Here is a 57,671-nt window from a genome sequence, read left to right as displayed (position 1 = left end):
GCTTTATTAAGCAGTGCCGGGGAAGGCCCAAGGGTCACTTCAGCTACGATAGGCCGTGTCATCGACATGGGATTGACCGATCCTTTCAATATGGGAGGTGCCATGGCTCCGGCCGCTGTAGATACGATTGAAGCACATCTCAGAGAAAGAAACCTCGACCCATCCTATTATGATTTGATAGTGACTGGGGATTTAGGAAAGATTGGACATGAAGTTTCTTTGGCAATATTTAAAAAACATGGCACGCCGATTAAAGAAGAGCAATATAAAGATTGCGGTTTAATGATATACAGGGATGGTCAACCGGTCCTCGCCGGGGCAAGTGGCCCTGGATGTTCCGCAACCGTCGTTTATGGTCATTTATTAAATCGCATGAAAAAAGGAGAAATTAAACGATTGCTCGTCGTGGCTACCGGTGCCTTGCTATCTCCCCTATCCTTTCAACAAAGTGAGACGATTCCATGCATCGCCCATGCCGTATCGATTGAATATGACGGAGAAGCACAAAACTAAGGGTTGATGTTTGAACATACACCTGCTCATATTGGATGGATATTCTTGGCTGCGGAGATTTTTTCTGTAGCGTTAGCGGATGTGTGAAAAAGAATTGATTGATCGGTTGTTGCCGCTGGCATGCTGGAAGCAACCATTGCCTGGATAACAGCTGCTCATGGTTCCGAGTCATTATTATAGACCTAAAAAGATAAGGAGGTTGCTGCATGACGATAGCTTCCAATGTCAAACAATGTGTCTCCAGCCTAAAAGGAATTGAAGCAGGCTTATCCAGCTTAGCACTCAGGACTCAAGATGATGAATCTAAACGGATTTTGCATGAAACGATGCTGGTGGTTAATGAAGTTAGGAAGGATGTACAGAAGCGCGTGGGCGAGTTAGAACGGGAAGAACCACAATATAAAGGTTTTTAATGATCAAGCAGGAGGTGTTTGGTAATGCCGGGGTGGTTAGAAATTGTTTTGCGTTCATTTTTCTTTTTAATTGTTCTTTTTTTAATCACTAAAGTGTTAGGAAAAAAACAATTGTCCCAGCTCTCCTTTTTTGAATATGTAACGGGCATAACCATCGGTAATGTTGGGGCAGAATTAGCTACGAAAGTGGAGGGCAGTATTATACATGGTGTACTATCCATTCTTGTTTTTGCCATAGCACCCTTCATTGCAGGATTAATATCCCTAAAAAGTAAAACTTTCCGTGATCTTGTGGAAGGAAAAGCATCGGTTTTCATCAAAGATGGGAAAATCATGGAAGATAATTTAAAAAAAGAGAAATATACCATCGATGAATTGTTAGGATTGCTCCGGAAAAAGGATGTCTTTGATATTTCTGAAGTTGAGTTTGCCTTATTGGAAGCCGACGGGGATTTTTCCGTAATGTTAAAGAAGCAAAATCAACCTATAACACCTAAGGACCTTAATCTGGCAGTGGCTGCAGTAAAGGAGCCACAAACTATCATTATGGACGGCAGCATACTTGATGAACCGCTTTCCACGATTGGACTGAACCGAAATTGGCTTCTTACTGAACTGGATAAGTTGGGTGTAATCCTTGATAATGTGTTTCTTGCTCAAGCTAATTCCAACGGGGAATTAACTGTGGACCTTTTTGATGATAAACTTAAAGTTCCTTCTCCTCAAGAAAAACCTCTTATGCTCGCGACCTTGAAAAAATGCCAAGCAGACTTAGAGTTGTTTGCACTAGGAACTGAATCAAAGGAAGCTAAAGAGATGTTTAGCAAAAATAGCGAAAAGCTGCAAAGGGCAATAGATGAAGTGGCCCATATCTTAAGGAACTGATTAGATATTCAATTCCTCACTTTCATAAGCGAAGTGATCAGTCCAATGATGATGATCGTCACACATGAAAAAAGAAAAATTTCGATACCTAAGGTGAATGCTGCAGCTGAAATGATTAATGTATCTATGACGATAATCGCCAAAGCAATATCCATGGAGGTGGATTTTGAGATGATTTTTGCTAGCATATCCGTCCCCCCGCTGCTTGTCTCATATCGAAGCATGAGTCCTATGCCCATCCCTATGATGACACCGCCAATCAAGGAGCTTGCCAGTATTGAAATGGAAAAAACCTTTTTCAATGGATTAAGCCAATCCATAAAAAGGGATGTCAAAAGCAATCCGTGAACGCTGCTATAGAAAAAAGGGCGTTCATAATACCAGGCATATAAAAATATAGGAATGCTAAGGACCAACATGGATAGTCCCGTTTGAAAACTAAAGAAATAATGAAGGATGAGTGCAATCCCAATTACGCCGCCATCTATTAAATGATGAGGAACCAAAAATCCATTTATTCCAATGCCCACCAAAAAGCTACCAACAATGACAGCCACCGCTTTTTGAAAATTAATAAAATCACCTTGCCTCCCAATCCATATATTTCTTAATATATGTCCAAGTCAGAGCGTCAAGAATAATCACGCAAAAAAAAAAATCCCCCTCCCTTTTCTTCAATTTAACTACGTGAAAAAGGTCCCGGTCATTTAGACCGGGACCAACAGTTCGTTGACAAAGGGGTTCGGGAACCTATCTTTCTTCAAATATTCTCCCGAAACAACCTGACCCAAAGCAGCCCTGCAACTCCTTTAGGCATGGTCTCCTTTCTAACTGTTGTAACTAAGTTGATTTGGAGAGACTCCTGCGGAAAAGCGCGCCTAGTGAAACCCCTCAGGCGCATGCCGAGGGTTGACCGCCCGCAGAGAGCAAGTGTGTGGATCGGAAGTCAATCCATATTGTACAAATATAAAAAATGCGGGCCCAGTCAATTAGACCGGGCCCACATTCAATCATTTCAACTCTAATAACACTACATTTTCAACATGTGTCGTCATTGGGAACATATCGACAGGCTGGATATCAACTGCTTTATATCCGCCTTCTTCCAAGATATGAAGATCACGCGCTAGAGTGCCTGGGTTGCATGATACGTATACGACTTTATTAGGCTTCATCTCGATGATCGTATTCAGAAGGGATTCTTCACAACCTTTGCGTGGCGGATCCACCACGATGACATCAGCAGTGTTGCCCTTTTGATACCATTCAGCAATAACGTTACCTGCATCGCCGACCATGAATTCTGCATTTGAGATTTCATTCAATTCAGCGTTGCGCCGTGCGTCTTCGATCGCTTCTTCGACCACTTCGACACCAATTACTTTTTTCGCTTTTTTAGCTAAAAATAAAGAGATGGTCCCAATGCCGCAATAGGCATCTATCACCGTTTCTTCACCAGTCAGCCCTGCATAGTCAAGAGCTTTATCATAAAGGACTTTCGTTTGATCTGGATTGATTTGGTAGAAAGATTTTGCTGATATCGCAAATTTCACATCACCGATCATATCATGGATCACTTCGTCGCCCCATAGCACAGTCATTTTATCGCCTAAGATAACATTCGTTTTCTTGGAATTCACGTTTTGAACGATGGATTTAACTTGTGGAAGACGTTCAACGATTTCCTTCACGATGGTTTCGATGAAAGGGATACTTTTCGTTCTAGTAACAAGAACAATCATTAATTCCCCTGTTTGCTTGCCATAACGGGCCATGATGTGCCGCAATACACCTTTATGTGCCTCTTCATTGTAAGCGGGGATACCAAGTTTACTGAAAATCTCTTTAACGACTTGAACGGCTTCATTAATCACTTCATTTTGGATAATGCTTTCTTTCGTTTCAACGATTTCATGTGTCCGCGGTTTGAAGAACCCTGCTATTAGCTTGCCATCCTTTTCACCAACAGGCACTTGAGCTTTATTGCGATAATGGGTTGGATTCTCCATCCCGATGATCGGATGAACCTTCACATCCTCAAGTTTCCCAATGCGTGTCATCACTTCACGTACTTGCTTTTCCTTGAATTCCAACTGTCCTTCATAGCTCATATGCTGCAGCTGACAACCACCGTACTTATGGTAGTCTTCAGTCGTGACCTCAACCCGGTATGGACTGTTTTCGATAATCTCCATCAAGCGCCCGAAGCCATAACCCTTATTAGCCTTCATCACTTTGATTTTTGCTTTTTCACCTGGAAGGGCGCCCTGAACAAAGATCGGGTAGCCATCGACTTTAGCGACGCCAGCTCCTTCATGTGTTAAATCTTCAAATAAAACCTCTACTATATCATTTTTAGCAACTGGTGCTGTTTTTTTCATATCATCTTCTCTTTTCTTTTTTATGCTAGCCTGTATTTTACCACAATAGAGGCCTTGCCACAAAACCACTCACCAATTTACCCTGGTTTTCATAAAAATATAGTGGAAGGAATTACGGATTTTTCATAGTTCCATGAATAAAAGTTCAATAAAAAAAGAAAAATAAGGAAAAACAAAAGAGGTGAGGAAATGGGTTTATTTAACTCTATATCGGCCTGGAATGCTACAAGGATAGAAAAACATCGAGCGAGTATGGAGGAAAAAGGCCTCTGTCCGGATTGTTACGGACGTGGATACAGCTCCTTCGTACCTACGGAATATCATTTTTCCGATATACACGACTGTCCCGGCTGTAATGGCACCGGAGCTTACGCTGATTGGGCAGCCATGAATGGGCAGCAAATGTAATCGCATACAATGCCAAACTTCAAAGAACTAAAAAGGACCCCCTGTTAAACAGGAGGTTCCAGACTGTAGACAAACTCGATGAAAATCGAGTTTGTCTATTTTTATGGCTTGTACAATTTGGACGTTGATTTCCACTCCAGGCACTCGCTTTCCGCGGGCGGTCGGGGAGCCTCCTCGGCTTTCGCCTGCGGGGTCTCCCCTAGACGCGCTTTTCCCGCAGGAGTCTCGTACCTTCCGTTCCAATCAACTTTGTCTTACTTTTTAGATAGAACACTTTTGCCTGGGGTCATTTTTGTTTTAAAATAGAAGTATTAAAACTTGAGGTGATGAGGATGCTTTCTAAACATGATTCTATTCAGCGAGATCAACTTGAAATGATTACTTTAGATCAACTGGTGCCACTGAACCATTTGGTTCGTAAAATGGAGGCTGCCATTGACTTTACTTTCATTTATGACTTGGTGAAAGATATGTATTCAGAGGTAGGACGCCCAAGTATTGATCCAGTTATTTTAGTTAAACTGACTTTCATTCAATATACCTTCGGTATTCGTTCCATGCGTAAAACGATTGAAGAAGTTGAAACCAATATGGCTTACCGTTGGTTCTTAGGCTATGGTTTCCATGATAAAGTACCTCATTTTTCTACGTTCGGGAAAAATTATGAGCGACGCTTTAAAGATACAGACCTGTTTGAACAGATTTTCTATCGCATTTTAATGACAGCTGCTAATAAAAAGTTAATAAGTGCTGAACACGTTTTCGTGGATTCCACACATGTGAAAGCCAGTGCGAATAAACGGAAATTTGAAAAGAAAATCGTTCGTAAAGAAACACGAGCGTATCAAGGACGTCTTCAAGAAGAAATCAATCAAGATCGTGAAAACCATGGAAAAAAGCCTTTTCCACCAGATAAATTTGATAAAGAAGAGACCAAAGAGATTAAAGAAAGTACAACGGATTCTGAGAGTGGCTACTATGTGAAAGATGAACGAACAAAACAGTTTGCCTATTCATTCCACGCGGCCGCAGACCGCAACGGTTTTGTATTGGGAACGATTGTAACACCTGGAAATACACATGACAGTCAGATCTTAGAGCCACTAGTTGAACAAGTGATTGAGAAAGTTGGAAAACCGGAAGCCGTTGCCGCAGATGCAGCTTATAAAACACCAGCGATTACAAGCTACCTATTTAACAAAGAAATCATACCGGCTTTACCTTATACACGTCCTCGCACCAAAGAAGGATTTTTCCGCAAACAGGACTATGTATACGATGAATATTTTGATTGTTACCTTTGCCCTTCGGGCGAAACTTTAAAGTACTCAACAACAAATAAAGAGGGCTATCGCGAGTACAAATCGCCAAAACAAATTTGTACAACATGCTCACTTTTATCTCGGTGTACAGAAAGCAAAGACTGTCAAAAAGTGGTGACACGGCATATCTGGCAAACACATGTGGAAGAAGCAGATCATCTGCGTCATCATCAAGATGTAAAACCTATATATGCTAAACGTAAAGAAACGATTGAGCGTGTATTCGCAGATGCAAAAGAAAATCATGGTATGCGTTGGACTACTTTAAGGGGACTTAAAAAATTGTCGATGCAGGCGATGCTTACTTTCGCTGCCATTAATTTAAAGAAGATGGCCAATTGGACATGGCGAGGTCCAAAAATAGCCTAACATAGTGGGCTCGTAGAGCCCCAATCTCTAAACTTTAGGCGAAAATTCAAAGGGAATTTCAAAAGGGGTTCGGAATTTTTTAATTCCGAACCCCTTTTGTCTACAAACTGGGACCCCCTGTTAAACAGGAGGTTCTTCTATTTCCTTTACCATATAGCGAAATTCATGGCCGCTAATCGAAATGGTTTTCATTTCTATATATCCTAATCTGCCATAGAGACGATTCGCCGCTACATTTTCATTTTCAACGACTAAAGAAATTCTTGGATACCCCTTATTTTTAGCGTATTCCTCCACATATTGAATCAGTGCACTGCCAATTCCTCTTCCTTGAAAATTCGGGTCGACGGACACGGTATCCAAATAAAAGTCTCTCATTTCCGCTTCCTTATCGAGCGTAACGCTTGGGTCTTTCATTTTCATCCTTAATTGTTTCACTATCGGTTCATCCAAGCTTTCGGCATCCTTGCCATGGTAAGCAATGATCAATCCAGATACTTGTCCATCATGTTCACTGACAAGCGTATTTTCATAGCTGACCCGATTCCCACTTTTCCTGAACAAATCGGCAAGAACGGAAAGTATTCTTTCTTCTTCCGTTTCCCCTGTCAAAACCTCTGCAATTTCCTTAATCGCTAACCGGGTCAATATGGCTGCCTTGTCCGCATCCTCCGGTGTCGCTTTCCTGATATACATGTTGCAATTCTCCTTGCTTCATTAAACTGAAAAGGCCACCAGATTCAGTGGCCTTTTCACCTTATTTATTTGCCGGATCATCCGGCAGTAGTCCTTGCGGGATGAATACATCAAAATGGCGGTACTGATTGACGAATTCAGCTGGGGCCATCCCGCCAAATTCCCCATCCAAATTAAGCATCATATCCTTTTTGGCCTGTACTTTAATTCGATTGGCTTTTTCATAAATGACATTTTTATCATGGATATGCTCACCGCGCATTGCCAATGTTGCGACACGGACAATATCAGCCAGGTTTGCCTTTTTTAAAATAAGCAACGTGAACATACCATCATTCAAAGAGGCGTCAGGGGCCAGTTTCTCGAAGCCCCCGACCGAATTCGTGTTAGCCACCAAGAAAAGCATGATCTCCCCTTCAAAAAGCTTTCCATCATATTCAATAGAAACTTCCGTCGGCTTAATTGAAGGAAGCATTTCAATTCCTTTAATATAGTACGCTAGCTGACCGAGCATCGTTTTCAGCTTGATCGGCACGTCGTAGGTCAATTCGGTCAATCTGCCCCCGCCAGCAATATTGATAAAATACTTATCGTTCATTTTCCCGATATCGATCGGCATCGTATGCCCGCCGGCAATAATTTCGGCTGCCCCTTCGATCGACTTCGGTAAATGCAGCGCCCGGGCGAAATCATTGGTCGTTCCCGTCGGGATGATTCCTAGTTTCGGACGTTTCTCTGCAGTGGCCAGTCCATTAACAACCTCATAAATCGTACCGTCGCCCCCTGCTGCAATAACTACCTCATAGCCGCGTTCAATCGCTATCTTTGCCGCTTTCGTCGCATCCCCAGCACCAGTCGTCGCATGTGCAGAAGCTTCATAACCAGCTTCTTCAAGCTTCGCTAGTACACCTGGCAGGCTCTTCTTAATGGCTTCCCGGCCCGAAGTCGGGTTGTAAATCAACCTTGCTCTTTTCATTTCCCATCATCCTTATACATATTGATTCCATAATTTACATCTTAATCCTTCATTACATGAAAAGCAATATTCGAAAAAAAGAGGACCGTATTTCGGTCCGTATCTTTTACATTTTACTAGAAATCTTATCAGGGAAAATTATAATGCTTTTTACAATTTTATTCTAGTAAATGATTTCAATCATGGATATTGAACGCTCACGTTAAATGTATCGGTAACCGTTAAAGTATGTTTCCCATCACCATTATTGAATATCCCATTCTTTTTTACAATGCCTTCATCACTTGTTCCTTTTTTCACTTCAGTCATCTTCCAGCCACTCTCGGGGCCTTCAAGTTCCTCGACCCCTCTAGCATCTATCTTGATATCACTATTATCCTGAAGGACTACACTTAGATTTCCGCTGTCCTTTACACTCCAGTCATTCAAGAGCTTTCTAGGCTTCAAGACAAGATCGGTACTTTGACCGTCTATCTCCACTGCCAACTCAGCAGGGATTATAAGGGTTGCCTTAAGATTCCTAGTACCACTGTCCAAAAGTCCATTTTGACTCAGTAAATCCTTGAAGCTAATATAAAGAGTATCACCATTTCTTTCAACAAGTAAATAATCTTCCGCATTGTTCAACAATGAATCATCATCTTCCATTAGCCGCTCACCATATGTTCCAAAAACGGAAACTTCTTCGTCCTTACCACTTTCAATTGTCAATGGGTATGAACCAGTGTCCAGGACAACTCTCTGTATGCCCTTTCCTGCCTTTTGATTGAAACCAGGCAAATTGACCGTTTTCTCTTCACTATTAACGGCAGCCCTAACTTGATCCAACAATCCGCTGGATGTAAGCAGAATTAAAACTATTCCCGTCGTTCCAAGCAATCCAACGAAAAGAATGCTAAGAATATCATATTTTACAAAAGAACTTTCTTTTCTGGAAAAATAAATATAGAAGAGAATCTCTGTACCCAAGATCATGAACAGCAACGGCCACCATGATTGCAGAATCGTCGTCAAATTCATATCCGAAATTTGGGAAACGAGTAAAACTAAACCCAAACCAACCAGGGAGATCCCCATTGAAATCGTTCCGACTCTCCATGTTCTCATTTACTCTCCTCCTTGAAGCTCCCTTTTTTACTTCCCGACAGCAATTTGATTCCTCCGCCTATTAGAAGGATGCATACAAGGCCTTTTTGAAAATAATCCCTAAACCAATATTCCAAGTTGCTTCCAATCCATTCATCTAAATGGGGAGCGATGGCCGGAACGATCATATTACTGGCCAAGAAATAGATTCCAATTCCCACCAGACCCAATCCTAACCATTTTTGATGATTGACCATTCCCGAAATGATGGGCGTATCTTCTACTGGACCCTCTTCCATTTTCGAAGCTTTTTGCAATCCATCAAAAAAACTATAAAACCAGATAATCGGAATAAGGAAGAAGAAGAAACCCAACCGGAGTAAATCCAGTATGTAAATGGCGAATAAAAAGCCGGCCATCAATTGTATCCCGCGTTTTTGCAGCCCCAAATATAAGTGACCTGCACCAGGGAAAATAGCGAATAAAGTCGCGACCGCTTTACTCTTCTTCCCGGATTCCCGTCTCTCCTCGAAATCTTCCAAAACGGTCCGATCGATAAGCTCCTCACCTCTTTGCTTTTTATTCAGCTGTTGAATAGAATCAAAAAAGCTGTAAATCCAGATAACAGGCAATAGTGCCATGAATATTAACAGGCCTTCCATTTGTGTCATCACACTGATAAATATCACCATGATGCCAAAGCCTAAAAAGCTGATGAGAAAAATGAGCCCACGGTTCATGAGGCCTAGCTGAAAATGCCCTAACCCAGGAACGAATGAAAGGATGATTACATAAAACCTTTCCGCTTCCGGCGGATTTGCCATTCCCTCCACATCCTCTTCACTTTTAGGATTCCTCAGTGAGGTGACCACCAAATCAAATATACTGATGAAATAAAACACCATTCCAATAACGGAAAATGCCAGAAACGCATCCGATTGACTGATTAACGAAAGAAAAAAACCTCCAAGCCCCAATCCAGCTGTGGCAAGAAAATAAAATAGCCCTTTATATTGCCTTCCTAGGTAAAAATGTCCGAAACCTGGCAGAAAGGATAATAAAAAAGCTAATACCGGACTTTTATTCATTTCTAAACCCCTCCTTATTTTTCTTTTCGATTGTATCCATCCAAGTAAATGTTTTATCAATAAGGTCCTCGGTCAAGGACTGCGTTTTCTTTTCACTGCTTGATTCCACAGAATCCACGTATTCTGTCAATGATTGAAATACCCCGCCTGCCATTAATAAAATCGTAAATCCTGCCGCAATCAGGTAATGTCTTGTGATTGTCCGAAGTGACTTCTCTTTTCGATGTGGCCAAGACTCTTCAACAGAGCCGCCTTTCAATCGGCTAATAGAGTCCATGACTGGACCTGCAATATCAAATCCTTCAAGGTCAAGACTTGTTTCTTCTTTTTCCATCGCTTCCATATAGACGGACAAACACTTGTCACAGGAGTATAGGTGATTTTCATATTCAATTTTTAAAGCCTCTGGTATTTCATCTTCCAAATATGCAACCCATTGTGCCTCTGAAACATGATTCATGAAAAATCCTCCTCTTTCCAATGTTTTCTCATCCAATTTCTTGCCCGGTATAGCTTTACTTCCACAGATTTCACTTGAATCTGCTGTTCCTCTGCAATTTGCTTGAATGTCTTTTCCTTTATGTAATAGCCATATACAACGTCTCGATATCCCTCTGGAAGGTCATTCAGCTTCCGTAATACTTGCTTTCGCCTTTCATTCCGAAAAAATACTGCCTCGACATCATCCGTTAAGCCCAAATTAACTTCCGATGAATGTTCGTCCTGTAATTCTTCCTTTTGGCGTTCCCTCTTTCTCTTTAGATCGATTGCATGATTGACGGCAATTCGGGTAATCCAAGTTTTGAAGCCTTGGTTCTTATATTGAGGAAGAGAAGTTTAGATTTTGATAAAGACTTCCTGGGTAACATCTTCTGCATCCTTTTGATTCCGCAAGACGGAATAGACGGTTCTATAAATCGTCTGTTTATAATTTTCAATCAACATTCGGAATGCATGATCATTCCCAGCCCTTACCTTCTCAACTAACTCATCGGACACTTCTCTTCCCCCTTTCCTGATAAACATTCATGTAATAGACGACACAAAAAGGAGTTACCCCTACAGATAACTCAAAATTATTTTTCCGCTTATTATTTTTCTCAGCCTTAATCAAGAGAAAACCGTACCACTTTAAAAGTGATACGGTCAACATTAACGTTTATTGATTTCTTCCACCAAAATTTTATTAACAAGTTGTGGATTGGCTTGTCCTTTTGTCGCTTTCATAATCTGCCCGACAAGGAAGCCGATTGCCTTTTGTTTACCAGCTTTAAAATCTTCAATGGATTGCGGGTTATTATTCAATGCTTCTTCAACGGCTGTACGCAATGCGCCTTCGTCGGAAATTTGGACTAGTCCCTTCTCCTTGACGATCGTTTCAGCATCCCCGCCGTTTTCAATCAATTCTTTGAAAACCTTTTTAGCGATTTTAGACGAAATCGTGCCATCTTCAATCAGCTTGATCATTCCAGCCAATGATTCAGCAGTCAATTTGACATCATGCAGCTCTTTGCCTTCTGCATTCAAGAAAGCGGAAACCTCACCCATGATCCAGTTAGATGCTAGTTTTGCATCGGCACCTGAAGCAACTGTCGCTTCAAAGAAATCCGCACTTTCTTTCGTTACCGTTAAAACGGCTGCATCATATTCAGGTAAGCCAAATTCTTCGACATAGCGTTTTTTCCGGGCATCCGGAAGTTCCGGAATTTCGGCAGCGATACGAGCTTTCCATTCTTCATCAATATGGATCGTCAATAAGTCCGGTTCCGGGAAATAACGGTAATCATCGGAGCCTTCCTTAATTCGCATTAGTACGGTTCTGCCTGTAGCTTCGTCGAACCGGCGAGTTTCCTGTTCGATTATGCCGCCTTCATTCAAGATTTCCGCTTGGCGGATTTCTTCATGCTCCAACCCTTTGCGAACGAAGTTGAATGAATTCAAGTTTTTCAATTCGGTTTTCGTACCGAACTCCTTTTGACCAACAGGTTTCAAGGAAATGTTAGCATCACAACGGAGTGAGCCTTCTTCCATTTTACAATCGGAAACGCCCGTGTATTGAATGATGGATTTCAGCTTTTCCAAATAAGCATACGCTTCTTCTGGGGAAGTGATATCCGGTTCGGATACGATTTCAACAAGAGGCGTACCTTGGCGGTTATAATCGCAAAGCGAATAGTTCCCTTTATGTGTTAGCTTTCCAGCATCCTCTTCCATATGAATGCGGGTAATGCCAATTTTCTTTTTCTTGCCGCCCACTTCGATTTCAATCCAACCATGTTCACCGATCGGTTGATCGAACTGTGAAATTTGGTATGCTTTAGGATTGTCCGGGTAAAAATAGTTTTTCCGGTCGAATTTCGTAACTTCCGCCACTTCGCAATTCAGGGCAATTGCAGCCTTCATTGCAAAATCAACAGCCTTTTTATTGACGACAGGCAATACACCTGGGTAGCCTAGGTCAATTACAGTCGTGTTACTATTTGGAGCGGCGCCAAAATGATTTGGGCTCGCTGAGAAAATTTTAGAATCCGTTTTTAATTCTACGTGTACTTCTAGACCAATCACCGTTTCAAAGTCCATTATTTTCACCCCTTACAGCTTAGGAAATTGTTTATGAAAATCTGTTGCTTGCTCAAATGCGTGAGCCGCGCGGTAAATCGTGCTTTCATCAAAATGCTTCCCAATCATTTGCAGTCCAAGCGGAAGACCATTCGCTGCGAATCCACATGGCACGGATATACCCGGTACGCCAGCAAGATTGACTGGAATCGTCAGGATATCATTCGCATACATCGTTAATGGATCGTCGACTTTTTCACCAATTTTAAATGCAGGCGTAGGTGTAGTCGGCCCAACGATCACATCATATTTTTCAAAGACATCTTCAAAGTCTTTTTTGATTAATGTACGTACTTTTTGAGCCTTTTTATAATAAGCATCATAATAACCGGAACTTAAGGAGAACGTTCCAAGCATGATACGGCGTTTCACTTCGTCACCGAATCCTTCTGCACGGGTTTGCTTATACATTTCTATAAGAGTTTCTGCATTATCTGTCCGATGTCCGTAACGAACACCGTCAAAACGTGAAAGGTTAGCCGAGGCTTCCGATGAAGATAGCAGATAATAGGCAGCTAAAGCATATTTGGAATGCGGCAAGGAAACCTCTTCCCATTGAGCTCCAAGACCCTCTAGTACTTTTAACGCTTCAAGTACGGAATTACGTGCTTCTTCACCAACGCCTTCACCAAGGTATTCTTTAGGCACAGCTATTTTCAATCCTCTAACATCGCCTGTTAATGAATTCACAAAATTCGGCACGTCAACATTAGCAGAGGTCGAATCCATTGGATCTACTCCGGAGATCGCTTCAAGCAAATAAGCGTTATCTTCAACAGTTCTTGTAACAGGTCCGATTTGGTCCAATGAAGACGCAAATGCTACAAGGCCGAATCGGGAAACCCGTCCATATGTAGGTTTTAAGCCGACGACTCCACAATATGCCGCTGGTTGGCGGATCGATCCACCCGTATCGGAACCTAAAGAGAATAGGACTTCACCGGAAGCGACAGATGCAGCTGAACCACCCGAAGAACCGCCTGGCACATATTCCGTATTCCAAGGGTTGCGTGTTGCTTGAAATGCGGAGTTCTCATTGGAAGAACCCATCGCAAACTCATCCATATTCAATTTACCGATCGTAACCGTTTCTGCCTTCTGTAGCTTTTGAACAACGGTTGCATCATAGATTGGATCAAAGTTCTCCAAAATTTTGCTCGCGCAAGTCGTACGTAAATTTTTAGTGACAATATTATCCTTCACTCCGATTGGCATACCAAATAAAGCGCCTTCGTTCTCGCCTTTTACCAATTGATCATCCAAACGTTTTGCTTGATTGCGGGCGTTTTCTTCATCAAGTGTCAAAAATGCCTTCACCTTGTCCTCTACCTGTCCGATTCGCTTATACGATTCTTCCACAAGATCAGTGACACTTATCTCTTTCTTATGTAATCGTTCATGAAGCTCAGAAACCTTTTGTTCGAACAACGACATCATTGTCCCTCCTTATTCAATTATTGATGGTACACGGATATATCCTTCTTTGCTATCCGGTGCATTTTTAACTACTTCTTCCACTGGCAATCCTGGTTTTGCGACATCTTCGCGCATAACATTCTTCATATCCAAAACGTGAGAAGTCGGGTTTACTTGATCCGTATCAAGCTCATTCAACTGCTCCGCGAATGAAATCATTTGGTCAAGCTGATGCTGAAACTGTTTTGCTTCTTCTTCCGTAATGGCCAATCGGGCCAAATGGGCAACGTGTTTAACTTGTTCCATAGAAATACGTGACATTCTCTTCACCTCCGAAAAAATATCCAAATCGACTGAATTTCGTCGCTTTTCTCCATATAATCATCGTTTAAATCATATCAAACTATTGCACAGTAAAGCAACAAGAGATACAATGTCGAAATTCAATTATTTCATAAGGAAAAAGAGATATTTTCCGGGAAATATGGGAAAGTTGCCGGAATTTCCGGGGAAATGACAATAAGGCTTTTAAAATTCGACAAATGTTGCCTTTTTAAAGCACTTGTTCCCTAAGATGGAAGGGTTTACTTTCCATTATATATCTTTGTTCATTGTTAAAGATTATATTGACATTCACTAGAAATAGATTCCAGTCGAAAAAAAGGATGAAGCCGCTAAGCTTCATCCTTTTTTCATTCGTATATATGAACGGTTGGTTCGTCCTGATTCGCTTCACGGACTATGAGCGCTTCAGGTCCATTTACAGACGTAATGGATACCTGTACGGCAATATAGTTCGGGAAACGTTCCATTATGAGCCCAGCAACATATTGGGTAAAGCCTATCGCTTCCGAGTTCCCATAAAATTGAATGGGGATATCGATGTTCAGGCTTTGCAATTGATCATCCATATAGAACGCCCTGCCGATGACTCCGTTAAAGTTAGGGAAGTATTCTTCGACATCTTCTTTAAAGTTCGTAAAAGTATTGACGTCATCACGGTATTTCTTTTCAGCAGCAGCAGAAGGAAATAGGAAATACTCTTCGTCCAAGTTCGTCCATTTCCCAATATTGTTCGAGTTTTTATCGATATTTGTATAGGAAATGAAATTCCCAGGGACTACTGAAGATTTTTCATTTTGCTCGAATAAGGCAATCGTAATCGGAACATTTTTCAGCTTGTCCATTTTACGCAGCCTTTTTAAAACTTCTGCAGCAATTTTTTCCCCTTCTTGCTTTAGCTTTTTACTATCGATTTTTTTTTCATAGGTGGCACCGAATGCCTCTTTTTGATAGTAATGCACTGAATTCAACGCAAGACCGATTACAACTCCGCCAAGGCTTACTGAATTATCTTTTGTTTTGACCAAGTAATTATGTTCTAAAATATGGGCAAGATAGATCGGATTTTCTTCATTCCGCTTATCAATGTCACCCTTGCCCGGATCAACCGGATTCAAGCCAAGGTTCTCTGAGGCCTTCATCTTCTTTTCTTTCAACTGACTATCGGTATATTTTCTGTTCAGCCAGGAAGATATCTTGGAACTATCTAGCATTTGCCCCTCTTGAAAAAGGTAATCTTCCGGGTCGAATTGGGTTTGGGCCAACCGCATCAATCCATTTTCGAACTCTTCAATGTCGTATCTGGTATTTAGATTGGATACGACCAAACCGCGTGCCTTTGATGGTTCAAACGGTAGGATTGTTTGATAATATTCTTCCGAAATTTTATACTTCGGAATAATTGCCGTTTCTTTTTTGTCTTTGGAGTCTTGAACTACCTCTTGCTTATCCTCGAAACTAGGCGCACATCCAGCAAGAAGCAGTATAAGAATCATCCCCAAAATGGAGTGTTTCCTCATAGCTACACCTCTTATTTATTTAGTTCCTCAATCAGTCTCTCTTCATCCCATACCATGACGCCTAAGCTTTCAGCTTTTTCCAGTTTGGAACCGGCATCTTCACCAGCTACGACCAAATCGGTTTTCTTGCTGACACTTCCAGCAACGTTAGCTCCTAGCGCCTCTAATTTCTCTTTAGCTTCGTTACGTGTTAACTGATGCAGTTTTCCCGTTAAAACGACTGTTTTACCGGCAAAAAAAGAGTCGATATCTTCTAAAGCAACAGCTCTTTGCCCTTTGAAAGAAAGATTCACACCGGCTGCATCCAGCTCATTCAATAATGCATGGACTTCTTCCAATTCAAAATAAGCTACGATGGAATCAGCCATCTTATCGCCTATTTCATTAATGGCCGTTAGTTCTTCACGGCTCGCCTTGCTTAAGGCTTCCATCGTCCCGAATTCCCTCGCAAGCGTCTTGGCAGCTTTGGAACCAACATGGCGAATGCCCAGCCCGAATAGTAATTTTTCCAACGAGTTGGTCTTCGAAGCTTCGATTGCTTGAAGAAGTTTAGTGACGGATTTATCCCCCATCCTTTCCAAAGCAATCAGTTGATCGTATGTAAGCTTATAAATATCAGCCACATCTTGTATGAGTTCTTCTTTAAATAACAAGCTAATCACTTTTTCACCAAGACTGTCTATATTCATAGCTGTACGGGAAACAAAGTGAATCAAACCTTCCCGTATTTGTGCAGGACACTTCGGGTTGATGCAGCGTAAAGCAACCTCCCCGTCCAGCCGGACAAGTTCACTGCTGCACTCAGGGCACTCAGTCGGCATCTGAAACTCGACTTCTTCCCCTGTACGGCGCTCTGCCAGTACATTGACTACCTCTGGAATGATATCACCCGCTTTTTTCACAACCACTTGATCTCCGATTCTGATGTCCTTTTCACGGATTAAGTCTTCATTGTGAAGTGAAGCTCGCTGCACAGTCGTACCTGCTACCCGGACGGGATCCAAAACGGCAGTCGGGGTCAATACACCCGTACGGCCCACATTCAGCTCGATATCCCTTAGGGTTGTAATGACTTCTTCAGCTGGGAATTTATAAGCAATGGCCCATCGTGGACTTTTTGCAGTAAAACCTAATTCATCCTGCTGTTCAAGGGAATCCACCTTTACGACAATTCCATCAATATCATAGGCTAAGTTTGGACGTTGTTCCGTCCATTCTACTATATAGGCCAGTACTTCCTCTATATTCGAGCATGTTTTTCTTTCCCGGTTCGTCTTAAACCCGAGTCTATCCAATAAATCCAGACCCTCGCTATGGGAACGGACCCCCGTTTCCCCCAAATCGGCAATCGCATAAAGGAAAATATCCAAGTTCCGTTTCGCAGCAAGTTTCGGATCAAGCTGCCTTAACGAGCCGGCAGCGGCATTTCGCGGGTTGGCAAATGGTTCCTCACCGCGTTCTTCCTTAGCCTTGTTTAATGATTCGAATGATTTTTTTGGCATGAATGCCTCACCGCGCACTTCTATGGCAACTGGCTCCCGCAGCTTCAATGGGATCGACTTGATCGTTTTCAAATTGGCGGTAATATCTTCACCGATCGTTCCGTCTCCACGGGTTGCCCCTCTTACGAAATATCCATTCTCATATTGAAGTGTGACGGCAAGTCCGTCAATTTTCAATTCACATACATAGGAAAAATCGTCACCTACAGATTGTCTGACCTTTCTGTCGAAATCCCGCAAGTCACTTTCGTTGAAGGCATTGCCTAAACTAAGCATCGGTGTGGTATGCTCCACCTTTTCAAACATATCCAAAATGGCGCCACCGACCCGTTGTGTCGGCGAGTCCGCCGTTTGCAGTTCCGGAAATTTCTCCTCATACCCAATAAGTTCACGTAGCAGCCGATCATATTCAGCATCAGGTACTGATGGCTGGTCCATCACATAATATTCATAGCTGTATTGGTTCAATAACGTTTGCAGTTCCAGAACTTTCTTCTCTGCAGCTTGTATGTCCATACGTTCAATCCTTTCTAAAGAAGACTCCACCGCACTTCTGATAGAAGAGCGGTGTCTAAAGTCAGATATCCCTATTCTTTACCAGCAGGAGCATATTAATAGCTTATGCTTTTTCAACTGGTGCAAATTTCGCCAATAGGCGTTTGATGCCGATTGGACTTGGAAAGGCAATATCCAATTCCTTTCCTTCGCCTTCCCCTTTTACGCTCACCACGGTTCCTATACCCCATTTTTTATGGGAGGCACGGTCACCGACAGCCCAGCCAATTTCTTCACCGCCCGTTGCGGATGGTGCAGAAACAGCTTTTCCAAAGGCAGGCACTTTTCTTGTTGAAGCCGTTGAAGGAGACCCGGTCCTCGAAGAGCTGAAAGGCGTTTGCCTAGCCCTAGGAGCAGGTTTCGGTTTTAGGTCTTCTAGAAGTTCCTCTGGTATTTCACTGATGAAACGTGAAACGGGATTCATGCTCGTCCGTCCATACAATGTCCGCATTTGGGCATTGCTTATGAATAGTTCATTTTCGGCCCTTGTAATTCCCACATAAGCCAGGCGGCGTTCTTCTTCCATCTCCTCTTCATCCATGAGAGAGCGGCTGTGAGGGAAAACCCCCTCTTCAAGGCCCAATAGAAAGACTACCGGATATTCAAGTCCCTTCGCTGAATGCAATGTCATCAACGTTACCGTATTTGTAGCTTCTTCGGTATTCTCGTCAAGTTGGTCTATATCGGCCACCAACGCCAGGTCAGTCAAAAAGCCCACCAATGATTTGTCCTCGCTGTTATCTTCGAATGCTTTCGTAACAGATAAAAACTCATCTATATTTTCAAGCCGGCTTTGTGATTCAATCGTTTTTTCTGCCTGCAGCATCTCACGGTAACCGGTTTTCTCGATGACTTCCTCCACAAGTTCCGTCACGGATAAGTACTCCTGCTGATTTGTATAATTAGTGATCAGCGTATGGAATTCCCTTGCCGCTTTGGTGGCCTTCCCGCTTATCCCTGCCATTTCCACAGACTCCAGTGCTTTATATATGGAAACATCATATTGATCTGCATAATCTGCCACTTTGTCCATCGAAGTTGCACCAATTCCGCGTTTTGGCACATTGATTACACGGCGAAGGCTGATGTCATCATCAGGGTTCGCAATAAGTCGAAGATAGGCAAGTAAATCCTTAATCTCTTTACGGTCATAGAACTTAGTGCCCCCGACTATTGCATAATTAATATTGGATTTAAGCAGAACTTCCTCCATGACACGTGATTGTGCATTCGTTCTGTAAAGTATTGCTATATCTGAATACTTCCTGCTGCCGTCCTGAACTAACTCATTTATCTTTCCGGCTACGAATTGCGCTTCCCCTTGTTCATTGTCCGCACGGTAATAGAATATCTTATTGCCATCTGCATTCTCGGTCCAAAGATTTTTCGGCTTACGGTTTTGATTGTTATCGATGACCTTATTCGCAGCTGCAAGGATCTTTTTCGTCGAGCGGTAATTCTGTTCAAGGAAAATCATGTTGGCATTCGGATAATCTTTTTCAAATGAAAGGATATTCGCAATATCCGCACCGCGCCAACGATAGATCGATTGATCGGAATCCCCGACAACACAGAGATTACGGAAGCGTGAAGCCAATAATTTAACAAGCATGTATTGAGCCCTGTTCGTATCTTGGTACTCATCAACATGAATGTATTGAAATTTACGCTGATAATATTCAAGCACCTCAGGTACGAGCTGGAACAATTGAATCGTCATCATGATCAAATCATCGAAATCGAGCGCTGAATTTTTGCGCAGCCGTTTTTGATATTCCGTATAAACATCGGCCGTTACTTTAGTGAAGTAATCAGACGCCGTCTTCAGGTACTCTTCCGGCCCGACCAATTCATTTTTCGCTGAACTGATGCTGCCCAAAATGGCACGATAATCATATTTCTTTGTATCCATATTACGGTCTTTCATGATTTGTTTTATGACCGATTGCTGATCCGTCGTATCCAATATCGAGAAGTTCCTATTAAATCCGATACGGTCGATATCTCTTCGTAGAATACGGACACACATCGAGTGGAAAGTCGAAATCCAGATATCTTCGGATGCACCGCCAAGTATGGCACGGATCCTCTCCTTCATCTCACGTGCCGCTTTGTTGGTGAACGTGATTGCAAGGATGTTCCAAGGCGCTATTTCCTTCTCGACCATCAAGTAAGCTATTCGGTGAGTCAGCACACGCGTCTTTCCACTTCCTGCCCCAGCCATGATTAAAAGTGGACCATCTGTTGCTTTCACTGCTTTTTGTTGCTGTTCATTCAAACCAATTAATAATTTTTCCGCTAAATATTGCATTATCACACCACCTATACGAACATTCGTTTCTATTTTAGTATACTATATTTCTTACATGTTTTCATTTAACTGCCGTAACTGTTGCAAGGGCCACTTTCAAATCTTCATAAATCACATTGCCGACAACGATGACATCCGCAATCTTGGACATCTCTTTGGCCTGTTCAACCGATTTTATCCCACCGCCATAGAATAGTATGGTATCTTCCAAACTCTCTTTGGCCGCTTCCACCATCTGGACATCGCCATAATCACCGCTGTATTCCAAATAAAAGATCGGCAGGTTGAACATCTTTTCCGCCATCATCGCGTATGCACCCACATCATCCATATCCAAATCAGTATTGGCTTTTGTCAATTGGGCCGCCTTGCACCCAGGGTTCAGGATACAGTACCCTTCAACGAAAATTTCATCCCAATTCAAAAGGTATCCGTATTCCTTGACTGCTTGCTGATGCAATTTCATCATCCAATCCGGGTTGGCGCTATTCAGGACACTCGGAATGAAATATAAATCAAACCCTGGCGTCACCGTTTCAACTGAAGAAATTTCCATCACACATGGGACCGTATATCGCCTGACACGTGCCATTAAATGAAGCACATTCTCAAGCGTGATACCATCCGTTCCCCCGACCATGATTGCATCAGTACCGGATTCACAGACTTTCTCAAGTGCCTCATCACTTATTTCTTTATTTGGATCGAGTTTGAAAACATGTTTCCACTCGCGAAAATCGTACATTATAATCCTCCATTCACACTTCCCATTACACCATTATAGCATTAAGATTTTTCATTAAAAAAGAGAAGTATCGATAAAATGTTATTACCAAATGGAACCTTTTAATCTAAAATCCAATATAACATGGATACGGCTGAAAGACAGCCGGCAATGAGCGTGCTGGACACAAAATAAAAAGCCGGGAAAATGAATTCCCCAGCTTTTTATTATAATCGAAAGAATTATGATTCAGTTGTTTCCTCTACGTTATCCTTAATACGGTTCAGAGCCATGGAATAAGCATCATTTCCGTAGTTCAAGCAGCGTTTGACCCTGGAAATCGTAGCTGTGCTTGCACCTGTTTCCGTTTCGATTTTATGATAGGTTTTTCCTTCTTCAAGCATGCGGGCTACTTCAAGACGCTGTGCCAATGATGAAATTTCATTAACTGTGCATAGATCATCAAAAAATCGATAGCATTCGTCCAAATCACGCAAGGAAAGGATCGACTTGAACAGCTGATCCGTTTCTTTTCCTCTTAACTTATCAATTTGCATGTTACTCCCCCTCAATTTCATGGGTATCAAAATGAGACGTCTCCTACTAAACCAGGTTCATCCGGAATAATATTGATCCAAGTTTTCCCTGGAACCAACCCTACCTCTTTATCGTTTTTCACTGGTGTAATACGACCATCCTTATTCACCCATTCTACTTCATTCGCTTTTCCTTTTTGAAGTAAATAACCATTTCCGCCACTTTTCAAGTCGATTTTTCGACGCCCTTTGTCGTCGATCACTTGATGAGCAGCCTCAATGATCAATATATTATCCAGTAAAATAGGTTTATTCGATTTATGCTCGACTGTTTGCTCTCCATTCGAATAACGTTTATATTTCTCTTCCGTGGCTTCGTATTCATACTGTACATCATACTCGTCTGATCCGTAGGAAACCTCGGTTTTCAATGCCGGTTCCCCTTGAAGTCCAGCTGCCTCTTCCTCTGTAAGGAAAGCATAAGGCTTCGGTGCACCATTCAACTCATAACCCTTTTCCTTTGCACCTTTTTCGATATCCTCAAAGGAGGTGTAGGAATTATGCGGTGCTTTTCGATCTGCCGAACGTTGAAACAAAGTACCATCATAATATAATCCGTTCAAGTTATCAATATACCCTCTGTCCAGCATGGTCTTTGCCTCGGGGCTATACCCATGACAGACATAGATGCAATCAAGGCCTTTAGCCAATTCGATATAATAGTCCCTTGCACTCCGAATCGGACCGATTTGACTAGGCATTTCACTTTGGAAGATAGCTAAAAATCTGGTTATGTCACCTTCTGCGAGCATTTCGTAAACCATATCGGCTTCTGAGAGGCCCGATTGTGGGCGTGCTTCCGGATGATTATTAATCATCACTGCTGCAGCCCTTCGCTCACTGCCTGCTTCGGTGGCCATACCTGTAAGTGGAAACTCATTGGAAGGTTCATTTTTCACATCTGTATTTTTGATGACAGCTTGATCTTTCGGCTTACTGTCATCCGATGCAGGATCCTCTTTCGTCGAACAGCCTGCCAGCAGTAAAATAGCAATAACGATGAAAAGAACTCTCTTAAAATTCATCTTTCCACTCCTCTGATTTATTAGCCATTTCTTCTCTTATATTTTAACGCATTATAGTGGGAAAGAGTATAGTTTTATTCATTACATCATATACTCCTCGCTGGGTCAGCCTTATATATGGCAGATGGGTTGTCGAAAAGAATGAAAGGGTATACACAGGATCGGCGAAGCGATAACCTCTTTCCCGCAGCAAATGTTTCAATTCATTTTCTTCTTTTATCAATTCAGGAACCTCCTTGGTCGACATGACTCCCTTTAATTTCAGAGGAAGTTCATGAATCACCTTGCCTTGTTCCGTCAAAATGATTCCACCGCCAATTTCCTTCAGCCGGTTAAATGCCAAATGCATATCCTTTTTCCTTTTACCGATCAGTATGATATCACCTGTATTTGTATAAGAGCCAGCAAAGCCACACAATTTGTCCGCAAACCCTTTTAATATCGTATTGATGCGCCATTTCCCTTCCCGGTCGATTAGCATGAAAAAGCATTCATCATCCTCAAAGTTCAGTTCTTCATGCCCAACATCATTGGCAAGGGAGTATGGTTTCGTAATTACATTATTAACCAGTTCTATCCCGAACGGCATGGAAAATTCAAAATCTTCCTTTAAACTGAGATCCCAATCAAGATCGAGCGGTTTAAAATCGAAATCACTCCATTCGATTTCCTGTTTATCCCGAATGATCTCACCATCCCTTTTCACCCATTTCCCTTTCGCCATTACCGAAACCGGTGCGGGTTCCTTTACATCGGTCAGGAAGTTGATGTTCGCCACCCTCCCTGTGGCAATATTGCCATGAAGGTATTCAATGTTATAATATCGTGCGATGTTGATGGTCGCCATATTGTAGGCATCGATGACCGGAACGCCATGCTCTATCGCTATTTTGATCAAGCAGTCTATGAAACCACCTTCATAAAAGGACGGCGGTGATCCATCTGTCGTATAAAAGAATTTGTCATAATGATCAATGCCCAGTTCATGGATTTCCTGTATCAGCTTTGGTAAATCCGGACGGATCGAAGAATGTCTTAACGATACATAATAGCCCTGCAGCAAGCGTGACATGACTTCATCACCTGTCATTGCCTCATGATCACAATCGGCGCCGAACAAGGTCATTTTTGCTAAAGTCTCCTCTGAAGCACCCGGAAAGTGCCCTTCTATTTTCTTCCTCATTCGCTTGGCTTCCTGAATCCAGTGCAACATCATGTCATCCCCATCGAGAAGCTTCGGCCATCCAGTTAGTTCCCCGCCCTGTAATATGGCGTCATGCTCCAGCCATGATTTGACGGCTCCATGGGAAAAGACCATATCTTCATCGATCAATTCCGTTTGTCCGTCAAAACGGCTCCACCAATACATTGTTACAGGAATGTTACGTAATTCTTTCAAAAGAGAAAACGCTTTCTTTTTATCTAACTGCAATAGAAACGGCAAGTTATCATTGATCAATGTCGTTGTGCCAAAATGAGATGCATAACGTGAAAAAGAAAGGGGATTATATAATTGAGAAGGGTGTGAATGCGGCTCAATATAACCCGGAACCAAGTACTGGTTTGTACAGTCGACCATTTCACAGCGGTCTATATTATCAGGAAGCTTATCGCCAACATATATGATGCGATCTTCATATATCCATATATTCGCTTTTACCCATTTTCGTAAAGCCTGATTTAAATAAGTCGTATTTTTTAGCAGAATGTGTGGTGCCCTATTGCCATCCAGCACATCTATATGTTCTCTTAGATGTTTATTTTTCCATCTATAGCGCTGTTCAAGCATAAACATTCCCCCATAAGTTATTAGAAACAGTGTATGAAAAAAACCATTTTCAATCCAATTTTATTTCATAGTAACATACTTGCCCCATTAGAACAGTAATGTTATCCAGATTATTGTTAAATTTTTGTGAAGGGATGGATTTTATATGAAGTTTAAACAAAATATCAGTATAATAAATGCTTTAATGCGAATTACTTGTGGTTTTACATTTCTAACATGGGCTACGGCTAAAATGGTGAAAAAACCATGGAAAAACCAATCTTATATAATCGTGGCCATGCTTTCCGCCATGAAAATAGGTGAAGGGATCCTCCGTTATTGTCCTGTCGTCGATGCGATGGACAACGGACAAAACTTGATGACAAAAGAACCAAAACAGGAAAATGAATCGAATCAATCTGATTCATATTAAGTCTTATAGAAGAAGCTGACTCCGCTTAGAGTCAGCTTCTTTATATTATGATGAAAAATTGTATTTTATTGCTCGGTAGCCAATATCCGTTCGCCAAAATAAACCGTCTTTCTCAATATGCCCTAACTCTTTATATACTTCAGCTTGCGCAGAGGCCAAATCTTTCCCTTTTGCAGCAACCAGAAGTACACGTCCGCCATTCGAGATGAAGTTCCCTTCATTATTGAGAGCCGTTCCAGCATGATAAACATGGGCTTTCGGATCAATCTTTTCCAAGCCTTTAATGATAGATCCCTTTTTATATTCCCCTGGATATCCATCAGCTGCGACGACCACTCCGAGCACGGCCTCTTCATGCCAGTCAAGTTGTAAATCCTCTCCAGAAAGAACCGCTTCAAGCGTATCTACGAAGTCTGTCTTTAGACGAGGTAAAACGACTTGCGTTTCCGGATCGCCAAAACGGGCATTGAACTCAATGACTTTTGTGCCCTTTTCAGTGGCGATCAACCCGGCATATAATATTCCTGTAAAACTCCGATTCTCAGAAATCATCGCATTTACCGTGGGTTTAAGAATCGTTTCGACTGCAGTCTGGATCATTTCATCGGATATTTGCGGTACCGGTGAATATGCACCCATTCCACCTGTGTTCGGACCCTGATCTCCATCAAAAACCCGCTTGTGATCTTGAGCAATGACCATCGGATACACTTTTTCCCCATTAACGAATGCCATCAATGAAAATTCTTCGCCATCAAGGAATTCCTCAATAACGACTTTGGCAGATGCTTCCCCGAACTTTGCTCCCACTAGCATATCATGGATGGCGTCTAACGCCTCTTCCATCGTCATAGCAACTACGACACCTTTTCCTGCTGCCAAACCATCCGCTTTTATGACAATGGGGGCACCCATTTTTTCGATATATGCTTTTGCTGAATCATAATCAGAGAATGTTTCATATTCCGCTGTCGGAATGCTATAGTTCTTCATTAAATCCTTAGCAAAGGATTTACTTCCCTCGATGACAGCAGCACGGCCATTAGGGCCAAATACCTGTAATCCTGCCTCCGCAAAATCATCTGCAAGTCCATTCAACAATGGTGTTTCGGGCCCGATCACCGTTAATTCAACTGCATTATTCTTGGCAAAGGCAACCAATTCCCTGTGATTGTTTTCATCAATTGGGACAAGAGTCGCTACATCGGTCATCCCTGGATTTCCCGGTGCTGCAAAAACGGTCCCAACCCGTTTACTTTCAAATAGTTTGCGGGCTATGGCATGCTCCCTGCCGCCCCGGCCAATTACTAGTACATTCATTATCGCACCTCGTTTTTGATTAATGTTTAAAGTGACGAATTCCTGTAAACACCATTGTAATCCCATATTCATCAGCTTTCTTGATCGAATCCTCATCTTTAACAGATCCACCAGGCTGAATGATTGCCGTGACGCCCGCTTTTGCTGCCGCTTCTACAGTATCATCCATTGGGAAGAATGCATCTGATGCCAATGCACTTCCTGTCGCTCTTTGCCCAGCTTGTTCCAGAGCAATTTTTGCAGCTCCCACACGGTTCATTTGACCTGCGCCAACACCTAATGTCATTTGATCGTTACAAACCACTATTGCATTCGACTTGACATGTTTCACGATTTTCCAGCCAAGTTCCATGGCTTTCCACTCTTCAGGTGTAGGCTCACGTTTCGTTGCCACTTTTACCTCTGCATCCTTTAAGCTATGTGCGTCCCGATCTTGAATAAGCAATCCGCCTTCAATGGATGTCAATTTACGTTCAGGCTTTTTAACAGCGTCAAAATCGATCGTTAATAAACGTAGGTTTTTCTTGCTTGTCAATACTTCCACTGCCTCTTGTGTAAACCCAGGGGCAATGATGATTTCAAGGAAAATTTCATGAAGCTTTTCCGCAGTCGCTTTATCGACTTCACGGTTCAAAGCGATGATCCCACCGAAAATGGAAGTGGCATCTGCCTCATAAGCTTTTTCATATGCTTCCAAAATAGTCGCACCGACGCCGACGCCGCAAGGATTCATATGTTTGACTGCAACTGCAGCAGGCTCATTGAATTCTTTTACGATTTGAAGTGCTGCATCAGCATCATTGATGTTGTTGTATGATAGTTCTTTTCCATGTAATTGCTTCGCTTCTGCAATTGAGAAAACGGAACCAAGCGGTTTTTTATAGAATGCGGCTTTTTGATGTGGATTTTCCCCATAACGAAGCGACTGTTTCAATTCATAGGTAACAGTCAATGATTCAGGATTTTCTTCATCGGCAAGCTCTGTCATATACTCTGAAATAACTGCATCATATGCTGCTGTATGACGGAAAACTTTTGCAGCCAGGCGGCGATTCGTGGTTTTTGTTACCCCGCCGTTTTGTTTCAGCTCAGCCAACACGGTAGGATAATCATTGGAATCAACGATAACAGTCACATATTCGTGGTTTTTAGCAGAAGAACGAAGCATTGTCGGTCCACCGATATCGATGTTTTCAATAGCATCTTCCACAGTGACTTCCGGTTTGGAAATAGTCGCTTGGAATGGATATAGGTTTACACAGACAAGTTGAATGGGTTCAATGTTATGCTCAGCAAGCTGTGCTGCGTGACCTTTGTCATCATGTTTTGCCAACACTGCTCCATGGACATTCGGGTGAAGCGTTTTAACACGTCCATCCAAAATTTCCGGGAAACCGGTGACGTCACTGATTCCAATTACCTCAATACCATTTTCCTGAAGCGTTTTTTTGGTACCGCCTGTAGAAATGATTTCAAAACCTGCTTCAATTAAACCTTGAGCAAATTCTACGATACCTGTTTTATCCGATACACTAATTAATGCGCGTTTCTTCATGTTATGTTGGTCCCTCCATTAAGTAAGTTTCTTGTGGCATAGCTCCTGCAAAACTGATGGATACAGGTCATGCTCCATTTCCTGTATCCTTTTTTGAAGGATGTCTCTCGAATCCCCTTCAAGAATCGGCACTGTTTTTTGGGCAATGACCGGTCCTGTGTCCATTCCATCATCAACATAATGAACGGTTACCCCCGTTTCCTTCACTCCGGCATCAAAAGCCTGGCCAATTGCATCCTTGCCTGGAAAACTCGGCAGAAGTGAAGGGTGGATGTTCACAATCCTCTGTGAATACTTTTGTAATAATGTCGGACCGATCAAACGCATATAACCAGCAAGAATGATGAACTCTATCTCATACTGACGAAGTTTTTCCAGGATTTCCGATTCATATTCAGTCTTGTTGGAGTAATTCTTTGCTGAAAAGGAGAAAGAGTCAATATTCTCAAGCTTTGCTCTCTCAAGCACATATGCGTCTTCACGATCGCATACGACAAGACAGATTTCCGCCTCCAATTTCCCACTTTTTATTGCTTCAGCAATTGATTGAAAATTACTACCGTTACCTGATGCAAAGACAGCAAGGCGTCTCATTATTTAAACGACACTCCATTTCCATCCACGATCGTTCCAATAATTGAGGCTTCTTCACCGCAAGACTTTAGATGGGCTAGCACATCCGATGCCACTTCTTTTTTGACGACAGCCGTCATCCCAATACCCATATTGAAGATATTGAACATTTCCGCTTTTACAAGGTTCCCTTTTTCTTCAAGGAATGAAAATATAGTTGGAATTTCCCAGCTTCCAAGCTCGATTTCAACACCGCATCCTTCAGGAAGGATACGCGGAATATTCTCGATGAATCCTCCACCGGTGATATGGGCAAGACCATTAACCTCAAATTTTTCCAACGTCGATAAAACGGACTTCACATAGATTTTCGTCGGTTTTAATAATTCCTCACCCAACTTGCAATCCAGTTCCGGTACGAAGTCATGAAGCCCCATGCCTGAGTCTTCAAGAAGGATTTTACGAACAAGTGAATACCCATTACTGTGGATGCCGCTTGAAGCGAGTCCAATAACGACATCACCAGCCGAAATCGCTTCACCAGTAATCAGACGTGATTTTTCAACGGCACCTACAGTAAAACCTGCCACATCGTATTCTTCCGTCTCATACATGCCCGGCATTTCTGCCGTTTCTCCGCCGATTAAAGCACAGCCCGCCTGCTCACAGCCATCTGCAATCCCTTTGACGATCATTTCAATTCGTTCAGGATCTGCTTTACCGCAGGCAATATAATCTAAAAAGTATAAAGGTGCAGCACCTTGAACGACAACATCATTGACGCACATAGCTACACAATCCACTCCAATTGTATCGTGTTTATCCATCATGAACGCTAACAAAAGTTTTGTTCCCACTCCATCCGTACCAGAAATGAGCACAGGTTCTTTAAGGTTCAAGGAAGATAAATCAAACATGCCGCCGAAACCGCCCAGACCATTCATTACTTCTGGACGAAATGTGCGCTTTACATGTTTTTTCATTCGATTTACCGCTTCATAACCAGCCTCAATATCCACACCAGCCTGTTTATATGCATTAGCCATTTGAAATCCTCCTCCGAAAATCAATCATCATTGCCGACTTGATTAACATTTTGTTTTTTCTCGTTCGTATTCAAAAATTTCAGTCGGATAATTTCCGGTGAAACAAGCTAGGCATGAACCGCGCGTTTCTCCAGGAAACGGTCGTCCAATTGCTTCGACCATACCTTCGACACTTAGAAAAGTTAAGGAATCAGCTTCAATGATTTCCCTTATTTCCTCCACAGATTTTGAGCTTGCAATCAGTTCTTCCTTTTTAGACGTGTCTATGCCATAAAAACATGGATTCTTGATCGGTGGTGAGCTGATTACTACATGCACTTCTTTCGCTCCGGCATCTTTTAACATGCGGACAATCCTTCTGCTCGTTGTCCCGCGGACGATTGAATCATCAACCATTATGACCCGCTTGCCTTCCACTACCCCTCTTACAGGTGATAGTTTCATCTTTACGCCTTGTTCACGCAGACTTTGTGATGGCTGAATGAAAGTCCGTCCAACATAACGATTCTTTATTAAGCCCATTTCATAAGGAATGCCCGCAGCTTCAGCATAGCCAATCGCTGCCGAGATGCTGGAATCAGGTACACCTGTAACTACGTCTGCTTCAATTTTGGTTTCGAGTGCCATTTGCTTACCAAGGTTTTTCCGTGCCGTATGAACATTGATACCATCAATGTTGCTATCCGGACGGGAAAAATACACGTACTCCATCGTGCACATTGCCTGTTGGCTGGAAAGCGAAAAGTATTCGGATGTGATTCCCTCATCATTAATGACAACGAGTTCACCCGGCTCAATATCCCGGATGAATTCTGCACCTACAATATCAAGTGCACATGTTTCAGATGCAGCGAAATATGCATCGCCTATTTTCCCCAAGGAAAGTGGACGGAAGCCATGCGGATCTCTTGCCATGATCATTTGGGTTTCGGTCATGATGACAAAGGCATAGGCTCCCTTCAGCATACTTAAACTGTTCTTCACAGAATCTCTTACATCTGAGTAGCCGGAGCGTTTAATCAGATGGGCCAGAACTTCCGTATCAGAGGTCGTTTGAAAAATGCTTCCTTGTCCTTCAAGCTGTGCTTTTAATTGATGGGCATTGACGATATTCCCATTATGAGCAAGGGCCAGCCCTCCTGTATGAGAATTGAACAGGAAAGGCTGAACATTTTGATACCCGCCGCCGCCTGCCGTTGTATAACGGACATGGCCTATTGCCGCTTTACCGCTACCGGAAAGTGCCTGCATTTTTTCCGCAGTGAATATCTCTGTGACAAGTCCTTCGCCCTTAGAGATGGACATCTGCTCACCATCCGTCACGACGATGCCCGCTCCCTCTTGACCACGATGTTGCAAGCTATGCAAACCGTAGTAAGCAAGCTGCGCTGCATCGGGATGTCCCCAGACTCCAACAACACCACACTCTTCGTTTAGGCTTCTTATTTCAGCAAGCATGGTATGGCTCCCTTCCAAGCTGTTTGTAAATCTTCAACGTCCGCTTCCAATACTTTGCTATCACTTGTTGCCACGACTAATTTATTATCAGCCGTTACTGAGCCTATGCAAATCGCATCTTCAACAAGAGCTTCAAATGACGCTTGATTTTCAGGATTGATGGACAGTAAGAATCGTGATTGCGTTTCACTGAATAATTCAGATACAGGTTCCCCGGATATTTTCACTTTTGCCCCTAGTTTGCTTGCCCCGAATAAAGATTCAGATAAAGCCACTGCCAAACCGCCTTCCGAAAGGTCATGGGCTGATGCAACAAGTCCTTTTTGGATTGCTGTCAGAATTTGCTGCTGACGTTTTTGTTCAAGGTCCAAATCAAGTTCTGGAGCGCGTCCAAAGATTTTACCCTCGAGCATTTTCTGTAATTCACTGCCTCCGAATTCCACTTTCGCTTCGCCAACCACGTAAATCAAATCGGATTCATTTTTAAATGTTTGTGTTGTGATGTGCTTAAGGTCATTGACTAGACCAACCATTCCAACTACAGGCGTCGGATAAATCGCTTCACCATTCGTTTCATTATAAAGGGAAACATTTCCGCCGATTACAGGAGTACTTAAGCTTCTGCAAGCTTCACTCATACCGTCTGCCGCTTTTTCCAGTTGCCAGAATATTTCTGGTTTTTCTGGATTCCCAAAATTCAAGCAATCCGTAATCGCTAAAGGTTCCGCACCTGAGCAAATGATGTTACGGGCTGCTTCAGCCACAGCGATTTTACCGCCTGTTTCAGGATCTAAATAAATAAAGCGGGAGTTACAATCCGTCGTCATGGCAAGGGCTTTATTCGTACCACGTACACGCACTACCGCTGCATCCGATCCAGGTGAGACGACTGTATTCGTGCGGACCATGTAATCATACTGGTCGTAGACCCATTCCTTACTCGAAATTGTCGGTTGCTTCAATAGGGATACCAATGTTTCTTTATAATCTTCAATGACTGGCACTTCTGCCGTCATGCTTTGGAAGTCACGGAAATATTGCGGCTCTGCAGATGGCTTGTGATAAATAGGAGCTTCTTCAGCCAATGCATCAACCGGAACCTCGGCAACGATTTCACCTTGATGGGAAAGTGTTAGATTTTTATCATCCGTTACTTCACCAACAGCAACCGCTTCTAGGTCATATTTCGTAAACAAGTCGACGATTTCCTGTTCGCGTCCTTTAGTGACAACGATCAGCATCCGCTCTTGTGATTCAGAAAGCATCATTTCATATGCTGTCATTCCCGTTTCACGCTGCGGTACCAAATCCAGGTTCATTTTTATTCCTGAGCCAGCTTTACTAGCCATCTCGGCAGATGAGCTTGTAAGACCTGCTGCTCCCATATCCTGAATGCCAACAAGGGCATCATTTTGAATCAATTCAAGGCATGCTTCCAAAAGCAGTTTCTCCATGAATGGATCGCCTACTTGTACGGCAGGCCGTTTCTCTTCCGAAGACTCTGATAGCTCTTCAGATGCAAATGTTGCTCCATGAATGCCATCACGTCCAGTTTTGGCACCCACATACATCACTGTGTTGCCCACTCCATGCGCTTGGCCTTTTTTAATGTCCTTATGATCGATCAAACCGACACACATTGCATTGACAAGAGGATTTCCTTCATACGATGGATCAAATTGAATTTCTCCGCCGACAGTTGGAATTCCGATACAATTCCCGTATCCTGCAATCCCTGCAACCACTTCTTTAAATAAATATTTCACGCGATCATTGTCTAGCTCACCGAAGCGAAGTGAGTTCAACATCGCGATTGGACGGGCTCCCATGGAGAAAACATCACGGATAATTCCGCCGACACCGGTAGCAGCACCTTGATAAGGCTCTATTGCCGAAGGGTGGTTATGACTTTCAATTTTAAAAACGACAGCCTGATCGTCACCGATATCAACGATACCTGCTCCTTCACCAGGACCTTGCAGCACTTTCTCCCCTGTAATCGGGAATTTCCTTAAGATGGGTTTTGAATTTTTGTAGGAACAATGCTCTGACCACATAACCGAAAACAAACCAGTTTCCGTATAATTCGGCAGTCTGCCTAAGATTTTCTCCACCATTGCAAATTCATCATCGGATAGTCCCATTGTTGCGTACAATCGATCCGATTTAATTTTTTCCGGACTTGGTTCAAGCTGTAATAACATGTGATTCCCTCCAGTTTTTTACGATGGATTGAAAAATCTTTAAGCCGTCTTTACTGCCAAGCAGCGAATCAACAGCACGTTCGGGATGAGGCATCATTCCGAGGACATTTCCTTGTTCATTTGTAATTCCCGCTATTTGCTCCAAGCTTCCGTTTGGATTTTCACCATCATACGTGAACAAGATGCGGTTATTTTGTTTTAATTCAGCCAATGTTTCATCATCGCAGTAGTAATTCCCTTCACCATGTGCCACAGGGATCGTAATCGTTTCATTTAATTCATATCCTGTCGTGAACATCGATTGGTTATTTTCAACCTTCAGTCCTACATTGCGGCAAATGAATTTCAAGCCTTCATTACGGCGCATCGCTCCAGGTAAAAGTCCTGCTTCAAGTAAAATCTGAAAACCATTGCAGACACCCAAGACAGGCTTTCCTGCTTGTGCCGCTTTTACGACTTCAGCCATTACATTCGAAAAGCGTGCAATTGCTCCAGAGCGTAAATAGTCTCCATAAGAGAAACCTCCAGGAAGGAGAATCCCATCATACTGATCTAGATTGTCTGTAGAGTGCCAAACATACTCCACTTCTTCCCCCAGTGCATCCTTTATCGCATGGTACATATCGACATCACAATTGGAGCCAGGGAAAACTATGACAGCAAATTTCATTGGGTGATAACCTCCTCAACATCATAACGGTAAGCTTCAATTACCGTATTGGCCAATAGTTTTTCACACATTTCCTTCACAAGTTGATCTAAATCACGATCCGTATCCTTAATTGTAAGTTCAATGTATTTCCCCACTCGAACATCACTAACTTCGTTATATGTCAAGCTATGAAGTGATTGTTGCACTGCTGCTCCCTGTGGATCTAATACACTTTCGCGTAGTGTGATATATACCTTAACCTTATACATGTTGAGTGCCCTCCAACTTTGCTAGTATTTTTTCGTAAGCATCTGTTAAACTTCCTAAATCACGGCGGAATACATCTTTGTCTAATTTTTCGTTCGTGTTAATATCCCATAATCGGCAGGTATCAGGTGAAATTTCATCTGCCAGCAGAATGTCTCCATTCGGGGTTTTGCCGAACTCTAATTTAAAATCAATCAATTTAATGTCCAATTCTTTAAAGAAAGACGTTAAGACGATACTGATTTCTTGTGCCTTTTCTTTTAAAATCGCTACATCTTCCTTGCTTGCAAGTTCCAATTCTTCAATATGGTCTTCCGTTAACAGAGGATCGCCGAGCTCGTCGTCTTTATAGTAAAACTCAATCAGCGTTTTCTTGAGCGGCTGGCCTTCTTCAATGCCAGTCCTTTTAGAAAAACTGCCGGCAGCCGTATTTCTGACAACGACTTCTAGCGGAATGATGGATACCCTTTTGACTAGCTGCTCCCGTTCGGAAAGCATTTCAATAAAATGGGACGGGATATTCTCTTGGGCAAGCTTTGAAAATAGTAAGCTAGTAATTTGATTATTCAACTTGCCTTTTCCGACAATCTCTGACTTCTTCTCACCATTGAATGCCGTTGCCGAATCCTTGTATTCCACCCATACTATTTCACTGTTGTCCGTTGCAAAAATCTGTTTCGCTTTTCCTTCATACAACAATTCTCGTTTTTCCATCTGTCCAGACCCCCACATTGTGAATATTATGAATCTTCCTGCCATTGATCAGGCTTGGCAAACAATATCACCATTAAAGGTGCCATGTTTGCCGCCTTCACTTTTATAAACCTAAACGATCAAAGATTACATCAACATTTTTCAGGTGATGTGTAGGATCGAAACAATCATCAAGTTCTTCTTTCGTAAGCAAGCTTGTGATTTTATCATCCTTTTCGATCAGGCTTCTGAATGGAACCTGAAGCTCCCATGCTTCCATCGCTTTCGGCTGAACCGTATCATAAGCTTCTTCACGGACAAGTCCTTTATCGATAAGGGATAGCAGCACACGTTGTGAGAAAATCAATCCCAGCGTACGGTCCATATTGCGTTTCATATTTTCTGGATAAACGGTCAAGTTCTTCACTATGTTGCTGAAACGGTTCAGCATATAGTTTAATGCGATCGTTGCATCCGGCAAGATGATGCGCTCAGCAGAAGAATGCGAAATGTCACGCTCATGCCATAATGGCACATTCTCATATGCTGTCATCATGTAACCGCGGATTACACGAGCCATACCCGTCATATTTTCAGAACCGATTGGATTCCGTTTATGAGGCATTGCAGAAGATCCTTTTTGTCCTTTTGCAAAGAATTCTTCCACTTCGCGTGTTTCACTTTTTTGCAAGCCGCGAATTTCCACTGCAAACTTTTCAATAGATGTCGCAATTAAAGCCAATGTACTCATATAATGTGCATGGCGATCGCGTTGCAATGTTTGTGTTGAGATTGGCGCTGCTTCAAGGCCAAGCTTTTCACAAACGAATTTTTCAACGAACGGGTCGATGTTTGCGTAAGTTCCGACAGCCCCAGAGATTTTCCCAACCTCTATGTTCTTTCTTGCTTCTTCAAAACGTTCGACATTGCGTTTCATTTCTTGATACCAAAGTGCCAGTTTCAACCCAAATGTGGTCGGTTCCGCATGAACTCCATGTGTACGTCCCATTTGAACCGTGTATTTATGTTCTTTCGCTTTGTTTTTCAGGATCTCCACGAAGTTATTTAAATCCTTGGCAAGGATCTCATTCGCCTGCTTTATCACATATGAAAGAGCTGTATCCACCACATCAGTGGAAGTCAGTCCGTAATGGACCCATTTCCGTTCTTCACCCAACGTTTCGGAAACCGCACGTGTAAAAGCAACAACATCATGGCGTGTATCTTTTTCGATTTCATTGATACGGTCGACATCGAATGTAGCATTTTCGCGAAGAAGCTTCACATCTTCTTTTGGAATGACACCTAGCTCTGACCATGCTTCACAAGCTAAGATTTCAACTTCCAACCACGCATTAAAGCGGTTCTTTTCTGTCCAAATGTTTCCCATCTCTGGGCGGGTATAACGTTCAATCATTTTACTTCCTCCGTTTCAACCTGTTGATTCCATATTTTGCTTCGATCACTTTCCAAAAGAGCTTCCTCAATCGTTGGACGTAAAATATTCACATGACCCATTTTCCGCTTAAGCTTGGCTTCTTTCTTACCGTAAAGGTGAACCTTCCAATCTGAAAGCGTCGGAATTTCATCCAACAAGGGTTCGATATGCTCACCAAGGATGTTTATCATTACCACGGGCTTCAATAACGCCGTATTTCCGAGAGGCCAATTGCAGACAGCCCTTATATGCTGTTCAAACTGTGAAGTCTCACATGCCTCCATTGTATAATGGCCTGAGTTATGTGGTCTTGGCGCTAATTCATTAATGATGATATCATCCTGAGCGGTTAAAAACATCTCGACTGCCAATGTCCCCACCAAATCAAGTTTCTCTGCAAGCTGCAAAGCTTCATCAATAGCTTTCCGTTCAGCTTGGATACTGATACGGGCCGGAACAATGCTTTTATGAAGAATGTTTTCAATATGAATGTTTTCCGCAATCGGAAAATGACTTATCTCGCCATCAGCCTTACGCGTCACGATGATGGATATTTCTTTTACGAAAGGAATCCAGGCTTCCAGCACACATATACCTGTTTTGAGCAGGGATTCAGCCTTTTTGATATCGGCTTCTTCCTTAATGACCAACTGCCCTTTTCCATCATAACCGCCCCGCGTCGTTTTTAACACACTAGGGTACCCTAATTTCTCTATATGAAGGTAAATTTCTGAAATATCCTGTATTTCCTGATATGGAGCAACGGAAGCTCCTGCATCGGATATGGCTTTTTTTTCTGTCAATCTATCCTGTGTCAACTTTAATAATTCTGAGCCCTGTGGAAGAAATGCATGTTGCTTTAACCAATCCAAGGCTTCCGAACTGATATTTTCAAACTCGTATGTTATGACATCACTGACGTCAGCTAACCTTTTCAATGCTTCGATATCATCATAAGCACCAATGATTTCAATATCCGCCACTTGAGCACATGGGCCTTCTGCAGTCGGCTCAAGGACCGCTATCTTAAAGCCCGATGCCTTAGCTGACAAGGCCATCATCCTGCCCAATTGCCCACCGCCGATAATTCCAATGGTCTGTCCCGGTAATATGATTGTATTATTTAAGTTGTTCACTGCTCTGTAACACCTTTTCTCTGGTTTCGTCTCGTAAAGCCTCTAGCCTATCAGCAATGTCAGAATCAAAAGCCGCTAACATTTGAGCCGCTAACAAACCGGCATTGACTGCGCCGGCTTTTCCGATCGCAACCGTTGCAACCGGTACGCCACCAGGCATTTGAACAATCGATAATAACGAATCCATCCCATTTAATGCCTTCGACTGTATTGGCACGCCAATCACAGGGACAATCGTTTTAGCGGCGGTCATACCTGGTAGATGTGCAGCCCCGCCTGCTCCGGCAATAATCACTTTAATATCTCTATCTTTTGCACTCTCTGCATATTCAAATAATAAATCCGGCGTCCGGTGGGCGGAAACGACTCTTTTTTCATAGGGGATCTCAAGCTGTTCCAATGATTCACAAGCGTACTTCATCGTTTCCCAATCCGAGACACTACCCATAATAACCCCAACTTGCGGTTTCATATCATCTTTCCCTCCAACACTCATATTATGGCGTCCCGAGTATGCAGACAGACGCTTATCATTTATCTATAATTCATTGTAAATTAAAAAACCGGACAGGTTGCTTCCTCATAGAGAAAGCAACCTGTCCGGAAAAGAAAGCCCTTTTGGAATACAAAAAGACTTGGCTAGTTTCCGAAATAGTCAGATGCTTTTCTCATAGTCCGATGATTTACGGTCATCAGGTAGAAACTTTTGGGCCATATCCCCATGATTATATGAGATGTATTAATGTAACTTCATCTTACCTTCCGGCCATTTTAATGTCAAGTTAAAATCGAATATTTTTACATGATATTAATTAATCGTTCGTGTTTTACTCAATTAACTTTGCTTCGAATACAATTTTTCGATTAACTGGCACATAATGGACTTTGCCATTCTCAATTCTCTCGGCAAAGATAGGCTCTTCCGTTCGCCTTACGGGAAAGTAACCTGCCGCTTTAATTCGATCTAAACATGCATCGATCGTCTCGCCCTCGATAACTTCAAACTTTTCCTTACTCTTCTTACTCACAATACCGATCCCTTCATGGTTCTATATTTGTCAGCCTTCTTCCTTACCCATCCAACTTGCATATTATCAATTAAATTCTTCCTAGTATAATGAAAAGAATAAGTAAAGACAAGAATGCATGTAAATAAAATCGATTACTTTATAATGGTAATTCCATAATACCTCAGAATATGATGCCCCTGTCTTCCGTAAAAACATCAACACTCATATACTGTACATCTCCTACAATATCCGGCCCTTCTCCCCCCCTGAATTACAATCGCTTGATTCATGAAATTCCCTCTGCTCCATGATACATATTCGTATCTTGCTCCCATGAATTATTTCAATTCAAGTTTAGGCCGAATAAATAAGCCAGCTGTTGGAATTAATTAGCCTGCAGGTTGATTTATCTGTTAATTCACGTCACTCCTCCCTGAAACTGAAAAATATCACAATACAAAAAAGACCAGCCGGATGGCTGATCTTTTTAAATGGCTTGGCGGCGTCCTACTCTCACAGGGGGAAACCCCCAACTACCATCGGCGCTGAAGAGCTTAACTGCCGTGTTCGGAATGGGAACGGGTGTGACCTCTTCGCTATCGCCACCAAACATAAAAGGAACGTTGTTCCTTCAAAACTAGATAATAAGAAGGTATTTCATTTTTTAAAAAGCGTTGGTTAAGTCCTCGATCTATTAGTATCAGTCAGCTCCACATGTCACCATGCTTCCACCTCTGACCTATCAACCTGATCATCTTTCAGGGATCTTACTAGCTTGCGCCATGGGAAATCTCATCTTGAGGGGGGCTTCATGCTTAGATGCTTTCAGCACTTATCCCGTCCGCACGTAGCTACCCAGCTATGCCTTTGGCAAGACAACTGGTACACCAGCGGTGCGTCCATCCCGGTCCTCTCGTACTAAGGACAGCTCCTCTCAAATTTCCTGCGCCCGCGACGGATAGGGACCGAACTGTCTCACGACGTTCTGAACCCAGCTCGCGTACCGCTTTAATGGGCGAACAGCCCAACCCTTGGGACCGACTACAGCCCCAGGATGCGATGAGCCGACATCGAGGTGCCAAACCTCCCCGTCGATGTGGACTCTTGGGGGAGATAAGCCTGTTATCCCCGGGGTAGCTTTTATCCGTTGAGCGATGGCCCTTCCATGCGGAACCACCGGATCACTAAGCCCGACTTTCGTCCCTGCTCGACTTGTAGGTCTCGCAGTCAAGCTCCCTTGTGCCTTTACACTCTACGAATGATTTCCAACCATTCTGAGGGAACCTTTGGGCGCCTCCGTTACTCTTTAGGAGGCGACCGCCCCAGTCAAACTGCCCACCTGACACTGTCTCCCACCCCGATAAGGGGCGCGGGTTAGAATTTCAATACAGCCAGGGTAGTATCCCACCAACGCCTCCACCGAAGCTAGCGCTCCGGCTTCTCAGGCTCCTACCTATCCTGTACAAGCTGTACCAAAATTCAATATCAGGCTGCAGTAAAGCTCCACGGGGTCTTTCCGTCCTGTCGCGGGTAACCTGCATCTTCACAGGTACTATAATTTCACCGAGTCTCTCGTTGAGACAGTGCCCAGATCGTTACACCTTTCGTGCGGGTCGGAACTTACCCGACAAGGAATTTCGCTACCTTAGGACCGTTATAGTTACGGCCGCCGTTTACTGGGGCTTCGGTTCAAAGCTTCGCTTGCGCTAACCTCTCCCCTTAACCTTCCAGCACCGGGCAGGTGTCAGCCCCTATACTTCGCCTTGCGGCTTCGCAGAGACCTGTGTTTTTGCTAAACAGTCGCCTGGGCCTATTCACTGCGGCTTTTCTGGGCTATTCACCCTAAAAAGCACCCCTTCTCCCGAAGTTACGGGGTCATTTTGCCGAGTTCCTTAACGAGAGTTCTCTCGCACACCTTAGGATTCTCTCCTCGCCTACCTGTGTCGGTTTGCGGTACGGGCACCTTACATCTCACTAGAGGCTTTTCTTGGCAGCGTGGAATCAGGAACTTCGGTACTATATTTCCCTCGCCATCACAGCTCCGCCTTAATGGAAACGGGATTTGCCTCGTTTCCGGCCTAACTGCTTGGACGCGCATATCCAACAGCGCGCTTACCCTATCCTTCTGCGTCCCCCCATCGTTCAAACGATGTATAGGTGGTACAGGAATATCAACCTGTTGTCCATCGCCTACGCCTTTCGGCCTCGGCTTAGGTCCCGACTAACCCTGAGCGGACGAGCCTTCCTCAGGAAACCTTAGGCATTCGGTGGAAGGGATTCTCACCCTTCTTTCGCTACTCATACCGGCATTCTCACTTCTAAGCGCTCCACCAGTCCTTCCGGTCTGACTTCAACGCCCTTAGAACGCTCTCCTACCATCGACACCATACGGTGTCAATCCACAGCTTCGGTGATACGTTTAGCCCCGGTACATTTTCGGCGCGGAGTCACTCGACCAGTGAGCTATTACGCACTCTTTAAATGGTGGCTGCTTCTAAGCCAACATCCTGGTTGTCTAAGCAACTCCACATCCTTTTCCACTTAACGTATACTTTGGGACCTTAGCTGGTGGTCTGGGCTGTTTCCCTTTCGACTACGGATCTTATCACTCGCAGTCTGACTCCCAAGAATAAGTATTTGGCATTCGGAGTTTGACTGAATTCGGTAACCCGTTGGGGGCCCCTAGTCCAATCAGTGCTCTACCTCCAATACTCTCATCTTGAGGCTAGCCCTAAAGCTATTTCGGAGAGAACCAGCTATCTCCAGGTTCGATTGGAATTTCTCCGCTACCCACACCTCATCCCCGCACTTTTCAACGTGCGTGGGTTCGGGCCTCCATTCAGTGTTACCTGAACTTCACCCTGGACATGGGTAGATCACCTGGTTTCGGGTCTACGACCTCATACTCATTCGCCCTATTCAGACTCGCTTTCGCTGCGGCTCCGTCTCATCAACTTAACCTCGCATGAAATCGTAACTCGCCGGTTCATTCTACAAAAGGCACGCCATTACCCATTAACGGGCTTTGACTACTTGTAGGCACACGGTTTCAGGATCTATTTCACTCCCCTTCCGGGGTGCTTTTCACCTTTCCCTCACGGTACTGGTTCACTATCGGTCACTAGGGAGTATTTAGCCTTGGGAGATGGTCCTCCCTGCTTCCGACGGGATTTCTCGTGTCCCGCCGTACTCAGGATCCACTCAGGAGGGAACGAAGTTTCAACTACAGGGTTTTTACCTTCTTCGACGGACCTTTCCAGGTCGCTTCATTTACCCCGTTCCTTTGTAACTCCATGTTGAGTGTCCTACAACCCCAAGAGGCAAGCCTCTTGGTTTGGGCTAATTCCGTTTCGCTCGCCGCTACTCAGGAAATCGCGTTTGCTTTCTCTTCCTCCGGGTACTTAGATGTTTCAGTTCCCCGGGTCTGCCTTCAGTACCCTATGTATTCAGGTAAAGATACTGTTCCATTACGAACAGTGGGTTTCCCCATTCGGAAATCTCCGGATCAAAGCTTACTTACAGCTCCCCGAAGCATATCGGTGTTAGTCCCGTCCTTCATCGGCTCCTAGTGCCAAGGCATCCACCGTGCGCCCTTTCTAACTTAACCGTTAAAAAAGATCTTACAGATGCTTTGAAAAAAATTAATTGCCTTCTATCTATTATCTAGTTTTCAAGGAACAAAGCAGAAAGAATCCATCACATCGTGATGTTTGTCTTTCCTATTTGAATGAATTACTCATTCAAAACTGAACAAAACAAAAGCGCTCTCGTAATTATCCTTAGAAAGGAGGTGATCCAGCCGCACCTTCCGATACGGCTACCTTGTTACGACTTCACCCCAATCATCTGTCCCACCTTAGGCGGCTGGCTCCATGAAGGTTACCTCACCGACTTCGGGTGTTACAAACTCTCGTGGTGTGACGGGCGGTGTGTACAAGGCCCGGGAACGTATTCACCGCGGCATGCTGATCCGCGATTACTAGCGATTCCGGCTTCATGCAGGCGAGTTGCAGCCTGCAATCCGAACTGAGAATGGCTTTATGGGATTCGCTTACCTTCGCAGGTTTGCAGCCCTTTGTACCATCCATTGTAGCACGTGTGTAGCCCAGGTCATAAGGGGCATGATGATTTGACGTCATCCCCACCTTCCTCCGGTTTGTCACCGGCAGTCACCTTAGAGTGCCCAACTGAATGCTGGCAACTAAGATCAAGGGTTGCGCTCGTTGCGGGACTTAACCCAACATCTCACGACACGAGCTGACGACAACCATGCACCACCTGTCACTCTGTCCCCCGAAGGGGAAAGCCCTATCTCTAGGGTTGTCAGAGGATGTCAAGACCTGGTAAGGTTCTTCGCGTTGCTTCGAATTAAACCACATGCTCCACCGCTTGTGCGGGCCCCCGTCAATTCCTTTGAGTTTCAGCCTTGCGGCCGTACTCCCCAGGCGGAGTGCTTAATGCGTTAGCTGCAGCACTAAAGGGCGGAAACCCTCTAACACTTAGCACTCATCGTTTACGGCGTGGACTACCAGGGTATCTAATCCTGTTTGCTCCCCACGCTTTCGCGCCTCAGTGTCAGTTACAGACCAGAAAGTCGCCTTCGCCACTGGTGTTCCTCCAAATCTCTACGCATTTCACCGCTACACTTGGAATTCCACTTTCCTCTTCTGCACTCAAGTTCCCCAGTTTCCAATGACCCTCCACGGTTGAGCCGTGGGCTTTCACATCAGACTTAAGGAACCACCTGCGCGCGCTTTACGCCCAATAATTCCGGACAACGCTTGCCACCTACGTATTACCGCGGCTGCTGGCACGTAGTTAGCCGTGGCTTTCTGGTTAGGTACCGTCAAGGTACCAGCAGTTACTCTGGTACTTGTTCTTCCCTAACAACAGAACTTTACGACCCGAAGGCCTTCTTCGTTCACGCGGCGTTGCTCCGTCAGACTTTCGTCCATTGCGGAAGATTCCCTACTGCTGCCTCCCGTAGGAGTCTGGGCCGTGTCTCAGTCCCAGTGTGGCCGATCACCCTCTCAGGTCGGCTACGCATCGTCGCCTTGGTGAGCCATTACCTCACCAACTAGCTAATGCGCCGCGGGCCCATCTATAAGTGACAGCGTAAACCGTCTTTCCATCTTCTCTCATGCGAGAAAAGAACGTATCCGGTATTAGCTCCGGTTTCCCGAAGTTATCCCAGTCTTATAGGCAGGTTGCCCACGTGTTACTCACCCGTCCGCCGCTAATCTCAGGGAGCAAGCTCCCGTCGATTCGCTCGACTTGCATGTATTAGGCACGCCGCCAGCGTTCGTCCTGAGCCAGGATCAAACTCTCCGAAGAAATGTTTGACTTGCTCATTTGCTTTTTTGATAGTGTGTGCTCACTTAAAATTTAACGTTGGCGCTTTGTTTTGTTCAGTTTTCAAAGAGCAATCTCCACAATCGTTCTTCCGAACGGCTGTTTATTCATCATAACATCTTATTGATTAGTTGTCAACTTCTACGAAGTTTTTAACTTATTTTAAATCGCTGTGTTTTTCAGCGACCATTTCATCTTATCATTTTCACAGTAAGAAGTCAATAGTTATTATTTCTTTCAGCAACCTGCCAAAAGCGATGAAGTTTTGCGTTTGTCTTAGTTGGTGCTTATTTATATTAATCCTTTCCCACCATTAAGTCAACCCATTTCATACATTTTCTTTTCAAATGAATTAATCACTTATATGAAGGAATAAATGTGCCTGTCACACCTTGTCTTCCTCTTAAAACATATAATCCAGGAAAATCATTTATCCCAACCATTTGAACTACCGCTTCCCCTTCAACTAAGTAATGCCTTTGGCAAAATCCATAAACCATGCAAGTGATAGGTTATGACAATAACAATTTAAATAGATGAGAAAACGAATAATTAGTTGCATCAATCGAATACTGAAAACGGATTGCTCCTTCCAGGTAGAGTTATTAAACATTAAACCGCTAAAACACAGGGTTCCATTGTCCAAATATTAAAAAATTTTTTTACAATTTTACTTACTTATACTATAATAAATATATTTTAAAAATTTCAGGAGAGACTTTTAATCATTATAAAAAATAGTTGGGAGAGGGATTTATAAATGATTAATAAAAACACATCTTTGAGGATGCAAAGTATCGTTTTTATTGGCTTTATGGGGGTAGGAAAGACGACGATCGGACAGAAGGTAGCCAGGAAATTATATAGGGACTTTATTGATATAGATCAAGAAATTGAAAAGGAATTCAATATGCCCACTACGGAAATCTTCAAGAAGTTTGGGGAAAAAGCTTTTCGCGAAAAAGAAAAAAGTGTGATTGAAAGCCTTAGTCAACAACAATTGAAAATCATTTCAGTTGGAGGCGGGGCATTTTTACAAGAGGATATACGGAATATCTGTTTAACCAACTGCATCGTCTTTTACCTGGACTTATCTTGGGAATACTGGAAAGAGAGAATAGGCTTGCTTATTGATAGTAGACCTGTTTTACAAAGCCGGTCCCTTGAGGAAATCGAAGAACTCTTTTACACGAGACAGGAAATATACTCCTATCATCATTCAAAAGTGAATACCAATGATCTAGATGTTGATGAAGTGGCAGACTTTATAGTCGATTCATTGAAAGTGGCCTGGGATATTTATGAACCCCTTAAGTAAGGCAAACCTTTTTGATATGTAATCAATGTTCCCAATAAAAGAATAATAGAAAAGATGAAAAGGGCACAGCGGTACCTAACCTCTGTAAACTAATCACCTTTTTATTTTTCTTTTTTAGGAAGACTCTCTAATAATCAGTTCTGGATTCAATATGATTCGCTGTTGTTCCCGTTCTATTTTCTCCATTTGCTGATACAAGAGATTCGCTGCCTCTTTCCCAATACGTCTAGGGAATGAGGAAATGGTCGTTAGCGGAGGATGATAGATTTCTGCGACTGGAACGTTATCGAACCCAACGATATCTATATCTTTTCCAGGAGTAATTCCTTTCATCATTAACCCTTGCATAACACCAAAGGCAATTAAGTCGCTAAAGCAAAAAATTGCGGTAGGCGGATTAGGATTCTCAAGTACTTTCAAAACAGCCTCAAACCCTCCCTCCCGTGTAGGGGCACTATCTATCACCAACGATTCATCCACTTCCAATCCCGCTCTTGAAAGAGCTTCACGGTATCCCTCCATTCTCTCGATCCAAGTAGAAGACTCCTTAATGCCACCAAGGAGCGCAATTCTTTTATGCCCCTTTCCAAGGAGATGATCAACGGCGATCCTGGCTCCTTCTGGATAGTCTATGCCTACATAGTCGCTATTCACTCCAGGCAGTTCCCTGACAGCAAGCACCATCGGCGTGTCAATTTCATTTAACCGTTCGATTGTATCTTGTGAGCTTTCAGAGACAGGACAAAGAATCAGGCCACCCACCCTGTGTTCCATCATGGTTGAAAGGAGATGATCTTGCTTGGCAACCGAGTCAAATGTAGTCCCCAGCAACACTGTATACCCGACCTCATCCAATGCATCGTGAACACCTATCAGGAATTCAGAAAAAAAGGTATTTGATATGTCGGTAATAATGATTCCTACAGTATCAGAACTCTGCGACCTTAGGTTTGCTGCAATTCTATCGTAAACATAACCCAATTCATGCATGGATTTTAGCACCTTTTTTCGCGTCGCTTCCGATATTCGAGGGTTATTGCGAACGATAAGGGAAGCAGTGGATGTAGATACCCCAGCATGTTTTGCTACCTGTTGCAGCGTGACCCGCCCTTTTTTGGATTGTTTCATAGTTCAATCACCATCTTGAATGTATTTTGATGTACTTATTATTATCATGTTCTTACTATAATAATAATATAGTTACTGTCATTATTACACCCTTGCTTTTGGAACATGGGAATCTCAACGATCATTAATCACGCCAAAACATCTATATCCACTATTCATTAGTCCAAAAAAAACGCCATCCTAGTTCCGGAAGATGGAGTTTTAAGTAAATCCTTCAATATTTTTAGCCATGGTTAAATATGGTCTGCTGCTGTGTCAATTTCTTATACCGGTAATATACAAAAGCTGCAGCCAGGATTCCTATAGTAGCAATAAAGCAATCAAAAAGAAATATATGCGATATATCCCCACTCTTAGCGATCAAGCCCGTTGCAATTGGTAAAATGACGCTCGCCAAACTGGATGCCGTCGCAACGATCCCTGTTACAGTTCCTTTTTTTCTCCAGAAAAGTTCAGTCATTATTGCAATGGTTAATTGAAAGATCCCAGCTGTCGAGGCTCCAAGGAAAAAGGAGCTAATACTTAAGACAATAGGTGAATGAATCGTTAATATGATGATTACCGTAAGTAAAGTAATCATTGGATAAAGCAATATCACCGTCACGGGCTTAATCCATTTGTTTAATAAGATGGATAATAGCAGGACGGAAATAAGTGACCCCACACTATAATAGCTCAATAATTTAATTGCACTTGAAGATTGCATCCCTGCGACTTCCTGCCCGAAACTCGGTAACCAGATTTGCGAAACTGTAAATAACGCAGTTGATGTAAACCCAATTATGATTAGTGCGACTCCTTCGCTCCAAAATTTAGGTTCCGTTATGAACCTGTTACTATGCAAATCCTCTTCTTTACTGACAGCTTCGGATTTGCTTGGAAATGAAGCGGACATCACCAAAAACATATTCATGAAATAGATGACAGCCGGTACGAAAAATGCAAACCCGTAAAATAATTGGTTCGTAGTAAGAAACAAGATGATGAATGGCAGGATTGTAGCACCAAGCGAACCAAAAGCCTTAACCATAACACTCGCGGAACCAGCAGATTCAGGAAACATTTCAGTTAGCGCCGGATATGTACCAGCATCCATGGCTGAGTTGGAAATTCCCGCAAGTAAGGCAAATACAAAGGCCATTTCATATGAGGGAGAAAATGGAATCCCAATTAAAAAAACGCCCATTATAACCGAAGAGACCATGATTAATGGTTTTCTTCCAAATTTATCTGATAATACTCCCGAGAGACCATACGTGAGTAATCTGCCTATTCCTATTGCTGCAATAAGATAACTAATGCCAGTAGAGTCCGTATCCCATTGTTCTGTTAAAGAGGGCATGTTGGAGGCGAGAATTATATTAACCATCCCCAGCAGAAAATAGTTAATATACATGCCAGATGCCGCTTTAAAATACTGATTTTTCATTATTACACCCCTATAATAAATCACGTTGTGTTTCTCCCATATAACACCTTCATGCATAATGTAATTACATTGAAGTCTCCCCTTTATGTTATCCATTTACATGAAAACCACTTTTCAAAAAAAAACGCTAAGAAAAACAAGGGATCTCACGCCCTGCATTTCTTAGCTCCGAGGTTTTTTTAATCATTTAACAAGATGCACATCGAGTATGAAAAAACCTCTATTTGGAGAGCAATCTCCAGAGTGGAATCATTTTATTCTGCAAACAATTGCTCTTTGATGAAATCAACAGGCATTTGTTGGCCTGTCCATAATTCAAAGGCTAGTGCACCTTGCCAAAGCATCATCCCAAGACCATTAATAGCTGTAGCACCTACAGCTTCAGCTTGTTCCATTAGTTTAGATTTTCGTGGGATGTAAACAACATCGGTTACGATTAAATCTGGACGCAGCATTGATTCGTCTTGAATGACACTTAAGCCTTCAAGTGGTTTCATGCCAACGCCGGTTCCATTTGCCAAAATATCACTAGTTGCGATTTCAGCCTTTAATTGTTCAACATTTTCAAGAGGGTATACATTGGCTTTCACATTTAAATGCTTCATATCCTCATTGATGATTCGTACATTCTCTTCTGCTTGCGGGAAGAATGCATCATCACGAGCAAAAATGCTGATTTCCGCCACACCTTCCAGCGCAGATTGAATGGCAATTGGAGTAGCAGCCCCACCAGAACCGATAAGAGTCATTTTCTTGCCTTTAATATCAATACCATGTTCTTTTAGGTTCCGGGTATATCCCATTCCATCAGTGCTGTGCCCTACGAACTTTCCATCGACATTGACAACAGTATTAACGGCTCCTGAAAATTTAGCACTGTCCGCCAATTCATCAAGATATGGAAGGATCTTCATTTTATTAGGCATGGATACATTAAATCCTTTTACATTTAATGCACGCATCCCTTTGACTGCATCTTCAAGCTCTTCATTTCCAACCTCAAATGCTAAATAGGCGCAATTCAAGCCTAATTTATCGAAAGCTAAATTATGCATGGCAGGTGATAATGAATGTCCGATAGGTGTTGCAAGCAATCCTACTAATTCTGTTTTCCCATTAATTCGTCCTAGATTTTCCATGTTCTATTCCCCCTGATTTTTTAAACTTTATATAAATTCCTTCTTGGAAGGATTTATGAGTTAAATATTTTGATCAATGATTTCCAATACATTTCTTAATTGAGTAACAGGAATTTGCCCTGGTGCAGATGCTTCTTTTCCGGCACCGAATGTACAAGCAGATCCAAACACCGCACCTGATAATCGACTGACCAGGCCTGTACCCGACATTGACATCGTAATGAATGGGCGATCGGCATACTCTGTTTTCATTGTGTAAGTTGCATCTAATAATACGAGTAAGTCACCAATTGTTTGGGGCATTACAGCGATTTTGGGGATATGGGCGCCAAATTCCTGCATCTTACGCAATCGGTAAATGATTTCTTCTTTTGCTGGTGTCTTATCGAAATCATGGTTACACATCACTACGTATACGCCATTTTCCTCAGCTACCTTCACAGTCTCCTTCACTGGTGATTCCTCAAAAAACAACTCCACATCGACAAGATCAATATTCTTCGTTTTAATTGCTGTATGAAGAAGTTCGAAATAATAATCATCGCTGATTTGCTTGTTTCCGCCTTCTTTATGGCTTCTAAAAGTGAAAAGCAGCAAAGTACTAGGAACAGCACTTCTAAGTTTTGAAATCATATCCGAAACGGCTTCTAAGCTTTCGACTTGTTCAAAGACATCTACTCGCCATTCAATGATATCCGGCCGTAGCGCATTTACCGTTTCAACTTCTTTAAGCAGTTCTTCTTCCGTTGTCCCCATTAGTGGAACGATGATTTTTGGAACCCCTTCTCCGATCGTTACGTCTTTGATCGTGATTGTTTGCATGATGTTTCCCCCTTTTATCAATATCATCAGTAGGGTTCATGCCCCACTGATGTTCGGTTAGACCGTTTAATTGGAAACTTTAATTACCTTCCTGTATCGATAGGCAACGAAAACGGCCAACAAAATACTAATTGCCGCAATTGCCACATCAAACAAGAAGACCGCAGTTAACCCAGCATTCTTGGAAATGATACCTGTAATGAAAGGTATGATGATAAAGGCTGAACTACCTGCAATGTTTACATATGAAGTGATTGTACCTTTATTGGCAGGGAAGAATTCTGTGATTATTGTCATGGCCAATTGGAATACCCCTGCAGTTGAAAGCCCTATGAAGAAAGCGCTCAAAACGGTTATAAATGGTTGCTGGATGTAGATGAGTGACAATAAAGATAATGCTGCAATGACCGGATAGATAATCATGACGGTAATGGGCTTAATTACTTTATTCAATAGAACAGCTAGTAAAATGACAGAAATAAGGGAGCCAATACTATAGTAACTAAGCAATTGAACAGCCTTAGCTTGGGTTAGCCCCAATACATCTTGTCCGAAGTTCGGAAGCCAGACTTGAACCAACATGAATAAAGCAGTTGATGTGAAGCCTAATAGTATGACGGCCAAACCTTCCTGAGCAAACTTCGGTTTTGAGAGGAATTGCTGTTGAACCGGCACAGCTTGTTCATCATTCCGAGTTTGGCTTTGGGCTTTATGATCCGGGAATGAAACCTTAAGCAGGAAAAACCCATTAACAAGATATACAGCAGCCATTAAGAAGAATGTATACCCGTAAAACATATCTCTAGCTATAAAGAACGCCATGATAAATGGAAGAAGTGCCGCACCGATTGAAACGAACGCTTTTACTAATACGGTAGCGGAACCAGCTTTCTTTTGAAAAGCCTCAATAAGTGCTGGATACGTACCTGCATCCAAAAATGAATTGGCAATACCAGCACATACAGCAAATATAAATGCCAATGTATAGTTAGGAGCCAAAGGTATGCCTATAAGGAAGATCAGGTAGATAAAAGATGCTGAAACAACAAATGGTTTCCTTCCTAATTTATCCGACAGTCTACCGGCGAAAAATAAAGAAACTAACTTACCGATTCCTATGGCAGAGACCAAGTAACTTATCCCTGATGCACTTGTATTTAATTGATTTGACAAATTTTCCATATTTGATCCAATGATAATATTGATCATGCCTAAAATAAAATAGCTAATATATAAACCTGTGGCCATTTTTATAAATGGATTTTTCATGAAACACACCCCTATTTAAAAAGTTATCGAAATGCAATTTGATTCTTAAGTCTTTCAGATGTTGCCCCCTTGCCCCATACCATAAATTCAAGAAAAATAATTACGTACTAAATAAAACAATAAACATCATAGACTAACCGGCTAGTTAGTACATCGTTCTACTAACTTTGCATTACTAGTATATCGTTCTACTAATCGTGCTTGTTGTTTCTACTAAATTCAAGCGATTAGAAAAGTATTGAAAAAACATTTATGCTACCGTAAATTAGTTAAATTTATTTAGTATATCGTTCTACTGGATTATTATACTGCGCTAATTTAATTGTGTCAAACTCATGAAGCAGTCCTTAATGACCATAGAGCATTTCCTCATACTCATTATTTTTAAATTCCGAAGGTCTCACTTTGAATATCATTTACCTTAAAAGTTCAGCCCTGCCTTGTATTTGTTAGTGTTCATACAAGTTGGAAGAATACCTTTTATTTGCAGAGGCACCTATTATTTTATCCTTTATGAGGGCTTCCTTCTATTTTGATATTCCCCACATTTTTAGTTACCAGTTTCTGAATTAATTTCTTTTTAGCTAAAATATATGTACTGCTGCTTATTTATATCAATTATCCAGTTATTTGCAATCGATTTTAATAACCCATTGTTTAAGCAGGCAGTACTAATATCTTATATCCTAAGTTACGATAGTCGAAACGGTTTATATTTAAAAGGATGAACAATTTTCGATTTCAGCCCCTTTCAATGGTGATGTAACAGCTTCTATATATATAACAGGGCTCCATAATTGGTTCTTAACGCAAAAAAAGACCAGCCGGATGGCTGATCTTTTTAAATGGCTTGGCGGCGTCCTACTCTCACAGGGGGAGACCCCCAACTACCATCGGCGCTGAAGAGCTTAACTGCCGTGTTCGGAATGGGAACGGGTGTGACCTCTTCGCTATCGCCACCAAACATAAAAGGAACGTTGTTCCTTCAAAACTAGATAATAAGAAGGTATTTCATTTTTTAAAAAGCGTTGGTTAAGTCCTCGATCTATTAGTATCAGTCAGCTCCACATGTCACCATGCTTCCACCTCTGACCTATCAACCTGATCATCTTTCAGGGATCTTACTAGCTTGCGCCATGGGAAATCTCATCTTGAGGGGGGCTTCATGCTTAGATGCTTTCAGCACTTATCCCGTCCGCACGTAGCTACCCAGCTATGCCTTTGGCAAGACAACTGGTACACCAGCGGTGCGTCCATCCCGGTCCTCTCGTACTAAGGACAGCTCCTCTCAAATTTCCTGCGCCCGCGACGGATAGGGACCGAACTGTCTCACGACGTTCTGAACCCAGCTCGCGTACCGCTTTAATGGGCGAACAGCCCAACCCTTGGGACCGACTACAGCCCCAGGATGCGATGAGCCGACATCGAGGTGCCAAACCTCCCCGTCGATGTGGACTCTTGGGGGAGATAAGCCTGTTATCCCCGGGGTAGCTTTTATCCGTTGAGCGATGGCCCTTCCATGCGGAACCACCGGATCACTAAGCCCGACTTTCGTCCCTGCTCGACTTGTAGGTCTCGCAGTCAAGCTCCCTTGTGCCTTTACACTCTACGAATGATTTCCAACCATTCTGAGGGAACCTTTGGGCGCCTCCGTTACTCTTTAGGAGGCGACCGCCCCAGTCAAACTGCCCACCTGACACTGTCTCCCACCCCGATAAGGGGCGCGGGTTAGAATTTCAATACAGCCAGGGTAGTATCCCACCAACGCCTCCACCGAAGCTGGCGCTCCGGCTTCTCAGGCTCCTACCTATCCTGTACAAGCTGTACCAAAATTCAATATCAGGCTGCAGTAAAGCTCCACGGGGTCTTTCCGTCCTGTCGCGGGTAACCTGCATCTTCACAGGTACTATAATTTCACCGAGTCTCTCGTTGAGACAGTGCCCAGATCGTTACACCTTTCGTGCGGGTCGGAACTTACCCGACAAGGAATTTCGCTACCTTAGGACCGTTATAGTTACGGCCGCCGTTTACTGGGGCTTCGGTTCAAAGCTTCGCTTGCGCTAACCTCTCCCCTTAACCTTCCAGCACCGGGCAGGTGTCAGCCCCTATACTTCGCCTTGCGGCTTCGCAGAGACCTGTGTTTTTGCTAAACAGTCGCCTGGGCCTATTCACTGCGGCTTTTCTGGGCTATTCACCCTAAAAAGCACCCCTTCTCCCGAAGTTACGGGGTCATTTTGCCGAGTTCCTTAACGAGAGTTCTCTCGCACACCTTAGGATTCTCTCCTCGCCTACCTGTGTCGGTTTGCGGTACGGGCACCTTACATCTCACTAGAGGCTTTTCTTGGCAGCGTGGAATCAGGAACTTCGGTACTATATTTCCCTCGCCATCACAGCTCCGCCTTAACGGAAACGGGATTTGCCTCGTTTCCGGCCTAACTGCTTGGACGCGCATATCCAACAGCGCGCTTACCCTATCCTTCTGCGTCCCCCCATCGTTCAAACGATGTATAGGTGGTACAGGAATATCAACCTGTTGTCCATCGCCTACGCCTTTCGGCCTCGGCTTAGGTCCCGACTAACCCTGAGCGGACGAGCCTTCCTCAGGAAACCTTAGGCATTCGGTGGAAGGGATTCTCACCCTTCTTTCGCTACTCATACCGGCATTCTCACTTCTAAGCGCTCCACCAGTCCTTCCGGTCTGACTTCAACGCCCTTAGAACGCTCTCCTACCATCGACACCATACGGTGTCAATCCACAGCTTCGGTGATACGTTTAGCCCCGGTACATTTTCGGCGCGGAGTCACTCGACCAGTGAGCTATTACGCACTCTTTAAATGGTGGCTGCTTCTAAGCCAACATCCTGGTTGTCTAAGCAACTCCACATCCTTTTCCACTTAACGTATACTTTGGGACCTTAGCTGGTGGTCTGGGCTGTTTCCCTTTCGACTACGGATCTTATCACTCGCAGTCTGACTCCCAAGAATAAGTATTTGGCATTCGGAGTTTGACTGAATTCGGTAACCCGTTGGGGGCCCCTAGTCCAATCAGTGCTCTACCTCCAATACTCTCATCTTGAGGCTAGCCCTAAAGCTATTTCGGAGAGAACCAGCTATCTCCAGGTTCGATTGGAATTTCTCCGCTACCCACACCTCATCCCCGCACTTTTCAACGTGCGTGGGTTCGGGCCTCCATTCAGTGTTACCTGAACTTCACCCTGGACATGGGTAGATCACCTGGTTTCGGGTCTACGACCTCATACTCATTCGCCCTATTCAGACTCGCTTTCGCTGCGGCTCCGTCTCATCAACTTAACCTCGCATGAAATCGTAACTCGCCGGTTCATTCTACAAAAGGCACGCCATTACCCATTAACGGGCTTTGACTACTTGTAGGCACACGGTTTCAGGATCTATTTCACTCCCCTTCCGGGGTGCTTTTCACCTTTCCCTCACGGTACTGGTTCACTATCGGTCACTAGGGAGTATTTAGCCTTGGGAGATGGTCCTCCCTGCTTCCGACGGGATTTCTCGTGTCCCGCCGTACTCAGGATCCACTCAGGAGGGAACGAAGTTTCAACTACAGGGTTTTTACCTTCTTCGACGGACCTTTCCAGGTCGCTTCATTTACCCCGTTCCTTTGTAACTCCATGTTGAGTGTCCTACAACCCCAAGAGGCAAGCCTCTTGGTTTGGGCTAATTCCGTTTCGCTCGCCGCTACTCAGGAAATCGCGTTTGCTTTCTCTTCCTCCGGGTACTTAGATGTTTCAGTTCCCCGGGTCTGCCTTCAGTACCCTATGTATTCAGGTAAAGATACTGTTCCATTACGAACAGTGGGTTTCCCCATTCGGAAATCTCCGGATCAAAGCTTACTTACAGCTCCCCGAAGCATATCGGTGTTAGTCCCGTCCTTCATCGGCTCCTAGTGCCAAGGCATCCACCGTGCGCCCTTTCTAACTTAACCGTTAAAAAAGATCTTACAGATGCTTTAAAAAAAATTAATTGCCTTCTATCTATTATCTAGTTTTCAAGGAACAAAGCAGAAAGAATCCATCACATCGTGATGTTCGTCTTTCCTATTTGAATGAATTACTCATTCAAAACTGAACAAAACAAAAGCGCTCTCGTAATTATCCTTAGAAAGGAGGTGATCCAGCCGCACCTTCCGATACGGCTACCTTGTTACGACTTCACCCCAATCATCTGTCCCACCTTAGGCGGCTGGCTCCATGAAGGTTACCTCACCGACTTCGGGTGTTACAAACTCTCGTGGTGTGACGGGCGGTGTGTACAAGGCCCGGGAACGTATTCACCGCGGCATGCTGATCCGCGATTACTAGCGATTCCGGCTTCATGCAGGCGAGTTGCAGCCTGCAATCCGAACTGAGAATGGCTTTATGGGATTCGCTTACCTTCGCAGGTTTGCAGCCCTTTGTACCATCCATTGTAGCACGTGTGTAGCCCAGGTCATAAGGGGCATGATGATTTGACGTCATCCCCACCTTCCTCCGGTTTGTCACCGGCAGTCACCTTAGAGTGCCCAACTGAATGCTGGCAACTAAGATCAAGGGTTGCGCTCGTTGCGGGACTTAACCCAACATCTCACGACACGAGCTGACGACAACCATGCACCACCTGTCACTCTGTCCCCCGAAGGGGAAAGCCCTATCTCTAGGGTTGTCAGAGGATGTCAAGACCTGGTAAGGTTCTTCGCGTTGCTTCGAATTAAACCACATGCTCCACCGCTTGTGCGGGCCCCCGTCAATTCCTTTGAGTTTCAGCCTTGCGGCCGTACTCCCCAGGCGGAGTGCTTAATGCGTTAGCTGCAGCACTAAAGGGCGGAAACCCTCTAACACTTAGCACTCATCGTTTACGGCGTGGACTACCAGGGTATCTAATCCTGTTTGCTCCCCACGCTTTCGCGCCTCAGTGTCAGTTACAGACCAGAAAGTCGCCTTCGCCACTGGTGTTCCTCCAAATCTCTACGCATTTCACCGCTACACTTGGAATTCCACTTTCCTCTTCTGCACTCAAGTTCCCCAGTTTCCAATGACCCTCCACGGTTGAGCCGTGGGCTTTCACATCAGACTTAAGGAACCACCTGCGCGCGCTTTACGCCCAATAATTCCGGACAACGCTTGCCACCTACGTATTACCGCGGCTGCTGGCACGTAGTTAGCCGTGGCTTTCTGGTTAGGTACCGTCAAGGTACCAGCAGTTACTCTGGTACTTGTTCTTCCCTAACAACAGAACTTTACGACCCGAAGGCCTTCTTCGTTCACGCGGCGTTGCTCCGTCAGACTTTCGTCCATTGCGGAAGATTCCCTACTGCTGCCTCCCGTAGGAGTCTGGGCCGTGTCTCAGTCCCAGTGTGGCCGATCACCCTCTCAGGTCGGCTACGCATCGTCGCCTTGGTGAGCCATTACCTCACCAACTAGCTAATGCGCCGCGGGCCCATCTATAAGTGACAGCGTAAACCGTCTTTCCATCTTCTCTCATGCGAGAAAAGAACGTATCCGGTATTAGCTCCGGTTTCCCGAAGTTATCCCAGTCTTATAGGCAGGTTGCCCACGTGTTACTCACCCGTCCGCCGCTAATCTCAGGGAGCAAGCTCCCGTCGATTCGCTCGACTTGCATGTATTAGGCACGCCGCCAGCGTTCGTCCTGAGCCAGGATCAAACTCTCCGAAGAAATGTTTGACTTGCTCATTTGCTTTTTTGATAGTGTGTGCTCACTTAAAATTTAACGTTGGCGCTTTGTTTTGTTCAGTTTTCAAAGAGCAATCTCCACAATCGTTCTTTCGAACGGCTGTTTATTCATCATAACATCTTATTGATTAGTTGTCAACTTCTACGAAGTTTTTAACTTATTTTAAATCGCTGTGTTTTTCAGCGACCATTTCATCTTATCATTTTCATAGTAAGAAGTCAATAGTTATTTTTTCTTTCAGCAACCTGCCAAAAGCGATGAAGTTTTTTGCATGTCTTAGTTGGTGCTTATTTATATTAATCCTTTCCCACCATTAAGTCAACACATTTAACAATAAATAATTCTTTTTCTTAAAGTTAGGTGAAGAATGCTTCAAGATCCTTTTTACTAGTTGGACAGATCTGAAGCTATCCCTGCAAAACCTTAATGATTTTTATTTTTTGCGTTGTTTTCGAAAGATTGTTGTTTTGAACAAAGGGATAGTAGGCGATATAGTGAGATGAAGTAGTAAGCAATCTTTTTAAGGAGTGATTAAATGGTATATGCTTATAGTCCATTTGTTATTACTGTAATATGCTTTGTTTGTTATCGGCTGATTAAAAAGAAACCAGTACCTTCAAATAGATACACACCTTATGATGACATCAATGGAAATTAAAGATGACATATAAAACCGTTACAGGATACTACAAATCATCACATTCAATATGAAGAGAAATCAAATAACGACAAGACCATTTAAACAGCCTTTAATTATGTGTGCAATAAAGCGACACTGTATGCGAAAAAAGATGCTGTTTCCATGACCTTATGAACACAAAAAAAGACCAGCCGGATGGCTGATCTTTTCAAATGGCTTGGCGGCGTCCTACTCTCACAGGGGGAGACCCCCAACTACCATCGGCGCTGAAGAGCTTAACTGCCGTGTTCGGAATGGGAACGGGTGTGACCTCTTCGCTATCGCCACCAAACATAAAAGGAACGTTGTTCCTTCAAAACTAGATAATAAGAAGGTATTTCATTTTTTAAAAAGCGTTGGTTAAGTCCTCGATCTATTAGTATCAGTCAGCTCCACATGTCACCATGCTTCCACCTCTGACCTATCAACCTGATCATCTTTCAGGGATCTTACTAGCTTGCGCCATGGGAAATCTCATCTTGAGGGGGGCTTCATGCTTAGATGCTTTCAGCACTTATCCCGTCCGCAC

General features: G+C 43.3%; 44 protein-coding genes, 8 rRNA genes and 1 riboswitch (2 of these 53 only partly in view). Of the genes, 7 read left to right on the top strand and 45 right to left on the bottom strand.

Translation table 11 applies throughout. The annotated features are described in order from the left end of the window. The 3 genes from spoVAD to AC0VX1_RS02320 form a co-directional block, all read left to right on the top strand. Nucleotides 1–513, top strand: partial view of a stage V sporulation protein AD gene (gene spoVAD / locus AC0VX1_RS02330; RefSeq protein ID WP_264640142.1) — the 3' portion only. 507 nt of this gene lie to the left of the window's left edge; only the last 513 of its 1,020 coding nucleotides appear in the window; the start codon falls outside the window, past its left edge; the stop codon is at nt 511–513. Nucleotides 514–719: 206 nt separating this feature from the next. Next, the gene (locus tag AC0VX1_RS02325) at nt 720–926 is read left to right on the top strand and encodes a DUF1657 domain-containing protein (protein WP_057278504.1); all 207 of its coding nucleotides are present in this window, start codon (nt 720–722) and stop codon (nt 924–926) included. Between the two features lie 24 nt (nt 927–950). Continuing rightward, a complete protein-coding gene (locus AC0VX1_RS02320; RefSeq protein WP_475469701.1) occupies nt 951–1,811 on the top strand; it encodes a DUF421 domain-containing protein in 861 nt (286 codons plus the stop codon). A gap of 8 nt (nt 1,812–1,819) precedes the next feature. On the opposite strand, the gene AC0VX1_RS02315 is transcribed toward AC0VX1_RS02320, so the two are convergent. Together AC0VX1_RS02315 and rlmD are read right to left on the bottom strand one after the other, a co-directional pair. Continuing rightward, nucleotides 1,820–2,368, bottom strand: coding sequence for a YitT family protein (locus tag AC0VX1_RS02315; protein ID WP_413009502.1), 549 nt, complete (start codon nt 2,366–2,368; stop codon nt 1,820–1,822). A gap of 453 nt (nt 2,369–2,821) precedes the next feature. Next, nucleotides 2,822–4,192, bottom strand: coding sequence for a 23S rRNA (uracil(1939)-C(5))-methyltransferase RlmD (gene rlmD / locus AC0VX1_RS02310; RefSeq protein WP_096338814.1), 1,371 nt, complete (start codon nt 4,190–4,192; stop codon nt 2,822–2,824). A 189-nt stretch (nt 4,193–4,381) separates the two neighbouring features. Here rlmD and AC0VX1_RS02305 point away from each other — a divergent pair, with 189 nt between their 5' ends. Both AC0VX1_RS02305 and AC0VX1_RS02300 read left to right on the top strand, forming a co-directional pair. After that, the gene (locus AC0VX1_RS02305) at nt 4,382–4,600 is read left to right on the top strand and encodes a hypothetical protein (RefSeq protein WP_034306063.1); all 219 of its coding nucleotides are present in this window, start codon (nt 4,382–4,384) and stop codon (nt 4,598–4,600) included. A 332-nt stretch (nt 4,601–4,932) separates the two neighbouring features. Further along, nucleotides 4,933–6,291: an IS1182 family transposase gene (locus tag AC0VX1_RS02300; RefSeq protein ID WP_475469700.1), complete on the top strand. Its 1,359-nt coding sequence runs from the start codon at nt 4,933–4,935 to the stop codon at nt 6,289–6,291. 120 nt (nt 6,292–6,411) lie between these two features. On the opposite strand, the gene AC0VX1_RS02295 is transcribed toward AC0VX1_RS02300, so the two are convergent. The 17 genes from AC0VX1_RS02295 to AC0VX1_RS02215 form a co-directional block, all read right to left on the bottom strand. Continuing rightward, nucleotides 6,412–6,987, bottom strand: a complete 576-nt coding sequence (locus AC0VX1_RS02295) for a GNAT family N-acetyltransferase (protein WP_063577517.1) — start codon at nt 6,985–6,987, stop codon at nt 6,412–6,414. Nucleotides 6,988–7,048: 61 nt separating this feature from the next. After that, nucleotides 7,049–7,963 (bottom strand): diacylglycerol kinase, encoded by a 915-nt coding sequence (locus AC0VX1_RS02290; RefSeq protein ID WP_034306067.1) that lies wholly within the window; start codon nt 7,961–7,963, stop codon nt 7,049–7,051. A 180-nt stretch (nt 7,964–8,143) separates the two neighbouring features. Then, nucleotides 8,144–9,070 (bottom strand): hypothetical protein, encoded by a 927-nt coding sequence (locus AC0VX1_RS02285; RefSeq protein ID WP_475469699.1) that lies wholly within the window; start codon nt 9,068–9,070, stop codon nt 8,144–8,146. Further along, on the bottom strand, nt 9,067–10,137 hold the full coding sequence (locus tag AC0VX1_RS02280; protein ID WP_475469698.1) for a hypothetical protein: 1,071 nt from the start codon (nt 10,135–10,137) through the stop codon (nt 9,067–9,069). The genes AC0VX1_RS02285 and AC0VX1_RS02280 overlap by 4 nt, the downstream gene beginning before the upstream one ends. After that, nucleotides 10,130–10,597: a hypothetical protein gene (locus AC0VX1_RS02275; RefSeq protein WP_475469697.1), complete on the bottom strand. Its 468-nt coding sequence runs from the start codon at nt 10,595–10,597 to the stop codon at nt 10,130–10,132. Before AC0VX1_RS02275 ends, AC0VX1_RS02280 begins: the two co-directional genes overlap by 8 nt. Then, nucleotides 10,594–10,905 (bottom strand): sigma-70 family RNA polymerase sigma factor, encoded by a 312-nt coding sequence (locus tag AC0VX1_RS02270; RefSeq protein ID WP_475471688.1) that lies wholly within the window; start codon nt 10,903–10,905, stop codon nt 10,594–10,596. Before AC0VX1_RS02270 ends, AC0VX1_RS02275 begins: the two co-directional genes overlap by 4 nt. Nucleotides 10,906–10,974: 69 nt before the next feature. Then, nucleotides 10,975–11,136, bottom strand: a complete 162-nt coding sequence (locus tag AC0VX1_RS02265; protein WP_475469696.1) for an RNA polymerase sigma factor — start codon at nt 11,134–11,136, stop codon at nt 10,975–10,977. 153 nt (nt 11,137–11,289) lie between these two features. After that, complete coding sequence (gatB, locus tag AC0VX1_RS02260) at nt 11,290–12,717, bottom strand: Asp-tRNA(Asn)/Glu-tRNA(Gln) amidotransferase subunit GatB (RefSeq protein WP_034306078.1); 1,428 nt, start codon at nt 12,715–12,717, stop codon at nt 11,290–11,292. Nucleotides 12,718–12,729: 12 nt separating this feature from the next. Further along, nucleotides 12,730–14,190 carry an Asp-tRNA(Asn)/Glu-tRNA(Gln) amidotransferase subunit GatA gene (gene gatA / locus AC0VX1_RS02255; RefSeq protein ID WP_458350892.1) on the bottom strand — a complete coding sequence of 487 codons (1,461 nt, stop codon included), beginning with the start codon at nt 14,188–14,190 and terminating at the stop codon, nt 12,730–12,732. 12 nt (nt 14,191–14,202) lie between these two features. Continuing rightward, nucleotides 14,203–14,493: an Asp-tRNA(Asn)/Glu-tRNA(Gln) amidotransferase subunit GatC gene (gene gatC / locus AC0VX1_RS02250; RefSeq protein ID WP_034306082.1), complete on the bottom strand. Its 291-nt coding sequence runs from the start codon at nt 14,491–14,493 to the stop codon at nt 14,203–14,205. 371 nt (nt 14,494–14,864) lie between these two features. After that, a complete protein-coding gene (locus AC0VX1_RS02245) occupies nt 14,865–16,034 on the bottom strand; it encodes a CamS family sex pheromone protein (RefSeq protein ID WP_413022672.1) in 1,170 nt (389 codons plus the stop codon). An 11-nt stretch (nt 16,035–16,045) separates the two neighbouring features. Next, nucleotides 16,046–18,052, bottom strand: a complete 2,007-nt coding sequence (gene ligA / locus AC0VX1_RS02240; protein ID WP_475469695.1) for an NAD-dependent DNA ligase LigA — start codon at nt 18,050–18,052, stop codon at nt 16,046–16,048. 103 nt (nt 18,053–18,155) lie between these two features. Next, complete coding sequence (pcrA, locus tag AC0VX1_RS02235; protein ID WP_034306090.1) at nt 18,156–20,402, bottom strand: DNA helicase PcrA; 2,247 nt, start codon at nt 20,400–20,402, stop codon at nt 18,156–18,158. Between the two features lie 61 nt (nt 20,403–20,463). Next, the gene (gene pcrB, locus AC0VX1_RS02230; protein ID WP_096338804.1) at nt 20,464–21,147 is read right to left on the bottom strand and encodes a heptaprenylglyceryl phosphate synthase; all 684 of its coding nucleotides are present in this window, start codon (nt 21,145–21,147) and stop codon (nt 20,464–20,466) included. A 221-nt stretch (nt 21,148–21,368) separates the two neighbouring features. Further along, nucleotides 21,369–21,683 carry a YerC/YecD family TrpR-related protein gene (locus AC0VX1_RS02225; protein WP_034306094.1) on the bottom strand — a complete coding sequence of 105 codons (315 nt, stop codon included), beginning with the start codon at nt 21,681–21,683 and terminating at the stop codon, nt 21,369–21,371. A 26-nt stretch (nt 21,684–21,709) separates the two neighbouring features. Next, nucleotides 21,710–22,747, bottom strand: coding sequence for a DUF3048 domain-containing protein (locus AC0VX1_RS02220; RefSeq protein WP_098865634.1), 1,038 nt, complete (start codon nt 22,745–22,747; stop codon nt 21,710–21,712). Nucleotides 22,748–22,790: 43 nt separating this feature from the next. Continuing rightward, on the bottom strand, nt 22,791–24,536 hold the full coding sequence (locus AC0VX1_RS02215) for an adenine deaminase C-terminal domain-containing protein (RefSeq protein ID WP_413022675.1): 1,746 nt from the start codon (nt 24,534–24,536) through the stop codon (nt 22,791–22,793). 145 nt (nt 24,537–24,681) lie between these two features. Between AC0VX1_RS02215 and AC0VX1_RS02210 the strand changes: the two genes are divergently transcribed. Beyond that, the gene (locus AC0VX1_RS02210) at nt 24,682–24,948 is read left to right on the top strand and encodes a YgaP-like transmembrane domain (protein ID WP_413009491.1); all 267 of its coding nucleotides are present in this window, start codon (nt 24,682–24,684) and stop codon (nt 24,946–24,948) included. A 45-nt stretch (nt 24,949–24,993) separates the two neighbouring features. On the opposite strand, the gene purD is transcribed toward AC0VX1_RS02210, so the two are convergent. The 16 genes from purD to AC0VX1_RS02130 all read right to left on the bottom strand — a co-directional run bounded on the left by purD (nt 24,994) and on the right by AC0VX1_RS02130 (nt 43,634). Then, the gene (gene purD, locus AC0VX1_RS02205) at nt 24,994–26,268 is read right to left on the bottom strand and encodes a phosphoribosylamine--glycine ligase (protein WP_413022676.1); all 1,275 of its coding nucleotides are present in this window, start codon (nt 26,266–26,268) and stop codon (nt 24,994–24,996) included. A gap of 19 nt (nt 26,269–26,287) precedes the next feature. Continuing rightward, a complete protein-coding gene (gene purH / locus AC0VX1_RS02200; protein ID WP_413022677.1) occupies nt 26,288–27,823 on the bottom strand; it encodes a bifunctional phosphoribosylaminoimidazolecarboxamide formyltransferase/IMP cyclohydrolase in 1,536 nt (511 codons plus the stop codon). Nucleotides 27,824–27,841: 18 nt separating this feature from the next. Further along, on the bottom strand, nt 27,842–28,417 hold the full coding sequence (purN, locus tag AC0VX1_RS02195; protein WP_413022678.1) for a phosphoribosylglycinamide formyltransferase: 576 nt from the start codon (nt 28,415–28,417) through the stop codon (nt 27,842–27,844). Then, nucleotides 28,417–29,442 carry a phosphoribosylformylglycinamidine cyclo-ligase gene (purM, locus tag AC0VX1_RS02190; protein ID WP_413009486.1) on the bottom strand — a complete coding sequence of 342 codons (1,026 nt, stop codon included), beginning with the start codon at nt 29,440–29,442 and terminating at the stop codon, nt 28,417–28,419. Before purM ends, purN begins: the two co-directional genes overlap by 1 nt. A 42-nt stretch (nt 29,443–29,484) precedes the next feature. Then, the gene (gene purF, locus AC0VX1_RS02185) at nt 29,485–30,900 is read right to left on the bottom strand and encodes an amidophosphoribosyltransferase (RefSeq protein ID WP_048680621.1); all 1,416 of its coding nucleotides are present in this window, start codon (nt 30,898–30,900) and stop codon (nt 29,485–29,487) included. Next, the gene (gene purL, locus AC0VX1_RS02180) at nt 30,885–33,104 is read right to left on the bottom strand and encodes a phosphoribosylformylglycinamidine synthase subunit PurL (protein WP_475469694.1); all 2,220 of its coding nucleotides are present in this window, start codon (nt 33,102–33,104) and stop codon (nt 30,885–30,887) included. The genes purF and purL overlap by 16 nt, the downstream gene beginning before the upstream one ends. Further along, nucleotides 33,088–33,774 carry a phosphoribosylformylglycinamidine synthase subunit PurQ gene (gene purQ, locus AC0VX1_RS02175; RefSeq protein WP_048680628.1) on the bottom strand — a complete coding sequence of 229 codons (687 nt, stop codon included), beginning with the start codon at nt 33,772–33,774 and terminating at the stop codon, nt 33,088–33,090. Before purQ ends, purL begins: the two co-directional genes overlap by 17 nt. Beyond that, nucleotides 33,771–34,025, bottom strand: coding sequence for a phosphoribosylformylglycinamidine synthase subunit PurS (gene purS / locus AC0VX1_RS02170; RefSeq protein ID WP_034306118.1), 255 nt, complete (start codon nt 34,023–34,025; stop codon nt 33,771–33,773). The genes purQ and purS overlap by 4 nt, the downstream gene beginning before the upstream one ends. After that, nucleotides 34,018–34,737 carry a phosphoribosylaminoimidazolesuccinocarboxamide synthase gene (purC, locus tag AC0VX1_RS02165; RefSeq protein ID WP_412994239.1) on the bottom strand — a complete coding sequence of 240 codons (720 nt, stop codon included), beginning with the start codon at nt 34,735–34,737 and terminating at the stop codon, nt 34,018–34,020. Before purC ends, purS begins: the two co-directional genes overlap by 8 nt. Nucleotides 34,738–34,840: 103 nt before the next feature. Continuing rightward, a complete protein-coding gene (gene purB, locus AC0VX1_RS02160) occupies nt 34,841–36,133 on the bottom strand; it encodes an adenylosuccinate lyase (protein WP_034306123.1) in 1,293 nt (430 codons plus the stop codon). Continuing rightward, nucleotides 36,130–37,290, bottom strand: a complete 1,161-nt coding sequence (gene purK, locus AC0VX1_RS02155) for a 5-(carboxyamino)imidazole ribonucleotide synthase (RefSeq protein ID WP_413022680.1) — start codon at nt 37,288–37,290, stop codon at nt 36,130–36,132. The genes purB and purK overlap by 4 nt, the downstream gene beginning before the upstream one ends. Further along, the gene (gene purE, locus AC0VX1_RS02150; protein WP_034306127.1) at nt 37,274–37,762 is read right to left on the bottom strand and encodes a 5-(carboxyamino)imidazole ribonucleotide mutase; all 489 of its coding nucleotides are present in this window, start codon (nt 37,760–37,762) and stop codon (nt 37,274–37,276) included. Before purE ends, purK begins: the two co-directional genes overlap by 17 nt. Before the next feature lie 179 nt (nt 37,763–37,941). After that, nucleotides 37,942–38,043, bottom strand: a riboswitch (purine riboswitch). A 74-nt stretch (nt 38,044–38,117) separates the two neighbouring features. Then, a complete protein-coding gene (locus AC0VX1_RS02145; protein WP_034306130.1) occupies nt 38,118–38,318 on the bottom strand; it encodes an NETI motif-containing protein in 201 nt (66 codons plus the stop codon). A 476-nt stretch (nt 38,319–38,794) separates the two neighbouring features. Further along, nucleotides 38,795–38,910: ribosomal RNA gene (rrf, locus tag AC0VX1_RS02140) — 5S ribosomal RNA — on the bottom strand. A gap of 64 nt (nt 38,911–38,974) precedes the next feature. Then, a 23S ribosomal RNA gene (locus tag AC0VX1_RS02135) occupies nt 38,975–41,907 on the bottom strand. Nucleotides 41,908–42,083: 176 nt separating this feature from the next. Then, a 16S ribosomal RNA gene (locus AC0VX1_RS02130) occupies nt 42,084–43,634 on the bottom strand. Together the 16S, 23S and 5S rRNA genes form the textbook arrangement of a ribosomal RNA operon. 778 nt (nt 43,635–44,412) lie before the next feature. On the opposite strand from AC0VX1_RS02130, the gene AC0VX1_RS02125 reads away from it, so the two are divergent. Next, complete coding sequence (locus AC0VX1_RS02125; RefSeq protein WP_057277282.1) at nt 44,413–44,970, top strand: shikimate kinase; 558 nt, start codon at nt 44,413–44,415, stop codon at nt 44,968–44,970. Nucleotides 44,971–45,084: 114 nt separating this feature from the next. On the opposite strand, the gene AC0VX1_RS02120 is transcribed toward AC0VX1_RS02125, so the two are convergent. From AC0VX1_RS02120 to AC0VX1_RS02075, 10 genes are all read right to left on the bottom strand, one after another. Beyond that, a complete protein-coding gene (locus AC0VX1_RS02120; RefSeq protein WP_413011954.1) occupies nt 45,085–46,098 on the bottom strand; it encodes a LacI family DNA-binding transcriptional regulator in 1,014 nt (337 codons plus the stop codon). Nucleotides 46,099–46,321: 223 nt separating this feature from the next. After that, nucleotides 46,322–47,527 carry an MFS transporter gene (locus AC0VX1_RS02115; protein WP_063577531.1) on the bottom strand — a complete coding sequence of 402 codons (1,206 nt, stop codon included), beginning with the start codon at nt 47,525–47,527 and terminating at the stop codon, nt 46,322–46,324. A 254-nt stretch (nt 47,528–47,781) separates the two neighbouring features. Then, nucleotides 47,782–48,666, bottom strand: coding sequence for a shikimate dehydrogenase (locus tag AC0VX1_RS02110; protein WP_034306141.1), 885 nt, complete (start codon nt 48,664–48,666; stop codon nt 47,782–47,784). Nucleotides 48,667–48,726: 60 nt separating this feature from the next. Then, a complete protein-coding gene (gene aroD, locus AC0VX1_RS02105; protein WP_095680079.1) occupies nt 48,727–49,488 on the bottom strand; it encodes a type I 3-dehydroquinate dehydratase in 762 nt (253 codons plus the stop codon). Between the two features lie 66 nt (nt 49,489–49,554). Next, nucleotides 49,555–50,757: an MFS transporter gene (locus AC0VX1_RS02100; RefSeq protein WP_475469693.1), complete on the bottom strand. Its 1,203-nt coding sequence runs from the start codon at nt 50,755–50,757 to the stop codon at nt 49,555–49,557. Between the two features lie 848 nt (nt 50,758–51,605). Beyond that, nucleotides 51,606–51,721 (bottom strand): 5S ribosomal RNA (gene rrf / locus AC0VX1_RS02095). 64 nt (nt 51,722–51,785) lie between these two features. Beyond that, nucleotides 51,786–54,718 (bottom strand): 23S ribosomal RNA (locus tag AC0VX1_RS02090). Between the two features lie 176 nt (nt 54,719–54,894). Continuing rightward, a 16S ribosomal RNA gene (locus AC0VX1_RS02085) occupies nt 54,895–56,445 on the bottom strand. A gap of 873 nt (nt 56,446–57,318) precedes the next feature. Further along, a 5S ribosomal RNA gene (gene rrf, locus AC0VX1_RS02080) occupies nt 57,319–57,434 on the bottom strand. Nucleotides 57,435–57,498: 64 nt separating this feature from the next. Then, nucleotides 57,499–57,671 (bottom strand): 23S ribosomal RNA (locus tag AC0VX1_RS02075); it runs 2,760 nt beyond the window's last position.

The sequence above is a fragment of the Peribacillus sp. QJM3NY_7 genome (assembly GCF_056173225.1).
Note: the sequence above shows the minus strand (reverse complement) of the source record. Positions and strands in the feature narration are given on the sequence as shown.

Bases quoted from the DNA above. Each gene is read 5' to 3' on its own strand.
- AC0VX1_RS02325 (WP_057278504.1), top strand. From the start codon at position 720: ATGACGATAGCTTCCAATGTCAAACAATGTGTCTCCAGCCTAAAAGGA.
- AC0VX1_RS02320 (WP_475469701.1), top strand. From the start codon at position 951: ATGCCGGGGTGGTTAGAAATTGTTTTGCGTTCATTTTTCTTTTTAATT.
- rlmD (WP_096338814.1), bottom strand. From the start codon at position 4,192: ATGAAAAAAACAGCACCAGTTGCTAAAAATGATATAGTAGAGGTTTTA.
- AC0VX1_RS02305 (WP_034306063.1), top strand. From the start codon at position 4,382: ATGGGTTTATTTAACTCTATATCGGCCTGGAATGCTACAAGGATAGAA.
- AC0VX1_RS02300 (WP_475469700.1), top strand. From the start codon at position 4,933: ATGCTTTCTAAACATGATTCTATTCAGCGAGATCAACTTGAAATGATT.
- AC0VX1_RS02295 (WP_063577517.1), bottom strand. From the start codon at position 6,987: ATGTATATCAGGAAAGCGACACCGGAGGATGCGGACAAGGCAGCCATA.
- AC0VX1_RS02290 (WP_034306067.1), bottom strand. From the start codon at position 7,963: ATGAAAAGAGCAAGGTTGATTTACAACCCGACTTCGGGCCGGGAAGCC.
- AC0VX1_RS02285 (WP_475469699.1), bottom strand. From the start codon at position 9,070: ATGAGAACATGGAGAGTCGGAACGATTTCAATGGGGATCTCCCTGGTT.
- AC0VX1_RS02280 (WP_475469698.1), bottom strand. From the start codon at position 10,137: ATGAATAAAAGTCCGGTATTAGCTTTTTTATTATCCTTTCTGCCAGGT.
- AC0VX1_RS02275 (WP_475469697.1), bottom strand. From the start codon at position 10,597: ATGAATCATGTTTCAGAGGCACAATGGGTTGCATATTTGGAAGATGAA.
- gatB (WP_034306078.1), bottom strand. From the start codon at position 12,717: ATGGACTTTGAAACGGTGATTGGTCTAGAAGTACACGTAGAATTAAAA.
- gatA (WP_458350892.1), bottom strand. From the start codon at position 14,190: ATGTCGTTGTTCGAACAAAAGGTTTCTGAGCTTCATGAACGATTACAT.
- gatC (WP_034306082.1), bottom strand. From the start codon at position 14,493: ATGTCACGTATTTCTATGGAACAAGTTAAACACGTTGCCCATTTGGCC.
- AC0VX1_RS02245 (WP_413022672.1), bottom strand. From the start codon at position 16,034: ATGAGGAAACACTCCATTTTGGGGATGATTCTTATACTGCTTCTTGCT.
- ligA (WP_475469695.1), bottom strand. From the start codon at position 18,052: ATGGACATACAAGCTGCAGAGAAGAAAGTTCTGGAACTGCAAACGTTA.
- pcrA (WP_034306090.1), bottom strand. From the start codon at position 20,402: ATGCAATATTTAGCGGAAAAATTATTAATTGGTTTGAATGAACAGCAA.
- pcrB (WP_096338804.1), bottom strand. From the start codon at position 21,147: ATGTACGATTTTCGCGAGTGGAAACATGTTTTCAAACTCGATCCAAAT.
- AC0VX1_RS02225 (WP_034306094.1), bottom strand. From the start codon at position 21,683: ATGCAAATTGATAAGTTAAGAGGAAAAGAAACGGATCAGCTGTTCAAG.
- AC0VX1_RS02220 (WP_098865634.1), bottom strand. From the start codon at position 22,747: ATGAATTTTAAGAGAGTTCTTTTCATCGTTATTGCTATTTTACTGCTG.
- AC0VX1_RS02215 (WP_413022675.1), bottom strand. From the start codon at position 24,536: ATGCTTGAACAGCGCTATAGATGGAAAAATAAACATCTAAGAGAACAT.
- AC0VX1_RS02210 (WP_413009491.1), top strand. From the start codon at position 24,682: ATGAAGTTTAAACAAAATATCAGTATAATAAATGCTTTAATGCGAATT.
- purD (WP_413022676.1), bottom strand. From the start codon at position 26,268: ATGAATGTACTAGTAATTGGCCGGGGCGGCAGGGAGCATGCCATAGCC.
- purH (WP_413022677.1), bottom strand. From the start codon at position 27,823: ATGAAGAAACGCGCATTAATTAGTGTATCGGATAAAACAGGTATCGTA.
- purN (WP_413022678.1), bottom strand. From the start codon at position 28,417: ATGAGACGCCTTGCTGTCTTTGCATCAGGTAACGGTAGTAATTTTCAA.
- purM (WP_413009486.1), bottom strand. From the start codon at position 29,442: ATGGCTAATGCATATAAACAGGCTGGTGTGGATATTGAGGCTGGTTAT.
- purF (WP_048680621.1), bottom strand. From the start codon at position 30,900: ATGCTTGCTGAAATAAGAAGCCTAAACGAAGAGTGTGGTGTTGTTGGA.
- purL (WP_475469694.1), bottom strand. From the start codon at position 33,104: ATGTTATTACAGCTTGAACCAAGTCCGGAAAAAATTAAATCGGATCGA.
- purQ (WP_048680628.1), bottom strand. From the start codon at position 33,774: ATGAAATTTGCTGTCATAGTTTTCCCTGGCTCCAATTGTGATGTCGAT.
- purS (WP_034306118.1), bottom strand. From the start codon at position 34,025: ATGTATAAGGTTAAGGTATATATCACACTACGCGAAAGTGTATTAGAT.
- purC (WP_412994239.1), bottom strand. From the start codon at position 34,737: ATGGAAAAACGAGAATTGTTGTATGAAGGAAAAGCGAAACAGATTTTT.
- purB (WP_034306123.1), bottom strand. From the start codon at position 36,133: ATGATTGAACGTTATACCCGCCCAGAGATGGGAAACATTTGGACAGAA.
- purE (WP_034306127.1), bottom strand. From the start codon at position 37,762: ATGAAACCGCAAGTTGGGGTTATTATGGGTAGTGTCTCGGATTGGGAA.
- AC0VX1_RS02125 (WP_057277282.1), top strand. From the start codon at position 44,413: ATGATTAATAAAAACACATCTTTGAGGATGCAAAGTATCGTTTTTATT.
- AC0VX1_RS02120 (WP_413011954.1), bottom strand. From the start codon at position 46,098: ATGAAACAATCCAAAAAAGGGCGGGTCACGCTGCAACAGGTAGCAAAA.
- AC0VX1_RS02115 (WP_063577531.1), bottom strand. From the start codon at position 47,527: ATGAAAAATCAGTATTTTAAAGCGGCATCTGGCATGTATATTAACTAT.
- AC0VX1_RS02110 (WP_034306141.1), bottom strand. From the start codon at position 48,666: ATGGAAAATCTAGGACGAATTAATGGGAAAACAGAATTAGTAGGATTG.
- aroD (WP_095680079.1), bottom strand. From the start codon at position 49,488: ATGCAAACAATCACGATCAAAGACGTAACGATCGGAGAAGGGGTTCCA.
- AC0VX1_RS02100 (WP_475469693.1), bottom strand. From the start codon at position 50,757: ATGAAAAATCCATTTATAAAAATGGCCACAGGTTTATATATTAGCTAT.